Source organism: Cyanobium sp. L1E-Cus (assembly GCF_024345755.1).
GTDB classification, from domain to species: domain Bacteria; phylum Cyanobacteriota; class Cyanobacteriia; order PCC-6307; family Cyanobiaceae; genus Cyanobium_A; species Cyanobium_A usitatum.
The window spans coordinates 1-52,694 of sequence record NZ_JAGQBS010000011.1; the positions used below are offsets into that span (position 1 = coordinate 1).

62 protein-coding genes, 1 tRNA gene and 1 pseudogene are annotated in these 52,694 nt (G+C 65.0%); 34 read left to right on the forward strand and 30 right to left on the reverse strand.

Annotation, left to right across the window (positions count from 1 at the left end; translation table 11 throughout):
• A pseudogene (locus KBZ22_RS10685) lies at nt 1-253 on the reverse strand (photosystem II D2 protein (photosystem q(a) protein)); the annotation flags it as partial.
• Nucleotides 254-431: 178 nt separating this feature from the next.
• Here KBZ22_RS10685 and KBZ22_RS10690 point away from each other — a divergent pair.
• From KBZ22_RS10690 to KBZ22_RS10705, 4 genes are all read left to right on the forward strand, one after another.
• On the forward strand, nt 432-695 hold the full coding sequence (locus tag KBZ22_RS10690; protein ID WP_255021957.1) for a hypothetical protein: 264 nt from the start codon (nt 432-434) through the stop codon (nt 693-695).
• A gap of 33 nt (nt 696-728) precedes the next feature.
• Entirely contained in the window at nt 729-1,412 is a 684-nt protein-coding gene (locus KBZ22_RS10695) for an ABC transporter ATP-binding protein (protein WP_255021958.1), read from the forward strand.
• Nucleotides 1,413-1,441: 29 nt separating this feature from the next.
• A tRNA-Asn gene (locus KBZ22_RS10700) sits at nt 1,442-1,513 on the forward strand.
• A gap of 281 nt (nt 1,514-1,794) precedes the next feature.
• Complete coding sequence (locus tag KBZ22_RS10705; protein WP_255021959.1) at nt 1,795-2,520, forward strand: response regulator transcription factor; 726 nt, start codon at nt 1,795-1,797, stop codon at nt 2,518-2,520.
• Here KBZ22_RS10705 and KBZ22_RS10710 read toward each other — a convergent pair whose 3' ends face one another.
• From KBZ22_RS10710 to KBZ22_RS10720, 3 genes are read right to left on the reverse strand one after another with little or no spacing between them, the layout of a single operon-like run.
• Nucleotides 2,521-3,471, reverse strand: coding sequence for a DNA polymerase III subunit delta' (locus KBZ22_RS10710; RefSeq protein ID WP_255021960.1), 951 nt, complete (start codon nt 3,469-3,471; stop codon nt 2,521-2,523).
• On the reverse strand, nt 3,468-4,148 hold the full coding sequence (tmk, locus tag KBZ22_RS10715) for a dTMP kinase (RefSeq protein WP_255021961.1): 681 nt from the start codon (nt 4,146-4,148) through the stop codon (nt 3,468-3,470). The genes KBZ22_RS10710 and tmk overlap by 4 nt, the downstream gene beginning before the upstream one ends.
• Nucleotides 4,138-6,492: a heavy metal translocating P-type ATPase gene (locus tag KBZ22_RS10720; RefSeq protein ID WP_396111982.1), complete on the reverse strand. Its 2,355-nt coding sequence runs from the start codon at nt 6,490-6,492 to the stop codon at nt 4,138-4,140. The genes tmk and KBZ22_RS10720 overlap by 11 nt, the downstream gene beginning before the upstream one ends.
• Nucleotides 6,493-6,530: 38 nt before the next feature.
• On the opposite strand from KBZ22_RS10720, the gene KBZ22_RS10725 reads away from it, so the two are divergent.
• Nucleotides 6,531-7,052, forward strand: coding sequence for a photosystem I assembly protein Ycf3 (locus tag KBZ22_RS10725; RefSeq protein ID WP_255021962.1), 522 nt, complete (start codon nt 6,531-6,533; stop codon nt 7,050-7,052).
• Nucleotides 7,053-7,058: 6 nt separating this feature from the next.
• Here KBZ22_RS10725 and radA read toward each other — a convergent pair whose 3' ends face one another.
• Nucleotides 7,059-8,528, reverse strand: a complete 1,470-nt coding sequence (gene radA / locus KBZ22_RS10730; protein WP_255021963.1) for a DNA repair protein RadA — start codon at nt 8,526-8,528, stop codon at nt 7,059-7,061.
• A gap of 112 nt (nt 8,529-8,640) precedes the next feature.
• Between radA and rpaB the strand changes: the two genes are divergently transcribed.
• The 5 genes from rpaB (at nt 8,641) to KBZ22_RS10755 (ending at nt 13,437) form a co-directional block, all read left to right on the forward strand.
• Complete coding sequence (gene rpaB, locus KBZ22_RS10735) at nt 8,641-9,411, forward strand: response regulator transcription factor RpaB (protein WP_255021964.1); 771 nt, start codon at nt 8,641-8,643, stop codon at nt 9,409-9,411.
• On the forward strand, nt 9,392-10,723 hold the full coding sequence (gene plsX, locus KBZ22_RS10740) for a phosphate acyltransferase PlsX (RefSeq protein WP_255022017.1): 1,332 nt from the start codon (nt 9,392-9,394) through the stop codon (nt 10,721-10,723). Before rpaB ends, plsX begins: the two co-directional genes overlap by 20 nt.
• 79 nt (nt 10,724-10,802) lie before the next feature.
• Nucleotides 10,803-11,795, forward strand: coding sequence for a beta-ketoacyl-ACP synthase III (locus KBZ22_RS10745; RefSeq protein WP_106632649.1), 993 nt, complete (start codon nt 10,803-10,805; stop codon nt 11,793-11,795).
• A 38-nt stretch (nt 11,796-11,833) separates the two neighbouring features.
• Entirely contained in the window at nt 11,834-12,727 is an 894-nt protein-coding gene (gene fabD, locus KBZ22_RS10750) for an ACP S-malonyltransferase (RefSeq protein WP_255021965.1), read from the forward strand.
• The gene (locus KBZ22_RS10755; RefSeq protein WP_255018850.1) at nt 12,724-13,437 is read left to right on the forward strand and encodes a 1-acyl-sn-glycerol-3-phosphate acyltransferase; all 714 of its coding nucleotides are present in this window, start codon (nt 12,724-12,726) and stop codon (nt 13,435-13,437) included. The genes fabD and KBZ22_RS10755 overlap by 4 nt, the downstream gene beginning before the upstream one ends.
• On the opposite strand, the gene KBZ22_RS10760 is transcribed toward KBZ22_RS10755, so the two are convergent.
• Genes KBZ22_RS10760 through KBZ22_RS10770 form a run of 3 tightly spaced genes read right to left on the reverse strand, consistent with a single transcriptional unit; the run spans nt 13,379 to nt 14,920 of the window.
• The gene (locus tag KBZ22_RS10760) at nt 13,379-14,044 is read right to left on the reverse strand and encodes a YdcF family protein (protein WP_396111985.1); all 666 of its coding nucleotides are present in this window, start codon (nt 14,042-14,044) and stop codon (nt 13,379-13,381) included. The two genes, KBZ22_RS10755 and KBZ22_RS10760, sit on opposite strands and share 59 nt — an antisense overlap.
• Nucleotides 14,044-14,658 carry a tRNA (adenosine(37)-N6)-threonylcarbamoyltransferase complex dimerization subunit type 1 TsaB gene (gene tsaB, locus KBZ22_RS10765; protein ID WP_255021966.1) on the reverse strand — a complete coding sequence of 205 codons (615 nt, stop codon included), beginning with the start codon at nt 14,656-14,658 and terminating at the stop codon, nt 14,044-14,046. Before tsaB ends, KBZ22_RS10760 begins: the two co-directional genes overlap by 1 nt.
• 10 nt (nt 14,659-14,668) lie before the next feature.
• A complete protein-coding gene (locus KBZ22_RS10770; protein WP_255021967.1) occupies nt 14,669-14,920 on the reverse strand; it encodes a Ycf34 family protein in 252 nt (83 codons plus the stop codon).
• A gap of 28 nt (nt 14,921-14,948) precedes the next feature.
• Here KBZ22_RS10770 and KBZ22_RS10775 point away from each other — a divergent pair, with 28 nt between their 5' ends.
• The 3 genes from KBZ22_RS10775 (at nt 14,949) to KBZ22_RS10785 (ending at nt 17,733) form a co-directional block, all read left to right on the forward strand.
• Complete coding sequence (locus tag KBZ22_RS10775) at nt 14,949-16,250, forward strand: CCA tRNA nucleotidyltransferase (protein WP_255021968.1); 1,302 nt, start codon at nt 14,949-14,951, stop codon at nt 16,248-16,250.
• A 68-nt stretch (nt 16,251-16,318) separates the two neighbouring features.
• Nucleotides 16,319-16,747 (forward strand): RNA-binding protein, encoded by a 429-nt coding sequence (locus KBZ22_RS10780; protein ID WP_106632655.1) that lies wholly within the window; start codon nt 16,319-16,321, stop codon nt 16,745-16,747.
• Between the two features lie 38 nt (nt 16,748-16,785).
• Nucleotides 16,786-17,733 carry an alpha/beta fold hydrolase gene (locus tag KBZ22_RS10785; protein ID WP_255021969.1) on the forward strand — a complete coding sequence of 316 codons (948 nt, stop codon included), beginning with the start codon at nt 16,786-16,788 and terminating at the stop codon, nt 17,731-17,733.
• Here KBZ22_RS10785 and KBZ22_RS10790 read toward each other — a convergent pair.
• Both KBZ22_RS10790 and pds read right to left on the reverse strand, forming a co-directional pair.
• Nucleotides 17,721-18,626, reverse strand: coding sequence for a phytoene synthase (locus tag KBZ22_RS10790; RefSeq protein ID WP_396111988.1), 906 nt, complete (start codon nt 18,624-18,626; stop codon nt 17,721-17,723). The genes KBZ22_RS10785 and KBZ22_RS10790 overlap by 13 nt on opposite strands.
• An 8-nt stretch (nt 18,627-18,634) precedes the next feature.
• Nucleotides 18,635-20,008 (reverse strand): 15-cis-phytoene desaturase, encoded by a 1,374-nt coding sequence (pds, locus tag KBZ22_RS10795; RefSeq protein ID WP_106632657.1) that lies wholly within the window; start codon nt 20,006-20,008, stop codon nt 18,635-18,637.
• 105 nt (nt 20,009-20,113) lie between these two features.
• On the opposite strand from pds, the gene KBZ22_RS10800 reads away from it, so the two are divergent.
• Together KBZ22_RS10800 and KBZ22_RS10805 are read left to right on the forward strand one after the other, a co-directional pair.
• Nucleotides 20,114-20,506, forward strand: coding sequence for an NAD(P)H-quinone oxidoreductase subunit M (locus KBZ22_RS10800; protein ID WP_255021970.1), 393 nt, complete (start codon nt 20,114-20,116; stop codon nt 20,504-20,506).
• Nucleotides 20,503-21,189 carry a DUF3172 domain-containing protein gene (locus tag KBZ22_RS10805; RefSeq protein WP_254941389.1) on the forward strand — a complete coding sequence of 229 codons (687 nt, stop codon included), beginning with the start codon at nt 20,503-20,505 and terminating at the stop codon, nt 21,187-21,189. The genes KBZ22_RS10800 and KBZ22_RS10805 overlap by 4 nt, the downstream gene beginning before the upstream one ends.
• A 6-nt stretch (nt 21,190-21,195) precedes the next feature.
• On the opposite strand, the gene KBZ22_RS10810 is transcribed toward KBZ22_RS10805, so the two are convergent.
• Complete coding sequence (locus KBZ22_RS10810; RefSeq protein WP_254941390.1) at nt 21,196-22,170, reverse strand: LysR family transcriptional regulator; 975 nt, start codon at nt 22,168-22,170, stop codon at nt 21,196-21,198.
• 140 nt (nt 22,171-22,310) lie between these two features.
• On the opposite strand from KBZ22_RS10810, the gene KBZ22_RS10815 reads away from it, so the two are divergent.
• The 6 genes from KBZ22_RS10815 (at nt 22,311) to KBZ22_RS10840 (ending at nt 29,651) form a co-directional block, all read left to right on the forward strand.
• The gene (locus KBZ22_RS10815; RefSeq protein WP_254941426.1) at nt 22,311-23,012 is read left to right on the forward strand and encodes an NnrU family protein; all 702 of its coding nucleotides are present in this window, start codon (nt 22,311-22,313) and stop codon (nt 23,010-23,012) included.
• A gap of 100 nt (nt 23,013-23,112) precedes the next feature.
• Nucleotides 23,113-25,131, forward strand: a complete 2,019-nt coding sequence (locus tag KBZ22_RS10820) for an NAD(P)H-quinone oxidoreductase subunit 5 (RefSeq protein WP_255021971.1) — start codon at nt 23,113-23,115, stop codon at nt 25,129-25,131.
• Nucleotides 25,132-25,412: 281 nt separating this feature from the next.
• Nucleotides 25,413-26,993 (forward strand): NAD(P)H-quinone oxidoreductase subunit 4, encoded by a 1,581-nt coding sequence (locus tag KBZ22_RS10825; RefSeq protein ID WP_254999022.1) that lies wholly within the window; start codon nt 25,413-25,415, stop codon nt 26,991-26,993.
• 79 nt (nt 26,994-27,072) lie between these two features.
• A complete protein-coding gene (locus KBZ22_RS10830) occupies nt 27,073-27,462 on the forward strand; it encodes a lipopolysaccharide assembly protein LapA domain-containing protein (protein ID WP_255018860.1) in 390 nt (129 codons plus the stop codon).
• A 93-nt stretch (nt 27,463-27,555) separates the two neighbouring features.
• Nucleotides 27,556-28,446 carry a segregation/condensation protein A gene (locus tag KBZ22_RS10835; protein WP_254941394.1) on the forward strand — a complete coding sequence of 297 codons (891 nt, stop codon included), beginning with the start codon at nt 27,556-27,558 and terminating at the stop codon, nt 28,444-28,446.
• A gap of 23 nt (nt 28,447-28,469) precedes the next feature.
• A complete protein-coding gene (locus tag KBZ22_RS10840; protein ID WP_255021972.1) occupies nt 28,470-29,651 on the forward strand; it encodes an NDP-sugar synthase in 1,182 nt (393 codons plus the stop codon).
• Here the strand turns inward: KBZ22_RS10840 and KBZ22_RS10845 are convergent.
• Nucleotides 29,648-30,562, reverse strand: coding sequence for a methylenetetrahydrofolate reductase (locus tag KBZ22_RS10845; protein WP_396112008.1), 915 nt, complete (start codon nt 30,560-30,562; stop codon nt 29,648-29,650). The two genes, KBZ22_RS10840 and KBZ22_RS10845, sit on opposite strands and share 4 nt — an antisense overlap.
• Before the next feature lie 50 nt (nt 30,563-30,612).
• On the opposite strand from KBZ22_RS10845, the gene KBZ22_RS10850 reads away from it, so the two are divergent.
• The gene (locus KBZ22_RS10850; RefSeq protein ID WP_255021974.1) at nt 30,613-30,894 is read left to right on the forward strand and encodes a response regulator transcription factor; all 282 of its coding nucleotides are present in this window, start codon (nt 30,613-30,615) and stop codon (nt 30,892-30,894) included.
• Here KBZ22_RS10850 and KBZ22_RS10855 read toward each other — a convergent pair.
• The 9 genes from KBZ22_RS10855 to KBZ22_RS10895 form a co-directional block, all read right to left on the reverse strand.
• On the reverse strand, nt 30,891-31,457 hold the full coding sequence (locus KBZ22_RS10855) for an adenylate cyclase (RefSeq protein ID WP_255021975.1): 567 nt from the start codon (nt 31,455-31,457) through the stop codon (nt 30,891-30,893). The genes KBZ22_RS10850 and KBZ22_RS10855 overlap by 4 nt on opposite strands.
• Nucleotides 31,458-31,488: 31 nt before the next feature.
• The gene (locus KBZ22_RS10860) at nt 31,489-32,424 is read right to left on the reverse strand and encodes an NAD(+) kinase (protein ID WP_255021976.1); all 936 of its coding nucleotides are present in this window, start codon (nt 32,422-32,424) and stop codon (nt 31,489-31,491) included.
• Nucleotides 32,425-32,438: 14 nt separating this feature from the next.
• The gene (gene nuoK, locus KBZ22_RS10865; protein WP_106632668.1) at nt 32,439-32,768 is read right to left on the reverse strand and encodes an NADH-quinone oxidoreductase subunit NuoK; all 330 of its coding nucleotides are present in this window, start codon (nt 32,766-32,768) and stop codon (nt 32,439-32,441) included.
• Between the two features lie 68 nt (nt 32,769-32,836).
• Nucleotides 32,837-33,439 carry an NADH-quinone oxidoreductase subunit J gene (locus KBZ22_RS10870; RefSeq protein WP_255021977.1) on the reverse strand — a complete coding sequence of 201 codons (603 nt, stop codon included), beginning with the start codon at nt 33,437-33,439 and terminating at the stop codon, nt 32,837-32,839.
• On the reverse strand, nt 33,436-34,032 hold the full coding sequence (ndhI, locus tag KBZ22_RS10875; RefSeq protein ID WP_106632670.1) for an NAD(P)H-quinone oxidoreductase subunit I: 597 nt from the start codon (nt 34,030-34,032) through the stop codon (nt 33,436-33,438). The genes KBZ22_RS10870 and ndhI overlap by 4 nt, the downstream gene beginning before the upstream one ends.
• An 80-nt stretch (nt 34,033-34,112) precedes the next feature.
• The gene (gene nuoH, locus KBZ22_RS10880) at nt 34,113-35,243 is read right to left on the reverse strand and encodes an NADH-quinone oxidoreductase subunit NuoH (RefSeq protein ID WP_106632671.1); all 1,131 of its coding nucleotides are present in this window, start codon (nt 35,241-35,243) and stop codon (nt 34,113-34,115) included.
• A gap of 24 nt (nt 35,244-35,267) precedes the next feature.
• Complete coding sequence (locus KBZ22_RS10885) at nt 35,268-36,422, reverse strand: citrate synthase (RefSeq protein ID WP_255021978.1); 1,155 nt, start codon at nt 36,420-36,422, stop codon at nt 35,268-35,270.
• A gap of 27 nt (nt 36,423-36,449) precedes the next feature.
• Nucleotides 36,450-37,007, reverse strand: a complete 558-nt coding sequence (locus tag KBZ22_RS10890) for a histidine phosphatase family protein (RefSeq protein WP_255021979.1) — start codon at nt 37,005-37,007, stop codon at nt 36,450-36,452.
• Nucleotides 37,007-38,638: a DUF3352 domain-containing protein gene (locus tag KBZ22_RS10895; protein ID WP_255021980.1), complete on the reverse strand. Its 1,632-nt coding sequence runs from the start codon at nt 38,636-38,638 to the stop codon at nt 37,007-37,009. Before KBZ22_RS10895 ends, KBZ22_RS10890 begins: the two co-directional genes overlap by 1 nt.
• A 30-nt stretch (nt 38,639-38,668) precedes the next feature.
• Here KBZ22_RS10895 and KBZ22_RS10900 point away from each other — a divergent pair, with 30 nt between their 5' ends.
• The 3 genes from KBZ22_RS10900 (at nt 38,669) to KBZ22_RS10910 (ending at nt 40,596) form a co-directional block, all read left to right on the forward strand.
• Entirely contained in the window at nt 38,669-39,025 is a 357-nt protein-coding gene (locus KBZ22_RS10900; protein WP_106632675.1) for a rhodanese-like domain-containing protein, read from the forward strand.
• Between the two features lie 126 nt (nt 39,026-39,151).
• Nucleotides 39,152-40,060 (forward strand): heat-inducible transcriptional repressor HrcA, encoded by a 909-nt coding sequence (locus tag KBZ22_RS10905; RefSeq protein WP_255022019.1) that lies wholly within the window; start codon nt 39,152-39,154, stop codon nt 40,058-40,060.
• Nucleotides 40,061-40,146: 86 nt separating this feature from the next.
• Nucleotides 40,147-40,596, forward strand: a complete 450-nt coding sequence (locus tag KBZ22_RS10910) for a hypothetical protein (RefSeq protein ID WP_255021981.1) — start codon at nt 40,147-40,149, stop codon at nt 40,594-40,596.
• Between the two features lie 16 nt (nt 40,597-40,612).
• Here KBZ22_RS10910 and trpB read toward each other — a convergent pair whose 3' ends face one another.
• Nucleotides 40,613-41,881, reverse strand: a complete 1,269-nt coding sequence (gene trpB, locus KBZ22_RS10915) for a tryptophan synthase subunit beta (protein WP_255021982.1) — start codon at nt 41,879-41,881, stop codon at nt 40,613-40,615.
• 95 nt (nt 41,882-41,976) lie between these two features.
• Between trpB and KBZ22_RS10920 the strand changes: the two genes are divergently transcribed.
• The 3 genes from KBZ22_RS10920 (at nt 41,977) to KBZ22_RS10930 (ending at nt 43,041) form a co-directional block, all read left to right on the forward strand.
• Entirely contained in the window at nt 41,977-42,222 is a 246-nt protein-coding gene (locus tag KBZ22_RS10920; RefSeq protein WP_255021983.1) for a FitA-like ribbon-helix-helix domain-containing protein, read from the forward strand.
• Nucleotides 42,219-42,608 carry a type II toxin-antitoxin system VapC family toxin gene (locus KBZ22_RS10925; RefSeq protein WP_255021984.1) on the forward strand — a complete coding sequence of 130 codons (390 nt, stop codon included), beginning with the start codon at nt 42,219-42,221 and terminating at the stop codon, nt 42,606-42,608. Before KBZ22_RS10920 ends, KBZ22_RS10925 begins: the two co-directional genes overlap by 4 nt.
• A 76-nt stretch (nt 42,609-42,684) precedes the next feature.
• On the forward strand, nt 42,685-43,041 hold the full coding sequence (locus tag KBZ22_RS10930; RefSeq protein ID WP_255021985.1) for a translation initiation factor: 357 nt from the start codon (nt 42,685-42,687) through the stop codon (nt 43,039-43,041).
• A gap of 19 nt (nt 43,042-43,060) precedes the next feature.
• On the opposite strand, the gene KBZ22_RS10935 is transcribed toward KBZ22_RS10930, so the two are convergent.
• A complete protein-coding gene (locus KBZ22_RS10935; protein WP_315857986.1) occupies nt 43,061-43,432 on the reverse strand; it encodes a type II toxin-antitoxin system VapC family toxin in 372 nt (123 codons plus the stop codon).
• Nucleotides 43,429-43,671 (reverse strand): type II toxin-antitoxin system VapB family antitoxin, encoded by a 243-nt coding sequence (locus KBZ22_RS10940; RefSeq protein WP_254941411.1) that lies wholly within the window; start codon nt 43,669-43,671, stop codon nt 43,429-43,431. Before KBZ22_RS10940 ends, KBZ22_RS10935 begins: the two co-directional genes overlap by 4 nt.
• 133 nt (nt 43,672-43,804) lie before the next feature.
• Here KBZ22_RS10940 and cysC point away from each other — a divergent pair, with 133 nt between their 5' ends.
• Nucleotides 43,805-44,461, forward strand: coding sequence for an adenylyl-sulfate kinase (gene cysC, locus KBZ22_RS10945; RefSeq protein ID WP_255021986.1), 657 nt, complete (start codon nt 43,805-43,807; stop codon nt 44,459-44,461).
• Here the strand turns inward: cysC and KBZ22_RS10950 are convergent.
• Nucleotides 44,418-45,530 carry an AI-2E family transporter gene (locus KBZ22_RS10950; RefSeq protein WP_255021987.1) on the reverse strand — a complete coding sequence of 371 codons (1,113 nt, stop codon included), beginning with the start codon at nt 45,528-45,530 and terminating at the stop codon, nt 44,418-44,420. The two genes, cysC and KBZ22_RS10950, sit on opposite strands and share 44 nt — an antisense overlap.
• Nucleotides 45,530-46,087, reverse strand: coding sequence for a 5-(carboxyamino)imidazole ribonucleotide mutase (purE, locus tag KBZ22_RS10955; protein ID WP_255021988.1), 558 nt, complete (start codon nt 46,085-46,087; stop codon nt 45,530-45,532). Before purE ends, KBZ22_RS10950 begins: the two co-directional genes overlap by 1 nt.
• Nucleotides 46,088-46,104: 17 nt before the next feature.
• Between purE and KBZ22_RS10960 the strand changes: the two genes are divergently transcribed.
• The 4 genes from KBZ22_RS10960 (at nt 46,105) to KBZ22_RS10975 (ending at nt 48,585) form a co-directional block, all read left to right on the forward strand.
• Entirely contained in the window at nt 46,105-47,307 is a 1,203-nt protein-coding gene (locus KBZ22_RS10960) for an N-acetylglucosamine-6-phosphate deacetylase (RefSeq protein ID WP_396111997.1), read from the forward strand.
• A 26-nt stretch (nt 47,308-47,333) separates the two neighbouring features.
• The gene (bchM, locus tag KBZ22_RS10965) at nt 47,334-48,047 is read left to right on the forward strand and encodes a magnesium protoporphyrin IX methyltransferase (RefSeq protein WP_255021989.1); all 714 of its coding nucleotides are present in this window, start codon (nt 47,334-47,336) and stop codon (nt 48,045-48,047) included.
• Between the two features lie 89 nt (nt 48,048-48,136).
• On the forward strand, nt 48,137-48,343 hold the full coding sequence (locus KBZ22_RS10970; RefSeq protein ID WP_255021990.1) for a 2-oxoisovalerate dehydrogenase: 207 nt from the start codon (nt 48,137-48,139) through the stop codon (nt 48,341-48,343).
• Nucleotides 48,340-48,585: a type II toxin-antitoxin system HicA family toxin gene (locus KBZ22_RS10975; RefSeq protein WP_255021991.1), complete on the forward strand. Its 246-nt coding sequence runs from the start codon at nt 48,340-48,342 to the stop codon at nt 48,583-48,585. The genes KBZ22_RS10970 and KBZ22_RS10975 overlap by 4 nt, the downstream gene beginning before the upstream one ends.
• A gap of 20 nt (nt 48,586-48,605) precedes the next feature.
• Here the strand turns inward: KBZ22_RS10975 and KBZ22_RS10980 are convergent, their stop codons facing one another.
• From KBZ22_RS10980 to KBZ22_RS10995, 4 genes are read right to left on the reverse strand one after another with little or no spacing between them, the layout of a single operon-like run.
• Entirely contained in the window at nt 48,606-49,250 is a 645-nt protein-coding gene (locus tag KBZ22_RS10980; protein WP_255021992.1) for an alpha-ketoglutarate-dependent dioxygenase AlkB, read from the reverse strand.
• A complete protein-coding gene (locus KBZ22_RS10985; RefSeq protein WP_255021993.1) occupies nt 49,243-50,214 on the reverse strand; it encodes a pseudouridine synthase in 972 nt (323 codons plus the stop codon). Before KBZ22_RS10985 ends, KBZ22_RS10980 begins: the two co-directional genes overlap by 8 nt.
• 25 nt (nt 50,215-50,239) lie before the next feature.
• The gene (locus tag KBZ22_RS10990) at nt 50,240-50,968 is read right to left on the reverse strand and encodes a response regulator transcription factor (RefSeq protein ID WP_255021994.1); all 729 of its coding nucleotides are present in this window, start codon (nt 50,966-50,968) and stop codon (nt 50,240-50,242) included.
• Nucleotides 50,969-51,017: 49 nt separating this feature from the next.
• A complete protein-coding gene (locus tag KBZ22_RS10995) occupies nt 51,018-51,518 on the reverse strand; it encodes a hypothetical protein (RefSeq protein ID WP_254941418.1) in 501 nt (166 codons plus the stop codon).
• Nucleotides 51,519-51,537: 19 nt separating this feature from the next.
• Here KBZ22_RS10995 and KBZ22_RS11000 point away from each other — a divergent pair, with 19 nt between their 5' ends.
• Nucleotides 51,538-52,686 carry a cysteine desulfurase family protein gene (locus KBZ22_RS11000; protein ID WP_255021995.1) on the forward strand — a complete coding sequence of 383 codons (1,149 nt, stop codon included), beginning with the start codon at nt 51,538-51,540 and terminating at the stop codon, nt 52,684-52,686.
• Nucleotides 52,687-52,694 lie beyond the last annotated feature (8 nt).

Genomic DNA, 52,694 nt, shown 5'->3' on the forward strand with positions numbered 1-52,694 from the left:
CCATGGCATCAGCAGGGGTGCTGACGGCGGCGGTGAGGAAGTTGCAGCCCTCTAGGTAGGAGCTGGCAATTCCGTGGGTGTACCAGGAAGTGACAAAGGTGGTGCCGGTGAGCCAGCCACCCAGGGCGAGATAGGCCGTGGGGAACAGGAGCAGACCAGACCACCCCACAAATACGAAGCGGTCGCGCTTGAGCCAGTCATCGAGGATGTCGAACCATCCCCGCTGCGGCGCGCGGCCTAAGGCGATCGTCATGAGAGCGGCTTCATGAAGCGTTACATCGGAATACTACGGGTCACAACCGTCAGGTGCGCAAACCCACCGCAACGCTGAGCAGATTTACCTAGGGGCCGCCAGTTGCGTTTTGCCCAAGTCGCTTCTTGCACCATGGGGGACGGGATTCGCCACAGTGGGGCCAGCCCAACCCCCTTCCATGTACGTAGTCGAGCTCTCCCTCAAGCTCAGCCCCATGCCTGTTGCCGTTCAGCGCAAGGAGTTGAACGATGCCCAGGTCCTCTACAACCAGGTGCGGCAGGTCCTCGAAGGCGATGGCCCCCGACTGCTGGAACTCACTTGCGAGAAGGAGGAGGAAAAGCGGATCACCTTGCTTTGCAGTGAAGTGGTTGCGGTGCAGCTGTACGAGAAATCAGCCACGGGTAGTGGCGGCAAGCGCCCCGGTTTCAGCTTCGACAGCTGAGCTGCCACGGCATCGCGCTGGAGCCACCCGGTCATGACGACTCCTCTAACCGTTGAGCGCCTGAGCTTCGCCTGGCCCAATGGCCGCCCGGCCCTGCGTCACTGCAACCTGCAGATCCCTAGGCCAGGGCTATGGATGCTGGTGGGCACCAATGGCAGTGGCAAAAGCACTTTGCTGCGGTTGATCGCCGGGCTGCTGGAGCCCCGCAGCGGCCGCATTCACGCTGCCGGCAAGGCCGCACTCGTTTTTCAAAACCCAGATCATCAGCTGCTGCTGCCCAGCTGCGCCAGCGACCTGCAACTAGGCTTGTCAGCAGATTTAAGCGACGATGAACGGCGCTCCCGAGTGGCCGAATCCCTTGCCCAAGTGGGGTTAGGCGGTTTTGAAGAGCGGCCGATCCACACCCTCAGCGGCGGCCAGAAGCAGCGCCTGGCCATAGCCGGCGCCCTTGCCAGCGACGCCGATCTAGTGCTGCTGGATGAACCAACCGCCCTGCTAGACCCCGACAGCCAAAACGGGGTTTTGCAGTTGCTCTGGCAGCTCACCCACCGGCCCGCAGCCCCACTCACTGCCCTTTGGATCACCCACCGGCTTGAGGAGCTGCAGCACTGCGATGGCGCCGCCTTGATGGAGCACGGCTCCGTGGGGGGCTGGCAGAACGGACAGCAGCTAGCCCAGCGCTTGGCCCCCTTGCAGGGCGGCAGGGCCGAAGGGTAAGGTCTTCGGACCGGTTTGATCCGGCTTATTCCTCGGTAGCTCAGCGGTAGAGCGATCGACTGTTAATCGATTGGTCGCAGGTTCGAATCCCGCCCGGGGAGCTTATTCACCAAACCGCAGCCCTTGGGTTGCGGTTTTTTAATGGCCTTGCCACAACAAAAAACCAGGAAGAAATCCTTAGGATTCCTGCCGAAGATGACCGCTTCAGGGCTTGCCGCCACTGGCCTGAGTCAGGCGAAAGAGTGCGATCCGGCTCGATCAGCCCAAAAAAATCGTTTCAGCAAGCCCTAAATAAGCGCCGGAACTCGCCCTTTCGGGCAAAAACGGAGAAAATGCGCTGAAGTTCGCTGCGGCAGTAGCGATTGCTCCACCACCTCATTCCATGAAGCCTTGCATCCTGCTGATCGAAGACGACAGCGACATGCGCGAGCTGGTGGCAGGCCACCTAGAGCATGGCGGCTTCGACGTACAGCGAGCTGAAGACGGCATCAAGGGCCAGGCCCTTGCCCTGCAATACAGCCCTGACCTGATCCTGCTGGATCTGATGCTGCCCAAGGTGGATGGCCTCACCCTCTGCCAGCGCCTACGGCGCGATGAGCGGACTGCCAAGATTCCGATCCTGATGCTCACGGCCCTCGGCAGTATCAAAGACAAGGTGAGCGGTTTCAATTCCGGCGCCGACGACTATCTCCCCAAGCCCTTCGATCTCGAGGAGTTGATGGTGCGGGTTAAGGCGCTGCTGCGCCGCAGCGACCATGCCCCCCTATCCACCAAGCACAACGAAATCCTCAGCTACGGCTGCATCACCTTGGTGCCGGAGCGCTTTGAAGCCATCTGGTTTGACGAGCCGGTGCGCCTCACCCACCTGGAATTCGAACTGCTGCACTGCCTGCTGCAGCGCCACGGCCAAACCGTGGCCCCTTCCCTGATCCTCAAGGAGGTGTGGGGCTACGAACCTGACGACGACATCGAGACCATCAGGGTGCACGTGCGCCACCTACGCACCAAGCTCGAGCCCGATCCCCGTAAACCCCGCTTCATCAAAACGGTGTACGGCGCCGGCTACTGCCTGGAGCTACCCAGCGAAAGCCAAGCCAAGGCCAGCTGATCAGATCCCGGCCAACTCCAGCAGGGCCACTTCCCAGGCCAGCCGCGGCTGCACGTAGGCGCGCAGCTGGCTGCGCAGGAGTTCCAGACGCTGGAGCTGGGCCACCGGGGCCTGCCGCCTCCATAACGCCAGCTGCCACCAGCCAAGCAGCCATAGCTGTTGTTCAGCATCAAGGGCCTCTGCCAGATCCCTTGCCAGGGCCAGGGCCTGGAGGGGCTCCGCAGCTGCTGCCAAATCCAGCAACCTTGCCGCCAGCCCCTCAGGCAGGGCTGCCCAGGCCTGGCGGCAACGCAGCAGGCCCCCCGGCGAACCTGCAGCCAGCTCCAGCAGTTCAGGGGGATCGGCCGTTGGGGCGGGCTCACCGCAGCGCTCCAGCACCACCGCCAGCTGCTCGGAGCTGAGCCGGGTGAAGGGGATCTGCTGGCAGCGGGAGCGAATCGTAGTGAGCAGCTGCTCTGGCTTCGCCGCGATCAGGATCAACAGGCCCTCGCCGGGCTCCTCCAGGGTTTTGAGCAAGGCATTGGCTGCCCCCTCCGCCATCGCCTCGGCGTCCTCCAGCACCACCACACAGCCCCTGGCTTCCACGGCCCGGCGGGATAAAAAGCGCGAAACGTCGCGAATCTGCTCAAGCCGCAGCTGGGGTGCAGCCCGCCGCGCCAAACCCAGCTCCTCGGCCTTGGAAGCCGGCACCAACTGGCCTTTGTCCTGATAGGTGGGCTCGACCCAGAGCAGATCGGGGTGATTTCCCTCCTGCAGACGCCGGCGGATACCGGCATCGCCTTGAAGCCCTGCCAGCACACCCTCCAAAAAGCGCAACGCCGCCAACCGCCGCCCGACGCCATCTGGGCCGGCAAACAGATAGGCCGGCGCCAACCGCCCCTTAACCAAGGAGGCCTCAAGCAGGGCTACGGCCCTGGTCTGACCAAGCAGGTCCTCAAACAGGGCCGTCATCGGGGCGAACCAGCCGCAAGCTCGGCCAGCAAGCCGCAGCAGGCTGCCGCCACCTGCTCCGGTGCCCCGGTGGCATCAACCCGCCGCCATCCCCGCCCTGCAGCCAGGGCCGCAAAACCCTCGATAACCCGCTGCAGAAAAGCCTCACCGCTGGCCTCGATGCGGTCGGCAGTGCGCTCACCGCGGCGGCGCAGGGATTCGGCCAGGGGCAACTCGAGCCACAGGGTGAGATCGGGGGCCAGGCCTCCCGTAGCAAGCTCCTCCAGCTGGGCGATACGGGCCAGGTCGAGGCCGCGGCCATAGCCCTGATAGGCCGCCGTGGAGCCGCTGTAGCGATCGCTCAGCACCCAATGGCCGGCCGCCAGAGCCGGCCGAATGCATTGCTCCACATGCTGGGCCCGATCGGCGGCGTAGAGCAGCAGCTCGGCCATTGGCTCCGGCGCCGCCTCACCCGGGGGGTGCAGAAGCAGCTGACGCAGGGCGGCCCCCAGGGCAGTGCCACCCGGCTCCCGGGTCACCAGCAGCTCGGCCCCGGGGGCCAGCAAGCCACTGGTGGGCAACCAGCGGCGTAGAGCCTCGATCTGGGTGCTCTTGCCACAGCCATCGATGCCCTCAAGCACCACGAACCTGCCTTGGGGAGCCACTGCCGACCATGACACCTGGAAATCAGCTGTCATGGTCCCTCCCATCCTGCAACAACAGGGCATTTGCCACCACCGTGATCGAGCTAAGGGCCATCAGCAGGGCAGCCAGCGGCGGGGTGAGCAACACCCCAAAGCCGGGCAGCAACACGCCGGCTGCCAGGGGCAGCACGATCAGGTTGTAACCAAAGGCCCAAGCAAGGTTTTGGCGCACCTTGGCCATGGTGCGGCGGGCCAGCAGCAGGGCCCGCACAATGCCGTCGAGCTGCTCGCCCATCACCACCAAATCGGCGCTGTCCTGGGCGATCTGGGTGCCCGTGCCGACGGCGATGCCAAGGTCTGCCGCAGCCAGGGCAGGGGCGTCGTTGATGCCATCACCCACCATCGCCAGGGCGCCGTAGGCCGGATGATTCAAGATGCGCTCCAGCTTCTGCTCGGGCCGCAGTTCCCAGGCCAGCTCGGCCTCAACCAGACCCAGCCTGCTGCCCAGCTGCTGCACCGGCTCACGCCGATCGCCACTGAGCAGGCCAAGCTCCAGATCCATGCCCCGCAGTGCTGCCAGCACCGCCGCCGCGTCCGGGCGGGGCTGATCATTGATTGCTACTAATCCGAGCAGGCCCAGCTGGTCGTCGGCCAAAGCCAGAACACTGGCCCCTTGACACTCGAGCAGAGCCTGGCGGGCAAGCAATGGAGCTGAGGGCGCCGGCTCCACCCAGGCCAGCCGTCCAACCCGCAACCGCCTGCCCTCAACCAAGCCCGCCACGCCTTCACCGGCTGTGGTGTGGGAATCACCCAGCTCAAACAGCGCCAGATCACGGCGTTGGGCTTCCTGCAGCAAGGCCTGGCCCAGGGGATGGCGACTGCCCGCTTCAAGGCTGGCAGCCAGTTGCACCAGCCGATCGGCATCAAGATCAGCGAGAGGCTCCACCGCCGCCACCAAGGCACGCCCCAGGGTGAGGGTGCCGGTTTTATCGAACAGCACAACCTGGAGGCGGGCAGCGGTTTCAATCGCATCACCACCGCGAAACAGCAAACCCTCCCGGGCCGCCCTACCGGTGCCCACCGTGATGGCGGTGGGGGTAGCTAGGCCCAGGGCGCAGGGGCAGGCCACCACCAACACCGCAATTGCTAATTGCAGGGCCAATGCAAAGGGGGTTTCGGCGCTGGTGCCGAGCACCCCATGGCCGGCGTGGCCCCCGGCATGACCGGCGGCATGGGAGGAGTTGAGCACCTGGGGCCAGATCTCGGTGCCTAGCAGCCACCAAAAAAGCAGCGTCGCCACCGCTAGAGCCAGCACCACCAGGGTGAAACGCCCGGCGATCCGGTCTACGAGGGCCTGAATTGGCGCCTTACGCGCCTGGGCCCGCTCGACCAAATGGATGATCCGGGCAATGGCGCTATCGGCCCCACAGCGACTCACCTCCAGCACCAGGGGCGCCTCCAAATTGAGGCTGCCGGCAGCGAGCTCGCTGCCGGCAGCGGCCTGCAGGGGCAGCGGTTCGCCGGTAAGGCCTGAAACATCCACCGCCGAGCAGCCCTCCAGCACCACGCCATCAACTGGCACCCGGTCTCCGGGCAGCAACCGAAGGCGGTCACCGGGGCGCAGGCCGCCAACCCGCACCGGACGCGGAGGCCCATCACCAAGCAGCAGCAGGGCGGTGTCAGGTTGGAGCTCAGCGAGCTGCTCGAGGGCACGGCCGGTGCGAAAGCGGGCCCGTTCCTCCAAAAAGCGGCCCAGCAGCACAAAGCCAAGCAGCATCACCGGCTCATTGAAAAAGCAAGGCCAGCCGGTGTGGGGCCAAAGGAAGGCCACCAAGCTGGCCCCATAGGCACTGAATACCCCCAGCCCCACCAGGGTGTCCATGCTGGGCAAGCCGGCCAGAGCTCCCTGGATTCCCCGCACCAAAATCGGCCGCCCGGGCCCTGCCAATGCTGCAGTGGCCACCAAGGCGTGAATCCAGAGGGCACCTAGCCCCGCCCCTGGCAGATGGCCGAGCACGGACACCAGCAGCAGCACTAGGGCAACCACCAGCTGGCGCCACTGTTGCCACCAGCTGCGCGCCCGCAAGCGCTCCCGACGACTCGACAACTCGACTTCACTGGAGCGCAGTCGCGCCTGGAAACCCAGCTCTGCCAAGGCCTCAACCAGGTTCCCTTGATCCGCTTCCGCAGAGGCGAGATCGACCCAGGCAGTGCGGGTTAAGAGGTTGACGCTGGCCTGGCGCACCCCGGGCTGATCCAGCAGGCGCTGCTCCACGGCCCGCACGCAGCCACCGCACTTCATCCCCTCGATCTCCAGCAGGAGGGGCTCCAGCAGAGGCGGCTCCTGGAGCGAGTGCAAGGCCAAGCAGGTAAAGGAGTCGGCCCAGGCTAGGGACATCCGCCAGGATGGGCCCACGAAGTCCGCAGACCCAGCCCGTGCCCCGCAGTCAGCGCAACGACAACTTCATCGATAAGAGCTTCACGGTGATGGCCGACTTGATTCTCAAGGTGCTGCCCACCAACCGTCGCTCCAAGGAGGCCTTCGCCTACTACCGCGACGGCATGAGCGCCCAGGCCGACGGCGAATACGCAGAAGCCCTTGAGAACTACGAGGAGGCGCTAACCCTCGAGGACGACCCCAACGACAAGGCTTTCATCCTCTACAACATGGCGTTGGTGTTTGCCTCAAATGGTGACCACGCCAAAGCGCTTGACTTCTACGGCCAGGCACTGGATCTCAACAGCAAGATGCCCCAGGCCCTTAACAACATGGCGGTGATTCACCACCACCTCGGCTCAATTGCCGAGGAAAGCGGCGATGCCGATGAAGCTGACCGCTGTTTCGATCAGGCCGCCGACTTTTGGGGCAAGGCGATCCGGCTGGCACCAAACAACTACATCGAAGCCCAGAACTGGCTCAAAACCAGTGGCCGCGGCAGCGTCGACGTGTATTTCTGAACCGGATTAACCCCGGTCGTCGGCCGGATTCACCCCCAGGGCGGCTACCAGCGCCTCAGCCACGCCACCGGCCTCCAGTAGCTGCAGACCAAACCCAGCGGCCGCCTTGGCCAGGCCCGTGCCCCTCGGCACCACCGCCCTGGTGAAGCCCAGCCGCGCCGCCTCCTGCAGCCGCAGCTCCAGCTGCCCCACGGGCCGCAGCTGGCCGCCCAGGCCCAGCTCCCCCACCAGCACCGTGCCGGGCGGCAGGGTGAGGTCGCGGTAGCTGGCCACCACCGCCGCGGCCACGCCGAGATCCGCCGCGGGCTCCTCCACCTCCAGCCCACCGGCCACCGCCAGATAGCAGTCAAAGCGCGACAGGGGCAGGCCCAGGTGCTTTTCGAGCACGGCCAAGATCTGGTGCAAGCGATTAACGGCGATGCCGGTGGCGCTGCGCCTCGGGCTGGCGTAACTGGTGGTGCTCACCAGGGCCTGCATTTCCACTACCAGGGGTCTGGTGCCCTCGCAGGCCACGATCGTGGCGGTGCCGGCGCTGGGTTCATCGCCGCCGAGAAATAGCTCGCTGGGGTTGGTCACCTCGGCCAGGCCCCGATCACGCATCTCGAAAACGCCCAGCTCATGGGTGGCGCCGAAGCGGTTTTTCACCGCCCGCAGCAGCCGGTGGCTGGCAAAGCGGTCGCCCTCAAAGGTCAGTACCGCATCAACCAGATGCTCGAGCACCTTCGGACCCGCCAGGGCGCCCTCCTTGGTCACGTGGCCCACCAGCAGCAGGGCAGTGTCCTGGCGCTTGGCGATGCGGGCTAGGGCGGCGGCACATTCCCGCACCTGGGACACCGAGCCAGGGGCGCTACCCAGTTCGGCGTCATGGAGGGCCTGGATGGAATCAATGATCGCCACCGCTGGCCGCAACGCCTCCAGCTCCTGCAGCACCAGCTCCAGATCGGTTTCGGCGAGCAGCTGAAAATCAGCCCCAGCTTTGGATTCGCCAGCTTCGAGTTCGCCAGCTTCTGGTTGAACAGGAGACGCCTCGGCCAGGCGACGCCAGCGCAGCTTCACCTGCTGGGCCGACTCCTCCGCACTCACATAGAGCACCGACGCCCGACCCGCCATAGCGCGGGCGCTCTGCAGCAGCAGGGTGCTCTTACCAATTCCCGGGTCGCCGCCCACCAGCACCAGGGAGCCGGGCACCAGGCCACCGCCCAGCACCCGATCGAATTCGCCGTAGCCGCTGCTAAGCCGCTGCAAGGCCCGCTCGCCCACCGCTTGGATCGGCTCGGAGCGTCGCGGCTGGCCGGCGACAACGGCTTCAGCGGCAGCAGCCTCGGCCACCGGCCGCCGGCGCCGACTGTCGGCCGCCGGAGCAGCTTTTTGCTCCACCAATGTGTTCCAGCTACCGCAGCTGGCGCACTTGCCAAAAAACTGGCGGGCCTGGGCTCCGCAGCTAGTGCATACAAAAAAAGTGCTGGGCTTGGCCACGAACTAAGGGCGGAGGAGAGAGGGCTGTATGAAGAAAGGTGGCATTGAATAAATTTCGCCCCCTCCCGCCTTTTCAGTGGGGGCTATCTGATGTAGCAGCCCGGCTGCAGTGATGACGGCATCCGCCCCAACCACCACCCTCGGGAACAATCACGGCAAGGAAATAATCCTTGTCGTCGACGACGAAGCCAGCATCCGGCGGATCCTGGAGACCCGGCTATCGATGATCGGTTATCAGGTGGTCACAGCCTGCGACGGCATCGAGGCCTTGGAATTGTTCAAGACCACTCAGCCGGATCTGGTGGTGCTCGACGTGATGATGCCGAAGCTTGACGGCTATGGCGTCTGCCAGGAGCTCCGCAAGGAATCGGATGTGCCGATCGTCATGCTCACCGCCCTAGGCGATGTGGCAGATCGCATCACCGGCCTCGAGCTCGGCGCCGACGACTACGTGGTGAAACCCTTCAGCCCCAAGGAGCTGGAAGCTCGCATCCGCTGCGTGCTGCGCCGGGTGGAGAAGGACTCCATCGCCGGTTCTCCCAATTCCGGGGTGATCACGGTGGGCGAACTGCGCATCGACACCAACAAGCGGCAGGTGTATCGAGGTGATGAGCGCATCCGCCTCACCGGCATGGAATTCAGCCTGCTGGAGCTGCTGGTGAGTCGCAGCGGCGAACCCTTCAGCCGGGGTGAAATTCTCAAGGATGTGTGGGGCTACACCCCGGAGCGTCACGTGGATACCCGGGTGGTGGATGTCCACATTTCCCGTCTGCGCTCCAAACTGGAGGATGATCCGGCCAACCCCGAGTTGATCCTCACAGCTCGCGGCACCGGTTATTTGTTCCAACGCATCGTTGACGCCGTTGCCTCCGAAGGGACCTGAAAAGCGCGCCAAGCCCAGCCGGGCCATCCGCCGGCTGGTGATCTGGTATCGCCGCAACGCGGCGGTAACCAGCCTGGTGGATAGCGCCACTTCTGCCGCCAGCTCCGCCGCCAACACTGCTGGCAATGTGGCTGGCACCGCCACCAGCGTGGCCGGCAACATGGCCAACACGGTGCTGCAGCCGCTGGTGTTCGACCCCCTACGCCGCCTGCAACGGGGCTTGGGCGGACCGGGCGAAGACACTCCGATCAACGACTCCGACCGCCTCTGGGTAGCGGTGGATGGCATGGGTGGGGACCACGCCCCTGGGCCAATTCTGGAGGGCTGCCTGCGGGCCGTGGAATTGTTGCCCCTGCGTGTGCGTTTCGTGGCCGAAACGACCCTGCTACAGGCCGCCGTGACCGCCATGAGCCTCCAGGACGAACTCAACGAAGCCGTGGCTCGCGGCCTGATCGAGCTTGTGGCCAGCGGCCCCTCAGTGGGCATGAACGAAGAGGCCACGGTGGTGCGCAAGAAGCGCGACGCCAGCATCAACAAGGCCATGGATCTGGTGAAGCAGGGCGAGGCCACGGCGGTCTATTCCGCTGGCAACTCCGGCGCCGTGATGGCTGCGGCGATATTCCGGCTGGGCAGACTCAAAAGCATCGATCGCCCAGCCATCGGCGCCCTATTCCCCACCAAAGACACAGAACAGCAGGTACTGGTGCTCGATGTGGGCGCCAACATGGATTGCAAGCCCGCCTACCTGCACCAGTGGGCGCTGCTTGGACACATCTACAGCCGCGATGTCTTGCAGGTGGCCGAGCCCCGCATCGGCCTGGTGAATATCGGCGAAGAGGAGTGCAAGGGCAACGAGCTCTGCCTGCGCACCTACCCCCTGCTGGCAGAAGAAGAGCGCTTCACCTTCGCCGGCAACTGCGAAGGGCGCGACATCCTCTCGGGCCAGTTCGACGTGGTGGTGTGCGACGGCTTCACCGGCAACGTGCTGTTGAAGTTCCTGGAATCCGTGGGCAGCGTGCTGCTGGATGTGATCAAAGAGGAACTGCCCAGAGGCCGCCGCGGCAAGGTGGGCTCGGCCTTCCTGATCAATAACCTGCGCCGCATTAAAAAACGACTCGACCATGCCGAACATGGCGGCGCCCTACTGCTCGGGGTTAATGGGGTATGCGTAATCGGCCACGGCAGCAGCAAGGCTCTCTCGGTGCTCAGCGCCCTGCGCCTGGCCCACTCCGCCGCCAGCCACGGTGTGATGGCGAACCTCCTCGCCCTCAGCGAAGCGGGCAGCCCCGAAGCGCCAGTCGCCTGTGATTGACTGAGCCAACTGTGAGCCTTTCCCGGTGTCGCTCGGCGGAGTCAACACACCAGAGCTAAACGCAACGGGCCTGCTGGGCATGGCCTTAGTTGGATGCGGCAGCGCAGTGCCAGCCGCCAGCATCACCAATCAGCAACTCAGCGAAAGGGTTGACACCAATGACGAGTGGATCCGCACTCGAACTGGCATTGGTGCCCGCCGGATCGCAGGCCCCAGCGAATCCCTCACCTGCCTAGCCAGCCGCGCCGCCCAGGCCGCCCTCGACCATGCCGGCTGGAGCCCAGACGATGTCGACCTGATCCTGCTGGCCACCTCAAGCCCCGACGACTTATTCGGCACAGCGCCGCGGGTGCAGGGGGCCTTAGGCGCCAGACGCGCGGTGGCCTTCGATCTCACCGCAGCCTGCAGCGGCTTTCTGTTTGCCTTGATCACCGCCAGCCAGTATTTGGGCAGCGGAGCCATGAAGCGGGCTCTGGTGATCGGCGCCGACCAGCTCAGTCGCTGGGTCGACTGGGACGACCGCAGCACCTGCGTGCTGTTTGGCGATGGTGCCGGCGCCGTGGCAGTGGAGGCTTGCGGAGCGCAAGACAACGGCCTACTGGGTTTCCGCATGCGCTCCGACGGCAGCCGCAACGGCTGCCTAACTCTTGCCCAGCTGGATAAACACGCACCCCTGCTCGGGGAGCTCACGGCCCAGCGGGGCGGCTTTGCCCCGATCCAGATGAACGGCCAAGAGGTCTACAAATTTGCGGTGCGAGAGGTGCCGGCAATCCTCAGCGAGTTGCTGGAAGCCACCGGCACCGCCCCCGAGCAACTCGACTGGCTGCTGCTGCACCAGGCCAACCAGCGCATCCTCGACGCCGTTGCCGACCGCTTCGCCATAGACCACAGCCAGGTGCTGAGCAACCTGGCCCTCTACGGCAACACCTCGGCCGCCACGATCCCATTGATGCTGGATGAGGCCGTTAAGGACGGCCGGGTGCAACCTGGCCATCTGCTGGCCAGCAGCGGCTTTGGCGCCGGCCTTAGCTGGGGTGCAGCTCTCCTGCGCTGGCAGGGCCCCACCGACTGAGACCTAATCTCCTGCCGACTTAGTTAGACGGTAAAGGTATGGGCATTGCCTGGGTGTTTCCTGGCCAGGGCTCGCAGAAAGTGGGCATGGCAGAACCGGTGCTGCAGCTGCCTGGCGCCCGGGAGCGTTTCGAGCAAGCCTCAGCCCTGCTGGGCCGTGACCTGCTGGCGATCTGCTCAGGCACGGGGGGTGGCGGCGACCTAAGCGATCTCAACGACACCCGCAACACCCAACCGGCCCTATTTGTGATTGAAAGCCTGCTGGCAGAAGCCCTGCAGGCCCAGGGACGGGTGCCCCAACTAGTAGCTGGCCACAGCCTGGGCGAGCTGGTCGCCTTGCATGTGGCGGGGGTGTTCGACTTCGCCACCGGTCTGCAGCTGATGAAAAGCCGCAGCACCTTGATGGCCGCTGCCGGCGGCGGCGCCATGACGGCGGTGATGGGCTTCGAGCGCAGCGAGCTGGATGACCTGGTGGCAGCCACCGAAGGGGTGGTTGTTGCCAACGACAACAGCGACGCCCAGGTGGTGCTCTCCGGAAGCGCCGAGGCGGTGGCAGCCGTCAGCAGCAGCTTGAAGTGCAAACGGGCGATTCCCCTGGCCGTTAGCGGTGCCTTCCACTCCCCCTTCATGGCGGCAGCAGCCACCGCCTTTGCCACCGAGCTGGAATCGGTGGCCTTCGCCGATGCGGCGATCCCAGTGCTCAGCAATACCGATCCCAGCCCCGAAACCAACGCCGCCGCGCTCAAGGCCCGCCTTGTGCGTCAGATGACCACCGGCGTGCGCTGGCGCGAAACCATGGCGCAGTTCGGGGCTCTGGGCATCGATCTCGTTGTGGAGATTGGACCTGGAGCCGTGCTCAGCGGCCTAATCAAACGCAGCTGCCCGGGCATCCAAACCGCCCAGATCAGCAGCGCCGCCGACCTGGCGCTATGAGCCAATCAAGCCAGCCGCCGGCCCTGATCCGCACACCGCCGCCGAGCCTCACCTACCGGCTGATCAGCTATCTGCTGGTGTTTCCGATTTACCGGTTGTTGTTTCGCGGGCGCACCGCTGGCAATGGCAACGTGCCAAGGCAAGGGGCTTTGGTGGTGGTGGCAAACCACGGCTCCCACCTTGATCCCCCCCTACTAGGCCACGCCCTTGGCCGGCCAGTGGCCTTCATGGCCAAGGCAGAGCTGTTCAGGGTGCCGATACTCGGCGCCATCATCCGGGCCTGCGGCGCCTACCCGGTGTCCCGAGGTGCCAGCGACCGCGAGGCCATCCGCACCGCCACCAACCGCCTGCTCGAGGGTTGGGCCACCGGCGTATTCATCGACGGCACCCGCCAGAGCAATGGCCGGGTGAATGATCCCCAGGCTGGCGCCGCCCTGCTGGCGGCCCGAGCCGGCGTGCCCCTGCTGCCGGTGGCGATCATCAACAGCCACCGGGCCCTGGGGCCTGGGCAAGCGGGGGCACGGCTACTGCCCATTCACATCCGCATTGGCACGCCAATTGCACCACCCGCCTCACGGCGGAGAGCCGACCTCGACGTCGCCACGGCCGCCTGTCAGGCCCAGATCAATGCTCTGCTCGACCAGGGTTTGATCAATGGCCGCCAGCTGGGCCCAGCTGGCCAGGCAGGCGAGCTGCCGCCCAGTCCTTGAGGTCTCGGCCACTCAGCACCCACAAGGCAGCCCGGAGTCCATCGCCCCACACCTTGCGCCGCCCCTCCGGCTGACAGCGATCACCACAGGAAACCGGCACCGGAGTGAGGTGGATGCCGCGGCTGCCGGCCACGATCTTTCCCACCAGCAGAGCCCGGTCCATGTGGTCACTGCTGGTGACTAGCAGGGCGTGCCGGATGCGGGCTTGGCGCAGATCGTCCACCAGGGAGGTGAAATTGGAAAGGGTGTCGCGAGCTCGGTAGTCAAGCTGCACCTGGTGGGAAGGCAATCCCTGGCGTTGCTCAAACAACCAGTGGGCATATTCAGGATTACTGCCGCCACTGACCACCACCGGCAACCCCCGGCGGGCCGCCAAAGCCGCCGCCTCCCGCTCCCGCGCCAGATCGCCGCCCAGCACCAGGATCATCTGGGCTGGCGGGGGCGCCGGCCACCACCAACCGCGCGACAGCCAAAGAAAACCACCTGCCAGCAGCAGCGCCACCAGCCCCCAGGGGCTGGGGCGAGGCCGGCGAGAGCGCCGCTTGCGGGAGCGCCCCTGAACAGGGCGAAGGGAAGGGCGCTGCCGTGGATGGGGTTGGGACACCATCAGAGCGCCGCAACCGGCGAAGTGGGGTAGGAGGGCAACACGGGCTGCCAGGGGGCTGCAAGGCCCTGATCTGCCGCCTGCACGCTTAGCTCAAGCAATTGCTCAACGTCGTTGGGCAGCAGGGCCGCGGCGGACAGCTGGGGACCCGGCGGCAAGGGCGTATCTGGGGCAAACAGCCGGGGCGCCTGCAACTCGATGATGGCGCGATCTGGGCCAGCAGGGGCATAGAGCCCAGCCACCACGCCGCGGCGCGGCAGCTCCTGCACCAACCAGGTTGGCTCGCCAATCCCCAGCCGCCGGGCCACCAGCAAAAAGCTGCCCACCCCGTCGAGGGGCAACTGCAACTGCTGGGCCAGGGTGCGGGCAAGCACCACCGTGAGCCGGGTGCCGGTGAACCCGCCTGGACCAGTGGCCACCGCCAGGCGGCTGAGCTGGGGCCACTGCTCAGCTGGCAATAGTTGTTCAATGCAGCTGAACAGCTGATTGGAGAGCTCTCGGCCGAGGGGAAAGGCGCGCACCACAGTGCGGCCCGCCAGAGCGCTTGGCCCGTCAAGCCAGCGAACTCCTACGCCGAGCACCTCACTGGAGCTGTGCAAGGCCAAAACAGCAGCCATCAGCTTGTCCTCATCGCGGCAGGGCTGCGCCTGGGCAGAGACGCTGCCAGCGGCCCGCATCCCGCTGAAAACTGCCGCAGGCGCGCACGTCCCACTCCACTCCCACCCCACCTGCGGCAAGATCCTGCACCTGCACGTGAATGCGTGGCTCGGTCGGGCTGAGATCGGGCTCCAGGCAGAGGTGGGGTGCACCGTGCTGGCGCTCCACCGCGTGGTAGGCCTGACAGCGGTCGACCCAGTGGCAATCCACGCAGATGCACATGCTGCCCAGGCTGAGCCAGAAGCCCATTGTGACGGCTCACCGCCCCACTGGCGAGGTGGCAGAAGAGCTGTGGCAGCGCCTGCTGGCCGAGCCCTGGCCCCTGCCCCGAGAAGCCCTGCCACCTGGCACGGCCCTGGTGGGCGGCGCCGTGCGCGATGGTCTGCTGGGGAGCCTGGAGCGCCAGCCGGACCTGGACGTAGTTGTGCCTGGAGATGCCCTAGCCCTGACCCGCCAGCTAGCCAGGGACCATGGGGGCACCTGCGTGGTGCTGGATGCGGAGCGCAGCATCGCCCGGCTGGTGCTGGGGGGCTGGAGCCTCGACCTGGCCCGCCAGGAAGGTACAAGCCTGGAAGCAGACCTGGGGCGCCGGGACTACACAATCAATGCCATCGCCCTGCCCCTGCCCGCCGCCGGCGCCGCTGCGGCAGCCCTGGTGGACCCCACCGGCGGTCTCAGTCACCTGGGCAGCCGCCAGCTGGTGGCGGTGAGCGAAGCAAATCTGCTCGCCGACCCCCTGCGCCTGCTGCGAGGCATCCGCCTGGCCTGCTGCCTGAACTTCGAACTAGACCCCACCAGCCGCCGCTGGATTGAATCCCATGCCAGCCAGCTCGCCCAGGTAGCCGGCGAACGGGTGCTGGCGGAGCTGGAGAAATTGGCCTGCGCTGCCTACGGAGAAACGGGCCTGGCCCTGGCCCTGGAATGCGGCCTACTAGGGAGTTGGGGCGCCGATGCCACTATCACCGGTACAACTGAGACGGGTGCCGCCGCCCTAAGCGCACTGGGCCTGGATCAAGCCCAGGATCGGGGCCTGGAAGCCGAAGAAATCTCTTGGGCCCTGCCTCTTGCGCGCCTAACTGCCCTGCTGCCCCCCGAAGCCCTGGCCGGCCTGCGCAGCAGCCGCAGGCTGCAGCAACGCAGCCGGGCCCTGCGCCACTGGCGCCAGGAGCTGGGCTCAGTGGGTGGCTGGGATGGGCTACCGGAGGCTGGACGCCTGGCCCTATGCAACGCATTGGAGGCCGATCTGCCCGCCCTGCTGCTGCTGCTCCCCCAGTCGGCGGCGGGCCTACTGGAGCGCTGGCGCCTGCCAAGCGACCCCCTGTTCCATCCAGCGCCGCCCCTAGATGGCCTCAGCCTGCAGCAGGAGCTGGCGATTCCCCCAGGCCGCCTGCTGGGGCGCCTGCTCGCACACCTAACCCTCGAGCGAGCTTTCGGGCGACTAGCTGCAGGGCCTGAGGCCCATGCAGAAGCCCGCGCAGAAGTGCTGGCGGCGGCACAAAGCTGGTGGCAGCAACACGCACGGGAGGGAGGCGAGGACCGGCGGCGTGATTAACTTTCTGATGTAAAGGCGCTTCGAGAGGCTTCTCTTCGCCTGCAGAAAGTTTTTCTTCCTCCTTCCCCATGAGCATTCGCCTCTACGTCGGCAACCTGCCGCAGACCTTTGATGCCAAGGAGCTCGAGGCTCTGTTCAGTGCCGTGGGTGAAGGAGTGCGTTTCAAAGCCGTCAACGACCGCGACACCGGCGCTTGCCGCGGCTTCGGCTTTGCAAATGTCGAAGATCAAAAGACTGCCGAAACGGTGATCGAGCAGCTCAACGGCAAGGATTTCGGCGGCAATGCCATGCGCATCGAAATCTCTGAGCGCAAGGACAGCCGCAGCCCTGCCCCCGGCGAGCGTCGCCCCGGCGGCGCGGCTCCCACCGCTGCCCGCAAGGCCGTCAACAAGGTTGTGCACGCCGACAACGTCGATAGCGAAGCTCCCGATCCCCGCTGGGCCGGCGAACTGGCCAAGCTCAAGGACCTGCTGGCTAATCAGAAGGCTGCTGTCTGAGCCAAGCACTTACTGATACGGATCCGATCCCCAGCGTCTTGAACTGGCAGGGACATCGGATCCACTTGCTTGCAGCGGGCTCGCCGAGCAGCACCGACCGGGTTGTGCTTATCCATGGCTTTGGGGCGTCTGTGGGCCATTGGCGCCACAACCTGCCGGCCCTCGCTCCCCATGCCCGGGTGATCGCCCTCGACCTGCTGGGCTTTGGCGCCAGCGATAAGCCTGTTTCGCGATTAGCTCAAGAGCCGCCAAGGCAGGGCGCTGTTCAGTACTGCTTCGACCTCTGGGGCCGCCAGGTAGCCGACACGGTGCGGCAATTGCTTCTGACCGAACCTGGCAGCGGCCCAGCCCAGCCCCGCGTGCACCTGGTGGGCAACTCGATCGGCGCGATGGTGGCCCTCACCGCCGCCAGGCTGCTACTGGCAGAGGGTTTCCCACCCTTTCAGGTGATCCTGATCGACTGCGCCCAGCGCACCCTCGACGACAAACGGGCGGCCAAGCTGCCGGGCTGGGAACGGGCCAGTCGCCCTCTGGTGAAGCAGCTGGTGCGGCAGCGCTGGGTGATCGCACCCCTGTTTCGCCTACTGGCTCAGCCGGCCTTCATTCGCAGCGTGCTGGCGCGGGCCTACCCGAGTGGTGCCCACATCGACGACGAGCTGGTAGCCCTGCTGCACCGACCCAGCACCAATCCAGGTGCCACGGAAAGTTTTCGCGGCTTCGTCAACCTGTTTAACGACCACCTAGCCCCCGAGCTACTGGCCGACCTAAGTGCCGCCATCCCGCCGCTGCCGGTTCGCATGATCTGGGGGGAAGCTGATCCCTGGGAGGATCCAGCTGAGGCACGCCGCTGGGCAGATCAATACTCCTGTATTCAGGATCTACGCGTGCTGCCGGGGCTTGGACACTGCCCCCACGACGAAGCACCTGAGCTGGTGAATTCAATTCTGCTGGAGTGGATTAAAGGCGGCGCTACTCAGCGCACCTGAGCGACCAGATAGGAAAAAGGTAGATCGAATAGCTTGCCAGCCCTAGGCACAAAGGCTCGCTTGTTAAAAACGTCGTAGTGGTGCTCCTCAATTACATCAAGAATGCCCCTATATAGCCGCAGCGATGCCCATACGGGCCATCGAGCGTCGGGAGCAAGCCAGCGCACTCCTGCCTCTGAGCGGGCAAACCACATTCGAGCTCTCTCTAGCTGAAATCGCATCAGAGCACGCCAATTGTCGTTAACAGTGCCGGCAAGTAATTCGGCTTCGCTATAACCAAATCGCTCCAGATCTTCCTGGGGAAGGTAAATACGCCCTCTAGAACGATCTTCGCCCACGTCGCGAAGAATGTTGGTGAGCTGGTTGGCGATGCCGAGGGCTACAGCTGCGTGGGAAGTATCCGGCCGATCACTCCAAGGGGCGCTTGTGTAGGCAGGATCCAATCCCATCACCTCCTGAGTCATCAGGCCAACGGTGCCTGCCACCCGGTAGCAGTAGAGCTCTAGATCTTCAAAGGTGGGGTAACGGTGCAGGCGCAGATCCATCCTCTGCCCCTCGATCATGTCTAAATAAGCCTGCAAGGGCTGGGGGTAACGCTCCATCGTGTCCCGCATAACCAGATCAAGGCCATCGCAAACCTCGCCAGCAAACAGGGCCCTAGTGCGCTCCTCCCAGGCATCTAGGCGATCTGCCAGCTCTGCCACAGGACGGGCTTGGGCCTCCGCACTATCCATCAGCTCATCTGTGCGGCGGCACCACACATAAATCGCCCAAATCGCCCGACGCTTGGCCGGCGGCATCAACAAGGTGCCCAGATAAAAGGTCTTAGCCCACTCGGCCGTCTCCTGCCGGCAGGCCTCATAAGCCTTCTCCAAATTTGGGAGCGAGGACACCACCACGACTAGACCGCCGTACCAATCGCTTGGGCACACTGCTTACCGCTAAGCACCGCCCCCTCCATTGAGGCCAGGTAGCGCTGCATGGTGTAGCAGCCGGCCAAGAAGAAGTTGGGGATCGGCGAGGCTTGATCGGGCCGCAGTTGCTGGCAGCCAGGCACGGTTTTGTAAACCGACAGCGGTGTTTTGACCACGATCGACTTGCGCAGAGTGGCCTGGTCGTTGCCGGTGAAGTGCATCGGGAATAGGCGCTTGAGCTCTTCCATCGTGGCGGCCACGATGTCCTCGTCAGAGCGACCAATCCAGTCTTTGGCTGGGGCAAAAACCAGCTCGAGCATCGAGCGCTCCGGATCCTCGTATTCCTTACAAGTATTGCTCATGTCTGCATAGACGCTCAGCAGCGGGCTCCGGCTGAACAGCAGGTGGTCAATATCGGTGAGCTTGCGATCAAACCAGAGGTGAATATTGATCACCGGCACCCCATTGAGGCCGTCGAGCTTCTTGAAATAGGGAATCTCCTTCCAAGCCTCAGGCAGCAGCAGCTTGAAGGGATCTACCGGCATGGCACTCACGTAGGCGTCAGCCGTAAGCGTGCGGGGCTCCTGGCCCTTGATGCCACCAATCTGGAAAGCCTTCACCGTGCCATCGGCATTGAGCTCGATCTGGCGCAACGGGGAATTCAGGTGAACTTCCCCGCCACGGGCTTCGACGTAATCGACGATCGGCTGGCACAAGCGCTGCGGTGGGTTGCCATCAAGGAAGGCCATCTTGGAGCCATCACCCTCCTGCAGGAAGCGATTTAGGGCGGTGAGCACCACCGTGCTGGAAATTTCATCGGGATCGATGAAGTTCAGCGCCTTGGCCATGGCGATGAATACCTCGTCATTTACCCGCTCGGGAATGTTGTGCAGCCTCAGCCACTCGGTCCAGGAATACTTATCGCATTCTTCTACATACTGCTGGCCGCGCAAAATTGCCGGCACCAAGCCCATGCCGAAGGCAATCTTCTCGGGCCAGGTGAGCAGGTCGTTGTTGCTGAGAATGGCCGCCAAACCATTGAAGGGGGCGGGGATGTCGGGGAAGTCAAAGCGGCTGTAGGTGCCTGGCGTCTCCATTTGGTTGAAAATCATCGAGTGGCTTTTCCACTGCAGACGGTCTTCGATATCCAGCTCCTTAAACAGCTGGCGCATGTTGCGGTAAGCGCCGAAAAAGATGTGCAAGCCGGTCTCATACCAGTCTCCGTCTTCGTCCTGCCAGGCCGCCACCTTGCCGCCCAGCACATCGCGGGCTTCCACCACCACCGGCGTATGGCCGGCATCACAGAGGTACTTCGCGCACGACAGCCCGGCGAGCCCTGCTCCGGCAATGACGACGCGCATACCAACTTTCAAAAATCCAGATGCAACCTTAAAGGGGGCGACTGACCCCTGCGGCTGGGGGGGGTTTCTAGAGTTGGTGCATCGGGTGCCCGCAATCCCCTCCCCATGGCTGACCCTCGCCTCGCTGACTCACTCCCTGCCGAATCCCGCCCTGCAGAGATCTTGCTGAAGTCCACCACCCGCCACGTGCGGCTGTTCACCGCCCGGGTGGAGGACGGCAACCTGCTGCCTGATCCCAGCCAGCTCACCATGGATGTGGATCCCGATAACGAGTTCCTCTGGGACGCCCCGGTGCTGGCCAAGGTGCAAGACCACTTCCGCCAGCTGGTGGCCGCCCAAGCCGGCGCCGACCTCACCGAATACAACCTGCGCCAGATCGGTTCGGAGCTGGAAGGGCTAATTCGCCAGCTGCTCCAAGCCGGCGAGCTTCGCTACAACCCCGATGCCCGGGTGCTCAATTACTCCATGGGCCTGCCCCGCAGCACCGAAAGCCTGTGAGCCGCTCCCGCTACAGCTCAGATCGCTACGCCGGTGAGCGCCCGGATGAGGGTCGTCCCCCCGGAGGGCGGTACGCAGATGATGCCTATGAGCGGGGCGGTCGCCGCAATGAGCCCAGGCGGCCGGCCGGGGGCGGCAATAAAGGCGGTCCTGGTGGCCCTGGTCCTGGTGGCAATGGCCCTGGCGGCACAGGCCCCTTTCAGTTCAACGTGGGCACCCTGGCGATCCTGGCTGGAGTGCTGGTGGTGGGCATCGGCATCGGCACCGCCATCTCCAGTACCACCCAGGGCGACCAGGGCAACATCGCCAGCAGCCAGCAGCTCGACATGGCGGTGCCTGATCCGGAGTTCTGTCGCCAGTGGGGCGCCAGTGCCTTCGTGATGGACGTGGAGCTTTACACCACCATGAACCCCAGCTCCAGCTTCGTGACCCAGCCGGAGCTCAAGGCCGGCTGCGTTATTCGGCGGGAAAACTGGAGCGTGTTGCAGAAGGAAGGAGCCGTAACCAACGAACAGATGCGCCAGTGCAAGCAGCGCATGAACACCTTCGCCTACATCGGCTCAGTGAAAGACAAGCCAATCGTGCGCTGCGTCTACCAAACAGACACCAGCCAAAACAAATTCCTTACCAAGGGCGTGGCTGATGACACGGTGGGAGTCACGCCTGAAGCTGATCAATTTTGAAGCAGATCAGTTCTGAGTGAGAGCCTCCTGCTGCTGCAACGGCCGGCGCAGGGGGCTATCGGGGCTGGCAAACACGGGCAGAACCTCCTTGCGGAAGGCATCGGCAGCCCGGGAGCAATAGCGGGCTGGATGGGTGATCAGCTTCAGCTGGCGGCGCACGAGTAGGTCGGCCACATGGGGACGATGCAGGCTGCCAGCAGAGAGCTCCCGCTCAATTGAGACCACCGGCAGGAAGGCAGCCCCAAGACCCGACTGAACGGCGTTTTTGATCGCCTCAAAGGAATTGAGCTCCATCTCGATCTTGAGCCGGCCCACATCCAGCCCGGAGCGGGCCAGCAGCTGATCGACCATTTTGCGGGTGGTCGACTGGGCATCAAGGCAGACAAAGCCCAGCCGGTAGAGGTCGTCTTTAGTGAGCTCGGGCAGGCGGGCCAGCGGATGCTTCACCGGCAGCACCAGGGCCAGCTCATCGCTGGCATAGGGCACCACCTGCAGCAGCTCACAAAGCTCCGTTGGAAGCTCGCCGCCGATGATCGCCAGATCCACCTGGCCGTTAGCCACGCTCCAACCCGTGCGGCGGGTGCTGTGCACCTGCAACTGCACCGCCACTTCGGGGTACTTCTGCCGAAACAGACCAATCATTCGCGGCATTAAATAAGTGCCGGTGGTCTGGCTGGCGCCAACGATGAGCGAGCCGCCGCGCAGGTTGTGCAGGTCTTCTAGAGCCCGGCAGGCCTCCTGGCACTGGCTCAGGATTCGGTCGCAGTAGCTGAGCAGCAGGTGGCCGGCCTCGGTGAGTTGGGCCTTGCGCCCGCCCCGGTCAAACAGGCTGACGCTGAGCTGCTTCTCCAGATTCTGAATCTGCAGGCTCACAGCCGGCTGAGTCACATAAAGGCTGTCTGCGGCCTTCTTGAAGCTCCCCTCAGAGGCGATGGCCCGCAGGATGCGGAGCTGATCAAGAGTGAAAGGCAGGTCTGCCATTGGGTTGCCTGGATCGGCCGGAGCCTGCCAGCTGGCTAGTTCAAAACTCTAAGGGGGAAGCCTGGCAGCGAGAATCGAGAGCTTCACAACTCCCCATCCGGCCCGTGCCCCCCAGCTCTTCGCACCACAGCAGCTGGGTAATGCTCGCCCTGTTGCTGGCTTTCGCCATAGTTCACAGCGGCGGAGCCTCGCTGCGGGTGTGGGGCGCAGCAAAAATTGGCGAACGGGCCTGGCGGCTGCTGTTTGCCGCGGTGAGCATCCCCTCAGCCGTGGTGGTGATCGGCTACTTCCTGGCCCATCGCTACGACGGGGTGCGCCTCTGGAATCTCCAGGACCAGCCCTGGATCGTGCCCGTGGTGTGGGCCGGCACCGCTATCAGCTTTTTGTTTCTTTATCCAGCCACCTACAACCTGCTGGAAATCCCGGCGGTGCTCAAGCCCCAGGTGCGGCTCTATGCCACCGGCATCATCCGCATCAGCCGCCATCCCCAGGCCGTGGGCCAGGTCCTCTGGTGCGCCACCCACCTGCTCTGGATCGGCAGCAGCTTCATGGTGGCCACCTGCGCCGGCCTGATAGCCCACCATCTCTTCGCTATCTGGAACGGCGACCGGCGCCTGGCCAAGCGCTTCGGTAGCGCCTTTGAGGAGCTGAGGGCTAGCACCTCGATCCTTCCATTTAGGGCGATATTGACCGGCCGCCAGCAGCTGGTTCCCAGCGAATTTCTAAGGCCAGCCCAGCTGGGCATTGCCATTGCCGTAGGGGTGTTTTGGTGGGCCCATCGCTTCATCGGCCTCGGCGCAACGAGCTTCGCTCGCACAGGCTTGGCCCACCTACTGGGCTGAGTACGGCTCGCCGCGAAGCCCCCGCCCATGGGCGAGCCCGCACAGGCCTGGATATGCACCTGTTTGGCTGCCTACACTTGCGCCAACCAGCTTGCAGCGCATGCCGTCAGCCGCCGAACTCGCCTGGTTGATTCCGGTGCTGCCCCTGGTAGGGGCTTGTATTACCGGGCTGGGGCTGATCAGCTTCAACCGCACCGTCAATCGGCTGCGCAAACCCGTGGCCTGGTTACTGATCAGCTGCGTGGGAGCGGCTGCAGTTCTGAGCTACGCCGTTTTGGCCCAGCAACTGGCGGGTGCACCGCCCACCGAAGTGCTGTTCAACTGGGCCAGCGCCGGCACCTTCAACCTGCAAATGGGCTTCCGGGTGGACGCCCTCGGCGCCGTGATGCTGTCGTTGGTGACCACCATCGCCGTGCTGGTGATGGTTTATTCCGATGGCTACATGGCCCATGACAAGGGCTATGTGCGCTTTTTCACCTACCTAGCCCTATTCAGCAGCTCGATGCTGGGCCTGGTAATCAGCCCCAACCTGCTGGAGATTTATGTGTTCTGGGAGCTGGTGGGCATGTGCTCCTACCTGCTCGTGGGCTTTTGGTACGACCGCGATGGCGCCGCCAATGCCGCGCAAAAAGCCTTTGTGGTGAACCGAGTTGGCGACTTCGGTCTGCTGCTGGGAATCCTGGGTCTCTTCTGGGCCACCGGCAGCTTCGGCTTTGAGGAAATTGGCAGCCGGCTGCAGGAGGCCGTGGCCGGCGGCAGTGTTTCCAACGCGGCGGCGATCCTGCTGTGCCTGCTGGTGTTCATGGGACCGATGGCGAAATCGGCCCAATTCCCCCTTCACGTCTGGCTGCCGGATGCGATGGAGGGCCCGACCCCCATTTCCGCCCTGATCCACGCGGCAACCATGGTGGCCGCCGGTGTGTTCCTGGTGGCCCGGTTGCAACCCGTTTACGAACCCTTCCCGGCTGTGCAGGCCACGATCGCCGTCGTGGGAACCATCACCCTGGTGCTGGGAGCCTCGATTGCTCTCACCCAGATGGATCTCAAGAAGGGTCTGGCCTACAGCACCGTTTCCCAGTTGGGTTACATGATGCTGGCCATGGGCTGCGGCGCTCCGGTGGCCGGCATGTTCCACCTGGTGACCCACGCCTTCTTCAAGGCGATGCTGTTTTTGGGATCCGGCTCGGTGATCCACGCCATGGAAGAGGTGGTGGGCCATGAGCCCGTGCTCGCCCAGGACATGCGGTTAATGGGTGGGCTGCGCAAACACATGCCGATCACCAGCAGCACCTTCCTGATTGGCTGCGTCGCCATCGCCGGCATTCCCCCTCTGGCTGGCTTCTGGAGCAAGGACGAGATCCTCGGCGTGGCGTTTGGTTCATTCCCCGTGCTGTGGGTGGCTGGCTTCATCACCGCCGGCATGACCGCCTTTTATATGTTCCGCCTCTACTTCCTCACCTTTGAGGGGGAGTTTCGCGGCAATGATCAGGCCATGCGGGCCCAGCTGCTGGCTGAAGCAGGGAAAACCACTGATGACCAGGGCGATAGCCACGGCGACGACCATGGCCACGCCAGCCATCCCCATGAATCTGGCTGGCAGATGGCCATGCCCCTGGCTGTACTGGCCGTGCCCTCTGTGCTTGTTGGCCTGCTGGGCACCCCCTGGAACAGCCGGTTTGGCAACCTGCTCGACCCCAAGGAGGCGGCAGAGGTGGCCGAACACTTCAGTTGGGGTGAATTCCTGCCCCTAGCCGGAGCCTCAGTCGGCATCTCCATCGCTGGCATAACCGTCGCCGTGCTCGCCTACGCGCTGCACAAAATCGATCTAGGCAAAGCCGTAGCCGCTCGCTTCCCCGCCCTCAATGCCTTCCTGGCCAACAAGTGGTATCTCGATGCGATCAACGACAAGTTGTTTGTACAGGGCAGCCGCAAACTGGCCCGCCAGGTGCTGGAGGTTGATTCCAAGGTTGTTGATGGAGTCGTCAACCTCACCGGCCTGGTGACCCTGGGCAGCGGCGAGGGTCTCAAATACTTCGAAACCGGCCGGGCCCAGTTCTATGCCCTGATCGTGTTTGGCGGTGTCATCGCCCTAGTGGTTTTATTCGGCTCGCTGGGCTGAGCGGTTCGGCCGTTACGCCCGCTACGCGGGCAACACGGCCTCGGCCGCTCAGCCCAGCGAGCCTCACACCGCACGCGGACACCCTGCCGCACCAGAGCCTTCCCTGCCTCGCGACAACGCCTGCCCCTGCTTCGCTGATCCCCTGGCGTTAGCGCAAAGCGCGTGCCAGCGGATCAGCGAAGCAGGGGGCAGGACGCATAACTCTGTGTGACATCCACCATCAGCAGAGTGCCGGGCCCGACTGAATTTCTACACTCCGAGCAAACGGTGAGGCCTGGTTCGTGCCATTCCCATGGTTGAGCGCGTCGATCCTTTTCCCGATCGCAGCGGCCCTGGTAATTCCTTTCATTCCCGATGCCGGCGACGGCAAGCGGATTCGCTGGTATGCCCTTGGCATCACCCTGATCACCTTCTTGATCACCGTGGGGGCCTACCTCAACGGCTATGACCCGGCGGTCGAAGGACTGCAGCTGGTGGAGCGGGTTCAGTGGCTACCCAGCCTGGGGTTGGCCTGGTCGCTGGGGGCGGACGGCATCTCGATGCCCCTGATCCTGCTCACCAGCTTCATCACCTCCCTGGCGGCTCTGGCGGCCTGGCCGGTGACCTTCAAGCCCAAGCTTTTTTATTTCCTGCTGCTGCTCATGGATGGCGGCCAGATCGCCGTGTTCGCCGTGCAGGACATGCTGCTGTTCTTCCTGGCCTGGGAGCTGGAGCTGTTGCCGGTGTATCTGCTGCTGGCTATCTGGGGCGGCAAAAAGCGTCAGTACGCAGCCACCAAATTCATCCTCTACACAGCCGGTAGCTCCCTGTTCATTTTGGTGGTGGGCCTGGCGATGGCCTTCTACGGCGGTGGCACCCCCAGCTTTGAGTACACGGACCTGATGGCCAAGGACTTCTCAACGAAGTTCCAGCTATTCGCCTACGCAGGCCTGCTGATCGCCTTTGGGGTGAAGCTGCCGATCGTGCCCCTGCACACCTGGCTGCCCGATGCCCACGGCGAGGCCACGGCTCCGGTGCACATGCTGCTGGCAGGCATCTTGCTGAAGATGGGGGGCTACGCCTTGCTGCGCTTCAACGTGCAGCTGCTCCCAGAGGGGCATGCCCAATTTGCGCCGCTGCTGGTGGTACTGGGGGTGGTGAACATCATCTACGCCGCTCTCACCTCGTTTGCCCAGCGCAACCTCAAACGCAAGATCGCTTACAGCTCGATCAGCCACATGGGCTTCGTGCTGATCGGCATCGGCAGCTTCAGTGCCCTGGGCACCAGCGGCGCCATGTTGCAAATGATCAGCCACGGCCTGATCGGCGCCAGCCTGTTCTTCCTGGTGGGCGCCACCTACGACCGCACCCACACCCTCCAGCTCGACGACATGGGCGGGGTTGGCCAGAAGATGCGCAAGATGTTTGCCCTGTGGACTATCTGCTCCCTGGCCTCCCTTGCCCTACCAGGCATGAGCGGCTTCGTGTCCGAGCTGATGGTGTTCACGGGCTTCGTGACCAGCGAGGCCTATTCGCTCAGCTTCCGCATCGTGATGGCGGCTCTAGCGGCGGTGGGCGTGATCCTCACGCCGGTGTACCTGCTCTCGATGCTGCGGGAAATCTTCTTCGGCAAGGAAAACGCTGAGCTCGCCTCCCACACCCACCTGGTGGATGCGGAGCCCCGGGAGATCTACGTGATCAGCTGTCTGCTGGTGCCGATCGTTGGCATCGGCCTCTACCCCCGGGTGATGACCGACACCTACCGGGCTTCGATCGAGGCCCTCGTGCAGCGGGAGACCACCGCCCTGGCCAAGGTGATTCAGCCGCCGCCGGGCGATCTGATTCGCCAACCGCTGCTTTCGGCGCCAGCCCTGCCGGCCTGATCCGTCGCCCTGGGTAACAAAACTGTGCAGATAGCCCGCGGTGAGTTCACCCCTGGGTTGCCCTAATTACGCTCCTGAGATGAAACAGCTGAACTTTCTGCTGATCTTCAGCTTTGGCTTAGCCATGGTGATGTTCACCCTGGAGAACACAGCACCCACCACGGTCCACTTCCTGCCAGGGCTGAGCGGCACCCTGCCCCTAGCCGCCCTGCTGCTCCTAGTTGGCGGCATCGGCGCCACCGCTGCCTGGGTGTTTGCGGTGTGGACCGGGGTGGTGCGCAAGGTGGAAGCGGTGCAGAGCCAGGGCGAATTCGCCGCCCAACAGGTGCGCATCCAGGAGCTGGAAAACGACCTGCAGCGCTACCGAGCCACGCTGGACGCCCAGCTGGGGCTGCTGCCAGCGGCCGGGCAAAGCTCGGCTCCCACCAGTCCCGATGCCGACGAAGCCGTGACCGTGTCAGTTGGCTGACCCCAGCAGTGGTGCTTTGGCAGGGGTGCTGGTGCGAAATGGCCAACACCGGTAGCGTGCGGCCAATGACTCAGCGGAGGCCTCGGGGCACCATTGGCTGAAGGAGGCGCAAGATTGGCCATACGCCTGCTCCAGGATGCGGCAGAGCGGGGCGATATCGACCCATGGGATGTGGACGTGATCGCCGTGGTGGATGGTTTTCTCGACCAGCTGCGCCAGCGCATTGAGGTGCCCCGCCTGGTGGTAGCAAACGCTCCAAGCCGGGGCGGCAGCTACGAACAGGACCTGGCTGAAACCAGTGAGGCCTTTTTGGCGGCCTCGGTGTTGGTGAGCCTCAAAGCCGAGGTGCTGGAAGCGGCCACCTTTGCGCAGGAGGCGCCAGAGCAGGACGACATCGGCTTTGATTTCGATGCCGATGGCCAAGGCTGGCTGGTGAACCCCGCCCTGGCCCTGCCTCAGCGACCGGAAAGGCACCTCTGGCGCCGGCCCGTAGCGCCGCCACCCCTGCAACGACCGGTGACCCTGGGGGAATTGATCCGCCAGCTCGAGGACATCGCCGAGCGACTCGAAGCGGACGAGGGTCGGATTCGGCCGCGCCACCGCCCCAAGCGCTACAGCGAAAGGGCCGCGATTGAGCAGGTAGCGGCCCTGGCGCACCGCGAGAAGTTGCCGGAAACCACCGCTGCTCTCAGCCAGTTTTTACTTAGCTGGGATCCAGCCCACGACTGGGCCGGCTTCAACGAGCTGGTGCAGGACTGGGCTGCCCACGTGGAAGCCAAGGCTGCGGACGCCGAGCTGGACCGGGACCGGGTGGGGGTTTTCTGGGCTCTGTTGTTTCTCTGCCACCAGGGCAAGGTGGAACTCGACCAGCAGGGCGGGCTGTTTGGCCCTCTGCACCTGCGGCGCCTGCTCCATCCTGGCGAGACCCGCCAACTGCCCCTAGTGCCAGCCCTCGGTGCGGCGGAGCAGGCGCTGGCGGCTTAAGCGGTGGGTCTAGGCTGGCGCCCATGAAGGCGATGATCCTGGCTGCTGGCAAGGGAACACGGGTGCGGCCCATTACGCACACGATCCCCAAGCCGATGATCCCCATCCTGCAGAAACCCGTGATGGAGTTTCTGCTGGAGCTGCTGCGGGAGCACGGGTTCACCGAAATCATGGTGAACGTCTCCCACCTAGCTGAGGAGATCGAGAACTACTTCCGCGATGGTCAGCGCTTCGGTGTTGAAATCGCCTACAGCTTTGAGGGCCGCATCGAAGACGGTGAGCTGATCGGCGACGCGATGGGATCGGCAGGAGGGCTGAAGAAGATCCAAAATTTCCAGCGCTTCTTCGACGACACCTTTGTGGTGCTCTGCGGTGATGCCCTGATCGACCTTGATCTGAGTGAAGCGGTGCGTCGCCATAAGGCCAAGGGCGCCATGGCCAGCATGATCACCAAGCGAGTGCCCAAGGATCAGGTGAGCAGTTATGGCGTGGTCGTCACAGACGACGACGGCAGGGTGCGCTCCTTCCAGGAAAAGCCGGCGGTGGATGAGGCTGCCAGCGACATGATCAACACCGGCATTTATATCTTCGAGCCAGAGGTGCTCGACTTTGTGCCAAGCAACCAGCCCTTCGATATCGGCTCAGACCTATTTCCCAAACTGGTGCAGGCCGGCGCAGCTTTCTACGCCCTGCCGATGGAGTTTGAATGGGTTGATATCGGCAAGGTGCCGGATTACTGGCAGGCAATCCGCAGCGTTTTGCAGGGCCAGGTGCGTCAGGTGCAGATCCCTGGCAAGGAAGTGCGGCCAGGGGTATTTGCCGGCCTCAACGTGGCCGCTGACTGGGATCAGATCAATATCACCGGCCCCATTTATGTGGGCGGCATGACTCGCATTGAAAATGGCGCCACAATCATTGGCCCGGCGATGATTGGCCCCAATTGCCACATCTGCGAAGGGGCCACAATCGACAACTCGATCATCTTTGACTACTCCCGCATCGGGGCCGGAGTGCGTCTGGTTGAGAAGCTGGTGTTTGGCCGCTACTGCGTTGACCGCAACGGCGACCACTTCGACCTTCAGGAGGCAGCCCTCGACTGGCTGATCACCGATGTGCGCCGGCAGGATGTGTTGTCGCCATCGCCGCAGCAGAAGGCGATGGCCGAACTACTGGGCACCGATCTGGCCCTGAGCAACTCCAACTAGCCCGGCACTAGCGGCTTCAGGCCGGCCTGCTGCAGGATCGCCGGAATTCGCTCCTCAGCCTTAATGGCCATCAGATGTACCCCCTGGGCAATCTGGAGATAGGCGCCCACCTGTTCCGCGGCGATAGCTACGCCCTCAGCCGCCGGATCTGGCGCCGCAGCCAGCCGGTCGATCACGGCCTGGGGAATATTGGCGCCGGGCACAACCCGGTTGATGAAGGCGGCGTTGCGGGCCGATTTGAGTAGAAACACACCCGCCAGCACGGGCAGATCAAGCGGTGCGGCGAGGTCACCAACAAAGCGCTTGAGAGCTTCGGCATCCATCACCATCTGGGTTTGAACGAAGCGTGCACCGGCCTGCTTCTTGCGCAGCAGCCGGCTCTTGAGACCACTCCAACTAGCCGACTGGGGATCGGCAGCTGCACCGGCAAATAGGTCGGTGGGTCCATCGGGCAGCTCACCTTGCACCGGATCCTGCCCGCCATTGAACTGCTGCACCAGCTGCAACAACCGCACCGCCTCCAGCTCATTCACCGGGCGGGCCCCGGGCTGGTCGCCGGCCCGCACCGGATCGCCGGTGAGGCAGAGCAGGTTGCGCACGCCCAAGGCATGGGCACCGAGTAATTCGGCCTGCAGGGCAATGCGGTTGCGATCGCGGCAGGCCAGCTGCAGCACCGGCTCGATGCCGGCGTCAAGCAGCAGGCGGCATAGGGCCAGGCTGCTCATCCGCATCACGGCGCGGCTGCCATCGGTGACATTTACCGCATGCACCCAGCCCCGCAGGGACCCTGCGGCCGCCAAGGAGCGCGAGGGATCTCCTCCCCTAGGTGGCATCACCTCTGCGGTGAGAGCTGGCTGCCCGCTGGCAAGGGCCCGTTGAAGCAACAAACCAATCGCGCCACTTAGGACCATCATGGAACAGCGCCCTGCCTACAGTGCTGGCAAGCGCTCGACTTGGGCCCATGGATTCCAATCACGCCACGGGAGGCTCCCTCGGCCAGGTGCGCCATGAGCTGTCGGAGCGGGAAATTGAGATCATTGAATTGGTGGCCAAGGGCCTAACCAACCAGGAGATCGCCGAATCGCTGACGATCAGCAAGCGCACCGTGGACAACCACGTGAGCAACGTCTTCACCAAAACAGGCGCCAAGAACCGGGTAGCCCTGCTGAATTGGGCCATGGACCACGGCAAAATCTGCCGCGATGGCTTCAACTGCTGCTCGATTGAACCCAGCAAGTCTTAGCTAGCTGCAGGCTCGAACAGGGCCAAGCGCTCGGCTTCTGGCCAGAGAGCCAGGGGCCGGCGGGCCAGGGCCGCATTGCTTAGCTCATGGCGCCCAGTTAGCTCACGCCCGCACCAGGCGGGCGGCTGAAGGGCCAGGCCTTGCTCAAGCCCCTGCGGCTCCAGTTCCACCTCTGCTACCACCAGCGGTGCATTCGCACCCTCAAAGACGTCGAGAACCCACTCCCCACCTGGCAGATCAAGGCCATAGCGCACTTTGCAAAGGCCCTGGGGCGCCAACGCCAGCAGAGCAGCAGCATCCGCCTCTGGAATGGCGTATTCGAATTCCTGGCGCACCAAGCCCTCCGGCAGCAGGCCTGGGGCTTCAAGAAGCTGCTCGGTGCGGGCCTTGAGGGTGAGCCAGGCACCGGCTACGGCCTCTTCACCGCTGGCACGGCGCACCCGCACGGTGAAGCCATCGGCGCTCGCCACCAGGTAGCCCTGCTGCAGCTGGGCTTGCCAGCAGATATGGCGGCGCCAGTCCAGCCCCTGCACCAGAAAGCGGCGTTCAATTTCCAGGGCCATGGGGCGATTTGGGGCGGGGGCAGCAGGGGGGTTAGTTGTGGGAGGGCTCGATGGCGGTGAGGCTGCCAGCCCAATGCAACTTGTGGGTGAGGGTGCGGTAGTAGGAGGGGCTTTGCTCCAGCAGCACCTGCAGGGCCGGGTGGGGGCTGCGCTCCACTAGGGCCCGATCGCCTGGTTCCAGCACGGTGGCGTGGGCGCCATCTTTCCAAAGCTTGACCCGGCGACTGGTTTCACCCAGGGGCCACACCGAAAGCTGGGCCCTAGGCGGCACCACCACGGCCCGGCTCGAGAGGCTCATCGGGCAGATCGGATTAACCACGATCGCTTCGATGCCCGGGTGCAGGATCGGCCCACCTGCAGCCATGGAATAGCCAGTGGAGCCGGTGGGAGTGGCAATGATCAGGCCGTCGCCGCGGTATTGATCCACTACCTCACCATCGATCTCCAGCTCCAGCACACAGGTGGGGGAGACCTCATCGAGGCAGGGCCGGAAATAGAAGTCGTTGAGAGCCAGATGGGCGATCTCTGAGCCATCAACGCCGTCGCCCCGGTCGATATGGGCCTGCAACATCATGCGCCGCTCCAGGGCAAAGCGGTCTTGACGCAGCCGGTCCCAGAGGCTCTGCTCCTCGCTCTTGAGGGCGTCGGTGCTCAGGCGCAGCAGACGGCGATCGTGGGTGAGGAAGCCGAGGTGGCCGCCCACGTTGAAACTGAGGATCGGCACATCGAGGGGGGCCAGATGGCGGGCCGCACCGAGCACGGTGCCATCGCCCCCCAGCACCAGGGCTAGATCGGGCAGCTCGTCTTCCGTGGCCAGCAAGCCGGGAAAGGGATTGCGGGCCAGGCCACTGGAGGCCACCACCACATGAACCCCCTGGGCCGCCAGATCTTCTGCGCAGCGCTTGGCCTGGCGGTGGGCCGCCTGGCTGCCAGACCTAGAAATCAGCCAGACCCGCTCAAGCCGCATCGCTAAAGGACCGGCTACCAGCGCAACAGGTTGAAGCGCTCCATATCAACCGTTTCACGGTTGCGATAAAGGGAGAGCAGGATCGCCAGACCAACGGCAGCCTCAGCCGCGGCCACGGTGATAACGAAGATGGCAAACACCTGGCCGCGGATCAGCTGGCCATCAAGATAGTTGGAGAAAGCCATCAGGTTGATGTTGACGGCATTAAGCATCAGCTCAATGCTCATTAACACTCGCACCGCATTGCGGCTGTTGATCAATCCCCAGACACCGGTGCAAAACAACACCGCCGCCAGGGCCAGGTAGGCCTGCAGGGGGATGGTGGTGGGGATGGTGAACTCCATGGCGTGGCAATGATGGCGGTTGCAGTGATGGCGGTGGCAGTGAGGCTGAGAGGGCGCGGAAACGCCCGCTAGCGAGGAGAGTTTTCCAGCAACAGGGGGGTGCGCTCCTTCTCGATCAGGCCCTGATCGACTGCCTCACCTGTGATCACATCGCTGCTGAGCACATCGCGGCGGGCCAAAACGATGGCGCCGATCATAGACATCAGCAGCAGCACCGAAGCCAGCTCAAAGGGCAGGAGGTAGTCACTGAAGAGGTGCTCGCCAATGCGAATCGTGGCCTCCTCGCCCACGGGTTCTGGGCCAGGTAGGGGCCAAGGGGTAGTGAAGGCCACCCGAATCAACAGCAGAAACAAGCCACCGCAGACAGCGCCGGAGAGCAGACGCCGGAGACCAAGCCCGGGAATGGCCGCCAGGTTTTCCTTTTTATTGACGAGCATGATCGCGAACAGGATCAGCACGTTGACGGCGCCCACGTAGACGAGCACCTGGGCCGCTGCCACGAAACTGGCATTTAGCAGCAGGTAGAGACCAGCCACCGAAAGAAATACTCCGCCCAGCAGGAAGGCCGAATAAACAATGTTGGGCAGCAACACCACCCCGAGGGCTCCCAGCACCAAGGTGGCGGAGAGAGCAACGAAGCAGATCAGCTGGGCAATGGAGGAGATAGTCATGACGCGTCTCCGCTAGGCAGGGATTCGAGCACCTGCTCGGGCAATTTGCCCACCCGCGGCGCCGTATCTGGCACATCGTGAGGATCGAGTACTCCCTTGGGCAGGTAGACCAACTCCCGCAGGGGAACTACGGCCGGATCGCTGGTGACACTGGTAGGCAGGCGACCAAGGGCGATGTTGTCGAAGTTGAGGCTGTGGCGATCAAAAGCTGCCAGCTCGTATTCCTCGGTCATCGACAGGCAGTTGGTGGGGCAGTACTCCACACAGTTGCCACAGAAAATGCACACCCCAAAGTCAATCGAGTAGTTGCGCAGCTCCTTTTTCTTGGTGGCTTTGTTCATCACCCAATCCACCACCGGCAGGTTGATCGGGCAGACCCGCACACACACCTCACAGGCGATGCACTTGTCGAATTCGTAGTGGATGCGGCCCCGATAGCGCTCCGAGGGGATCAGCTTCTCGTAGGGGTACTGAACGGTGATCGGCCGGCGCCGCAGGTGATCAAAGGTCACCGCCAGACCCTGGGTCAGGTAGTTGGCCGCACCAACCGCATCGCGGGTGTAGTCACCGACTTTCTTGAGAAACCCGAACATGGAGTTGGCTCTGGGGGGAGGCGGTCGGAATGGGTCAGCCCATGATGGCTGGTCTGGAGAAAAGCTGGGTTCAGGCGCTGTCAGCCGCCAAACACAGCCGGGAAGGCCAGCTTGAGCGCTGCCGTGATCAGCAGGTTGACCAGGGCAATCGGCAACAGAAACTTCCAGCCCAGATCGAGCAGCTGGTCGATGCGCACCCTCGGCGTGGTCCAGCGCAGCAGGATCGCCAGAAACACCAGCAGATAGGCCTTGAGCACCGTCATGACGATGCCTACGGAGCCGGTGATCAGCTGCACCAAGGGTGCATCGATCGGCTGGTGCAGCCAGCTGGCCAGCCACTCAACGGGGATGGGGAACCCCCAGCCGCCTAGGTAAAGCACCGAAACCAGCAGGGCCGAGAGCACCAGGTTGATGTAGCTGCCCAGATAGAAGAGGGCGAACTTCATGCCCGAATACTCGGTCTGGTAGCCAGCCACCAGCTCCTCCTCGGCCTCGGGGAGGTCGAAGGGCAGGCGCTCACATTCGGCTAGGGCGCAGATCCAGAAGATCACGAAGCCCACCGGCTGACGCCAGATGTTCCAGCTGAGGATGCCAGCTCCGGTCTGCTGGTTGACGATGTCAACGGTGCTGAGCGAGTTGCTCATCATCACCACGGCCAGCACAGCCAGGGCCAGGGGAATCTCGTAGCTGATCGACTGGGCCGCCGCCCGCAGACCGCCCAGCAGCGAATACTTGTTGTTGGAGGCGTAGCCGCTCATCAGCAGGCCAATCGGCTGGATGCTGCTCAGGGAGATCCAAAGGAAGATACCGATGCCGACGTTGCTGATCAGCAGGTGCTGGCCGAAGGGCACCACCAACCAGCTGAGGATCACCGGAATCAGCACCAGCACTGGGCCGAGGGTGAACAGCAGGCCGTCAGCCCGGGCCGGAATGATGTCTTCCTTGAAAACGAGCTTGAGGCCATCGGCCATCGGCTGGAGCACCCCGAGGGCGCCGGCGTATTCAGGACCGATGCGCTGCTGCACCGCTGCTGAGATCTTGCGCTCCAGCCAGACGTTGACCAGCACGCCCACCACGGCCGCCACCAGCACCAGCACCATGGGCAGGGGCAGCCACAACAGGTGGGCGGCGGCAGGACTCAGGCCGAAGCCCTGCAGGGCCTGCTCAAAACTGGCCTCTAGATCCAGGCCCGGAGCCGTGGTGGTCAGCATGGCGGCAGCTTAGATGGGGTCAACTTAGCGGGCCCCCACGGGCTGCCAGTCACGGGAGGGCTGACCGGTATAGATCTGGGAGGGCCGGTAGATGCGATTAGCCCCCAGCTGCTCCTTCCAATGGGCCAGCCAGCCAGCCGTGCGGGCGATAGCAAAAATGGGCGTGAAGAGGTCTTCAGGGATGCCGAGCTTGCGGTACACCAGGCCTGAATAGAAGTCAACGTTGGGGAAAATTCCCTTAGGCCCCAGGCGCTCGGCCGCGACCTCCTCCAACTTGCGGGCTAGGTCGTACATCGGATCGTGACCGAACTGGTCGAAGAGCTGCTCCGCCAGGGTTTGGAGAATCACAGCCCGGGGGTCCTTGACCTTGTATTCCCGGTGGCCAAAACCCATGATTTTTTGCTTGCCGGCAATCGCCCGATCCAGCCAGGGCGCCACCTGATCTGGGCTGCCGATCTGGCCGAGCATCTCCAGCACATCTTCATTGGCACCACCGTGCAGGGGGCCCGCCAGGGTGCCAACCGCTGACGCCACCACGGCATAGGGGTCGGTGAGGGTGCTGGCCGTCACCCGGGCGCTGAAGGTGCTGGCGTTGAGGCTGTGCTCAGCGTGCAGGATCAGACAAGCGTCAAAGATGCGGGCCGCCAGCGGATCGGGCTCCCGCTCCGTGAGCATGTAGAGAAAATTGGCGGCGTAGGCCAGGTCGTCGCGGGGCTGGATCGGATCTTGACCCTTCCTGATCAGCTGGAAGGCCGCCACCATCGTGGGGATCTTGGCGATCAGCCGCACCACCGCAGAAACGATGTATTCGGGGTTGTCGAGGGCTCGACGGGAATAAAACAGGCCCAGGGAGGCGGCGCTGCTCTGCAGCGCATCCATCGGATGCCCCCCGGAGGGGAAGCACTTCATCATGTCCCGAATGCGGAAGCTGACCCGGCGGTGCATCTGCACCTCCTGCTCAAACTCCTGCAGCTGCTCAGCGGTGGGTAGCTCGCCCCAGATCAGCAGGTAGGCCGTCTCCAGGAAGGAGCTGCAAGATGCCAGCTGGTCTACGGGGTAGCCGCGATAGGTGAGCACCCCCCGCTGGCCATCGATGTCGCAGATCGACGATTGGGTAGCCGGCACCCCTTCCAAACCCGGCCGAAATGGGGCTGGGGTCGCCGCTCCTGTAACTACCAAGCTTCCACCGCACTCAGTAAGGCGAACTTACGGCTGCCGCTGGCCATCCCGCCGTAGCCGCAGCAACCTTGGGCCAATTAGGGCCTCCAGGCTGGCGCCGGTTGGGCCCAGGCGCAGCAGCACGATGCCGGCCTTACGCACCGAAATCGAGCCCGCCGGCAACCCCAGCAGGCTCGAGGCCAGCTCGCCCAAGTCTGGCTCATGGCCCACCAGGCCAAGGCGCCGCCAAGGGCCCGCCTGCAGCAGCGGCCGCGGATCACCACCCGGCGCCAGGCGATCCTCTAACTCCAGCGCCGGCGCTAGACCAGCCGCCACGCCAATTTCAGCGGTCTGCAGCGCCCGCCGCAGGGGGCTGCTCAGCAGGCGATCACAGTGGAGCTGCAAGCGGCACAACTCCGCCGCCACGGCCGCAGTGCGCTGACGGCCTTCAGCCGTAAGAGCCCGCTCCTGATCAGGGCGATCAGGATGGCGATCTTCGGCAATGCCGTGGCGCCAGAGCAGCAGTTCGCGCTCAACTGGTTCACTTGCAACCGGTTCACTCGCAACCAGTTCACTCTCAACCGCTACGCGCTCAGCTCTAGCCATCAACCAAATTCAAGGCGGGCCTTGAGGTGCAGGTTGGCATCAGGCTGCGCTTCCCAGCCCAGGCTCAGGCTCTGCACGGCCGGGGCTAGGGGCTGGCCGGCCAGGGCTGACAAAAGCTGCCAGGTGCTCCAGCGCTGCAGCAAGGGCTGGGCCCGGCCCGCCGCCAAAGCCCACTGCAGGGGAGCCTGGGGTAGATCGAGGCCGGCGAGCTGCTCCAGCCGCAGCCGGGGCGGCTTGCGGGAGTCACGCTGCTCCTGCAGCACCGCGAGGGTCTGACCCCACCAGGCCAGGCGGCCCTGGCTGGAGCGGGCGCCCTCCAGGCTGGCTTGCAGCTGGTTGGCATCGCCGCGGGCGAATCGGCCTCCAGCCTGGCCAGCCTCCAGCCTGGTCCAGACCCGCAGATCGGGATCCCCTTCCACCGGCAGCGGCGCGGCGATCAATCCCTCGGCCGCCAGCACCCCTGCGAGGGCCTCCGGCTGCGGTTGGTCGGCGCCAGTGCCCAGCAGCCAGCCCTGACTTGCCTCACTGCGCAGCAGCGGGCCATCGGCGGCTGCAGTCACCAGGGCCGGGAATGATCCCGGCTCGGCCTGCAGGACTGCCGCCAGCAGGGGCTGCCAGTAGGCCGGCCAAGCGGCGGGGCGCTGCACCAGGGCCAAGCTCTCTGAAGGGCCCTGCAGGGCCGCTAAAAGAGCGGCTCCCGTGGAGTCAATCTCCCCAATGCCATCCGCAGAGGGAGCCGGCACTGCGGCATCTGCAGCGAACTGCAGAAGGGCATCCAGCTCCAAGGAGCGGTTATCGGGACGCAGGCTGGCCACCAGCTCCTGCACGACCCCAGGCGCCGTGAACTCATCCGGCAACCCCAACCAGGGCCCCAGGGTTTCTGGCCGGGCTGTTAGCAGCAGCGCCCCCTGCTCAAGGCGTTGCACCGCCTGCTTAAAGCGGGGGCTGGCCGCTTGGTTGAGCTCATCGATCTGGGAGACGTCAAGGGCCTGCTCCAGCACCCCCCGACCCGACGCGATCAACACCAGGTCGTCGTCGATCAGCGCCGTAGCGATCGGCACCGGGGTGGTGCCCACCAGGGCACCACGGCCACTGATCAAACCCATGCCGCGGTAGCTGCTGATCTGCAGGTCGGTGCCCGCCAAACTGCGGGTCTGCCAGAAGCGCTGCAGAAAGCGGCGGGCGCCGTCAGCGTCGCGACTGCGCAGGGCCAGCAACCAGCCATCGGGGGCCGCCCCGGGCTCGGAAGCCAGTAGGGCAAAGCCAAGTTCGCGGCCCAGCCAGGGGGCCAGCTCGCCGGGATAGTCGAGGCCGGCGGCGGCGAAAGCACCATCCCTAAGGCCCGCGACCGCCTCAGCCGCCTGGCGCCGCTGGCGGGGGGGAGCCACCGCCCGGGCGTAGCCCACCGGCTGCTCGCCATCGCTGAGCAGATAGAGGCTCAGGGCGGCTTGGCGGGGCACAAAGCGGGCCGCCCGGGGCGACACCAGCTGCTGGTGCTGCAGCTGCAGGGGGGAGTGCTGCAGCACCAGCCACCAGCCACCCGCCGCCAGGCTCAGCAACAGCAATGTCACCGCCAGCACGACCGCCAAAAACGGGCGGGCCTTCATGCGCCCCACGCAGGATGGGTCCATCTTGACCCCAAGCCACCCCGTCTGCCCGCCATGGCACCTATCGAGACGACACCGCAGACAATCCGGGCCCGCGACCTGCAAGAGCGGCTGGAGCGGGGCGAGGCGATCCAGCTGGTGGACGTGCGCGAAGACACCGAACTGGAATTGGCCCGCCTGCCCCATGCCGTGGTGCATCTGCCCCTGGGCCGATCTAACGAGTGGATTGGCCAGCTCAACCAGCTGCTCGACCGCGACCGCCCCGTAGCCGTGCTGTGCCACGCCGGCGTGCGCAGCTGGCATCTGGGCTGCTGGCTGATGCAGGAACACGGCTTTGGTGCCGTCTGGAACGTGCAAGGGGGCATCGACGCCTGGAGTGTGGAGGTCGATCCGGCCGTACCCCGCTACTGACACCCGCAGGGCTGCGTACGATCGCCTCACTCCTGCGGCGCCCGCTTGCAGTCCGCCTCACCCAGGCCCTTGCCCGCCCGGCAGCAGGAAGTACTGCAGCTCGCCGTGCGCCACTACGTCGACACGATGGAGCCGGTGGGCAGCCAGACCCTGGTGCGCCGTTTTGGCCTGCAGGCCAGCCCGGCGACGGTGCGCTCAGCCATGGGGGCGCTGGAGCAGCGTGGCCTGCTCACCCAGCCCCACCCCTCCGCTGGCCGAATCCCCAGCCAGCAGGGCTATCGCACCTACGTTGATCAGCTGCTGCCCGCACCAGGCGCGGCCGCCCTGCAGCTGGAGCGCGAACTCACCGGACTCAGCCTGCAGTGGGCAGCCCTCGACGATCTGCTCCTGCATCTGAGCCGGCGCCTGGCAGATCTCACGGGCCTGCTCAGCCTGATCACCAGGCCCCAACGCCAGCAGTCCCAGCTGCAGGCCCTCCGACTGGTGGCCAGTGGTGAACGCCTGCTGGTGTTCCTGGTGGAGGGGGGCTCCACAGCCAGCAGCCTCAACTTGCGGCTGCCCTGCCTTGCAGTAGCGGAACTGGCATCCCTGGAGCGCTGGGTCACGGCCCAGCTGGATGGCGGCAGCATCGACTGGGCCGCCCTGCCCTCCCACCTGACCAGCAGCGGCGCCGTGCTGCGCCAAGCGCTGGCTAGCCATGGGCAGTCGCGGCAGCTGGAGGGCGAGGGCGCTGTAGCCATGGGCCTCGCTGGCCTGCTTGCCCAGCCGGAATTCAGCCAAACCCTCAGCCTGCGCCCCTTAGTGGAGCTGGTGGAGGACGCACCCCAACAGCTCCTACCCCAGCCGGGAATTTGGATCGGCGCCGAGCATCCCCACCGGGCCCTGCACCAGTGCGCCGTGGTGCAGGCCAACTACCGCAGCGGCGACGGCGGCGTGGGCCAGGTGGCCCTGGTGGGGCCGATGCGCATGGCCTACGCCACGGCCAGAGCTGCTGTGGGTTCGGTAGCCCAGGCACTGGAGAGGCTTTTGCGCTAGATCGGGCTGTGGCGATCAATCGCAGCGCCAAATATTTCCACAGCCAAAGCCGGTAAACTGATTTCAAACATCAGCTCAACCAGTTAATGGACCTCCAATCAGCAGGAGTGATCCTGAGAATTCTCAATCTGGTTGCCCTTGCTGATGGAGGAGCATCTCTTGAAGAGGAAAACCTCTTGGACTCCTTGAGCAAACAATATAAACTTCAGGCCAAAATCATTAATTGGGAAGATCAATTATCTGATCCCTCCTGCATCGAGGAGCTGGCCGCTTTGATAAATCCAGAGCAACGGGAACTGGCCATTAAAACCGCCGTGATGGTGGCTTCCGCATCAAGACAGCAGCAGGATGATGAATTCATCTGCGAGCAAGAGCGCGAGATCCTTTCTCGTCTTGCCACCGGCCTCGAGCTGAGCCCCAATCAGCTGCAAACAATCGAGAACGCGGCGGCCGAGGAGATCAAGGAGCACCCCAACCTGTGGCAGGTGCTGTTTTCGCTATTCGGCAATCGTTTCGACTTCCCAGTGCTGGGCTGATCCCAACCTGCTGGCATCAGCCCCCCATTTTGTCGCCGAGCTTCTCGGCCACGGTGTTGACGTCCTTGTCGCCGCGGCCCGAGAGGTTGAGCACCACCTCGGTGCCAGGGGCCAGGGTGGGGCAGAGCTTCTCCAGCCAGGCGAAGGCGTGGGCCGTTTCCAGGGCCGGGATGATGCCCTCCAGGCGACACAGAAGCTGCAGGGCGTCCAGTGCCTCGGTGTCTGTCACGGCGCCGTATTCGGCCCGGCCAATGGTTTTGAGGTAGCTGTGCTCGGGGCCCACGCCGGGGTAATCAAGGCCGGCGCTGATCGAGTGGGCCTCCTGCACCTGGCCCTCCTCGTCCTGCAGCAGCAGGCTCATGGCGCCGTGCAGCACCCCAACACGGCCCTCGGTGATCGTGGCGGCATGGCGGCCGGTGGCCACGCCATCGCCGGCGGCCTCCACCCCCACTAGGCGCACGGAAGTGTCCTGCACGAAGGGATGGAACAGGCCCATGGCGTTGGAGCCACCGCCCACGCAGGCCACCAGCACGTCGGGCAAGCGGCCAAAGGCCTCGTGGCACTGGCGCTTGGTTTCCTCACCGATCACGGCGTGGAAATCGCGCACCAGCATCGGGTAGGGGTGGGGGCCCGCCACCGAACCGAGGATGTAGTGGGTGCTCTCCACGTTGGTGACCCAGTCGCGGATCGCCTCGCTGGTGGCGTCCTTGAGGGTGGCAGTGCCGGCAGTCACAGGTTGCACCGTTGCCCCCAGCAGCCGCATGCGGAAAACATTGAGGGCTTGGCGGCGCATGTCTTCCGCGCCCATGTAGACGACGCACTCCAGCCCGAAGCGGGCACACACGGTGGCCGTGGCCACGCCGTGCTGGCCAGCGCCGGTTTCGGCAATGATCCGCTTTTTGCCCATGCGCAGGGCCAGCAGCGCCTGCCCTAGGGCGTTGTTGATCTTGTGGGCGCCGGTGTGGTTGAGGTCTTCTCGCTTCAGCCAGATGCGGGGGCCGCCCTCGGGCCGGCGGTAGTGCTCGGTGAGGCGCTCAGCCTCATAGAGGGGATTGGGCCGCCCCACATAGGTGCGGAGCAGGTGGTTGAGCCGATCGGTAAAAGCAGGATCCTTCCATGCCTCAGCCGCGGCCTGCTCCAGCTCCGCCAGGGCGGGAATCAGGGTTTCGGGCACGTACTGGCCGCCGAACTGGCCGTAGCGACCCAGGCTGTTGGGGCGAGCTGCGAGCTCCAGGGCTGCAGGTTCGGGGCTGATGCCCTGTAGAGGGGGAACGGTGCTAGTCACCGGCGGCTGAATCAGATAGGCAGAGCCTAAGAAGCCAGCAGCAGGAACCAGGACGGTTCCATAATGGTTGAATTGCCATCAGAGCGCTGGCTGCCATGGCCAAAACCATCACGCTCAAAAACCTGCCCGACGCGCTCCATGCCCGGCTTGCCGCGGCCGCAAAGCGGCACCGGCGCAGCCTCAACAATGAGGCCATCGTGTGTCTGGAGGCCGGGCTGGGAAACGATGCCGTGGCCGTCGAGCAGCAGCTGGCTGAGATCCGGGCCCTGCGCGACAGCCTGGCTCAGCACAGCTTTGATCCGGCTGAGATCGATGCCTTCAAGCGCGAAGGTCGGCCTTGATTGTTGTCGACACCAACGTCCTGGCCTATCTGCTGCTGCCAGGGCCCAAAACAAAGTTGGCAGAAGCTCTGTTGCTGGATCAACCCCGCTGGGCAGCACCGCCGCTCTGGCGCAGTGAGTGGCGGAATGTGCTCACCACTTACCTACGACGTGACCTGCTCCAGCTCTCTCAGGCCGTGGCACTGATGCAACGGGCAGAGGTGCTGCTGGCCGGCCAGGACGAACCCGTGGCGTCCGAACAGGTTTTGCAGCTGGCTCACAGCAGCCGCTGCAGTGCCTACGACTGCGAGTTTGTGGCTGCTGCACAGCAACTGGGGGTGCCGCTGGTCACGGAAGACCGCGCTGTTCTTATTGCATTCCCGGATGTGGCGAGACCCCTGGTTTAAGGGCTGGAGCGGGGGCATTGCGATCACGGGGAAGGCTGCGCCGACCAGAATCCGAACCAGCGTTGCAGGATTGGGCATGGCCAAAAAGGGCAGCTGGCAGGAATTCAGCAGCAGCGGCGGCAGCTTCACAGCAAGCACGGCCAGGCCCACTGCCGCTGGGGCCGGCCCGGCGGGCGCACCCAGCCCCAAGGCCCAGCAGCGGGTGCGAGTACAGCGCACCAAGGCAGGCAAGGGCGGAAAACTGGTGACGGCGATCACGGGCCTTGAGGCGCCGGAAGCCGAGCTGAAAACGCTGCTCAAACAGCTCAAGGCCGTTGCTGGCACAGGCGGCACCGTCAAAGACGGCGTGATCGAGCTGCAAGGCGACCAGGTGGCTCCGGCGCTCGCGGCCCTGGAGAAGGAGGGCTACCGGCCCAAGCAGGCGGGGGGCTGAAAGGCAAGCGCCACGAACCTCAGAAGCCGGCCTTGCTGAAATCGTCGCCGATGTAGCCAAGGGGCAATTGGTCACGCTCAGCCAGGGCCGCCGCAAAACAATCCCCGAAGTTGAGCTGGGCCGGATGGCCCTGGCCCTTGCCAAAACGCTTGAAGATGCCGAGAGCGCGCTCTGCCAGATCCGCATCCACCGGCACCAGATCGGGGTCAATGAGATTCAGCAACGTCCGCATCGGTTCGAGTACACGACGGCAGTGAGCAACCAGCAGCAGCTCCTGCAGGGTGCCTGCGGACATGCGTAGGACTTCAGCTTGCTCGAGCGCCTGCTGGTGTCGCTCCCAACCAGGTTCTCGCTGAAGAATTGCCAGCAGCACAGAAGTATCCAGAATCACGACGGCAAGCCCTGCTCGTCGTAAAGCGAATCGGGATCGAAAGGTTGAACCGTCTCAAGGGCCTGTTCCTGCAGAACGGGTAACTCGGCAGCGAGGCGCCTGCGCCGGCTCAGACAGCGCTGCCTCTGCAGCTCCAGCTCCAGGGCATCCCGCACAATCTCCGTGGACCCTCTGCCCGTGAGCTGGCGCAGCTGCTCGAGCAGGGCGTCAACCCGAGGGCTCTTGATGCTGACAGCCATTGCGGAAAGCATTTATAGATTTCCATTCTAGAAACAAAATCAGCCCTCGGGCACCAGACAACAAAGCACCTCTCAAGGGCCTGACGCGGGGCACAGGAGAGAATGCCCCCATCCGTCCCAACGCCCTGCGCCGATGTCCGCCGCTCCCACCAACCCGACCTACGGCGAAGTCACCACCCAGGGAGCCTCCACCAACATCGCCTGGCACCACACCTCGGTGGATCGCTTTGGCCGGGCCCTGCAGCGCGGCCACCGCAGCGCCATCCTTTGGTTCACCGGCCTCAGCGGCTCGGGCAAAAGCACCCTGGCAAACGCCGTGAACTCCGCCCTGTTTGAACAGGGACTCAGCTGCTACGTGCTGGATGGCGACAACATCCGCCACGGCCTCTGCAAGGACCTGGGCTTCTCCGATGCTGCCCGCGAGGAAAACATCCGCCGCATTGGCGAGGTGAGCAAGCTTTTTCTAGATGCGGGGGTGGTGGTGCTTACGGCCTTCGTGTCGCCCTTCAAGGCCGACCGCGACAAGGCCCGCGCCCTGGTGGACGCCGGCGACTTCATCGAAATCCACTGCGCCGCTGACCTGGAGGTTTGCGAGGGGCGCGACACCAAGGGCCTTTATGCCAAGGCTCGGGCCGGCGAAATCAAGGAGTTCACGGGCATCTCCAGCCCCTATGAGGCCCCAGAGCAGCCCGAGCTGCGGGTGGATACCGGCGCCCAGAGCCTGGAGGATTCGGTGGCCGTGGTGCTCAGCTATCTGGCAGCTCAGGGCGTGATCCCGCAGGGGAGCTGAACACCGGCACCTCACCGGAGCGGAGCTGGTCGCCCCAGGCATCGAGGAAGGTCTTGGCACAGCTGGCCACCGGCACCGCCAGCACCAGGCCGAGCAGATCCCCCAGGCCCAGCAGGCTGCCCAGGCGCGCACCCAACGGCAGGCTGATCAACAGCCAGGCCGGCTGCAGGCCCACAATCCTGCCCATCAGGCGGGGCTGGATCACCTGGTCCACCACCTGACCAACGCTGATGGCTGCGGCCAACACCTCTAGGCCCGTGCGGGGATCATCCAGGGCAAGCAGCACGCTCACCGCCACGATCGTGAGGGCACTGGCGTAAGGCACCAGGGTGGTGAAGCCAATCGCCACCGCAAACAGCACTCCATAGGGAATGCCCAGCAGGGTGAACACCACGATCTGGGCAACGCTGAGAATCAGGGCCAGCAACACCTGGCCGGCGAAGTAGCCGCGGAAGGTGCGGTTCAAAGTCGTGACCACCAGGCTGCGCGCCCGTAGGGGAAGCCACTGGGCCAGGCCGGAACTGATGCCCTCCCCTCCCAGCAGTAGAAACACCGCCAGCACCAGCACGATCACGGTGTTGACCGTGAGGCCCACGGTGGTGCCCAACAGACTGAGCAACTGCTGGCTGAATTGGCGGGCCAGCTGGCTGGTGCGGGTGAGCAGCTCGCTGCTGAGGTCGCCAAAATCGGTGGGCAGACCCCGCGCCACCGCCCAGGCCTGCAACTGCTGCAACAGGGTTTCCCCCTGGGCCAACCAACCCGGCAGGGCCGTGATCAGCTCGCCCAGCTGCTCGATCAGCCGGGGCACCAGCCAGACGGCGGCCAGGCCGATCAGGCCCACACTCACCCCCACCACCAGCGCGTAGGCAAGCCAGCGCGGCAGACCGCGGCCCATCAGCCAGCGGCTGGGCAAATCCAGCAGGAAGGCGATCAGGGCCGCCGCCACAAACAGGGCCGGGAAGGGCGCCAGGGGCAGCAGCAGCTGGCGCAGCACCCAGAGATTGAGCACCAGCAAGGGCAGGGCCAGGCCGGCCTTGAGCCAGGGGGGCAGAACGAGCCGTTCCAGCATCAGCCCATCTGCTCCAGGTAAGCCCGGCTGCCCAGCTGCTGCAGGCGGGTGTCCTTGGCCGTTACCTGGCCGTGCAACCCATCGCGGTAGTCCGAGATCTCCTGGGCGAGGCGGGGATCGGCGGTGGCCAGGATCTGCGCCGCTAGCAGGCCAGCGTTGAGGCCATTACCGATCGCCACCGTGGCCACCGGAATACCAGCGGGCATCTGGACGATCGAATGGAGCGAATCCACACCCGATAGGGCCCGGCTCTGCACCGGCACGCCGATCACCGGCAGGGTGGTGAGCGAGGCCACCATCCCGGGCAGGTGGGCGGCGCCGCCGGCGCCGGCCACGATCACCTTGAAGCCCCGCCCTCGGGCCATCTGGGCAAATTCCACCATCTCCAGGGGAGTGCGATGGGCAGAGAGCACCCGCACCTCTACCGCCACTCCAAACTGCTCCAGCACCTGCACCGCCGGCTGCATCGTGGGCAGGTCTGAGTCGCTGCCCATCACCACCGCGACCCTGGGAACACCTGGGGCCGCGGGCGAATCGGAAGGGGGGACGGCAACCACGCAGGCGCAGGCGGAGAATGGCATTGTCCCGTCTGGCGGCCCTTCTGCCCATGCGCTGGCTCAGCAATGTGCGACTGCCCCAGGCCCAGCGCTGCAGCCATGGCGCCAACCAGCGCTGGCGCATCGGCCTTGACGACGACGATCTGATCAGCCTGGTGGAGCCTTTGCCCGCCGGCAGCCGGGCCGCCGGTGACGACTGGCACGGCGACTGGCTCAGCCCGGCCGGGGTGGATCTGCAGATCAACGGCGGCCTGGGCCTGGCTTTTCCGGAGCTAACGCCGACCGATCTTCCCCAGCTGGAAGCGCTGCTGGAGCTGCTCTGGCGCGATGGTGTCGAAGCGATCTGCCCCACCCTGGTGACCTGCGGCGTTGCACCCCTACGCCAGGCCCTGGCCGTGCTGGCAGAGGCGCGAGCAGCCCACCAACCGGGCCGCTGCCAGCTGCTGGGCGCCCACCTGGAGGGTCCCTTCCTTGAGCCCAGTCGCCGGGGCGCCCACCCCGCCCAGCACCTGGCCGCCCCGAGCCTGACCGCCCTGATGGAGCGCATCGACGGCTTTGAAAGCGACATCGATCTGGTGACCCTGGCCCCAGAACTGGAGGGGGCCGGCGCCGTGATCACCGCCCTGGCCGAGCGGGGAATCGTGGTGAGCCTGGGCCATAGCGCGGCAACCGAAGCCCAAAGCCACGCCGCCTTCGCTGCCGGGGTGACGATGCTCACCCACGCCTTCAACGCCATGCCCAACATGGACCGGCGCGCACCAGGGCCAGTGGCGGCTGCCGCCCTACGGGGGGATGTGGCAATCGGCCTGATCGCCGATGGGGTGCACGTGGCCCCCACCATGGCGGTGCTGCTGCAGCGGCTGGCGCCTGAGCAGGTGGTGCTGGTGAGCGATGCCCTGGCCCCCTACGGTCTCGGCGAAGGTCAGCACCGCTGGGATGAGCGCTTGCTAATCGTGGCCGACGGCAGCTGCCGGCTGGAAGACGGCACCCTGGCCGGCGTCACCCTGCCTCTGCTGGAGGGGGTGCGGCGCCTGGCCCGGTGGACCGGCGAGCCGGCCCGAGCCATCGCCGCCGCCACCGTGCTGCCACGGCGGGTGCTGGGCGATGACCGCAGCCTCGACCAGATGCTGCTGGGCATGCCCCTGGCGGAAAGCCTGCGCTGGCAGGAGGGGCCCGCCGGACTCAGCTGGCAGCGGCCCGGGGCAGAAGTCACTCCCTAGGATCCGCGCCACGACCGGATATCACCATGGCCCCCGACCAACTACTGGAAGCCAACCAGGCCGAAAAACTCGAGGTGAAGGGCTACTTCGAAACCACCGGCTTTGAGCGCTGGAATCGCATCTACAGCGACAGCGACGACGTCAACCGGGTGCAGCGCAACATCCGCATCGGCCACCAGAAGACTGTGGACAACGTGCTGGCCTGGCTGCAGGAGCAGGGCAACCTTGAGCAGCGCAGCTTCTGTGATGCCGGCTGCGGCGTAGGCAGCCTGACCCTGCCTTTAGCCCAGCTGGGTGCGGGCTCAATCGCCGCCTCCGACCTCTCCGCCGCGATGGTGCAAGAAGCGGAGCGCCGCGCTGGTGAGCTGGGCGTCAAGCCCGGCCAGATCAGCTTCCTGGCCTCCGATCTCGAGAGCCTGGAGGGCCGCTACGACACGGTGATCTGCCTGGATGTGTTCATCCACTACCCCCAGGCCCCGGCCGAGGAGATGGTTCGCCACCTGGCTTCGATGGCGGAGCGGCACCTGATCGTGAGCTTTGCTCCCTACACGCCGCTGCTAGCCCTGCTCAAGGGCATCGGCCAGCTGTTCCCCGGCCCCAGCAAGACCACCCGGGCCTACACCTTGCGCGAGGATGGCATCGTGGCCGCCGCGGCCAAAGCCGGCTTCAAGCCCATGCGCCGCAGCCTCAACAAGGCGCCCTTTTACTTCTCAAGGCTGATCGCCTTCGAGCGGGGCTGACCCCGCAAAGCGGGCAATCCCGCAGACCAACCAGCCCCCTGATTCGATGCCAGACTTTTGCTTGGCAGAGGGCCCCTGGCAAAAACGCGATGAACGAAATTATTTTTGTCGTGGAAGAAGCCGAGGACGGGTCATTCCGAGCCAACGCCGTTGGCAGTTCGATTCACACAGAGGCGGAAGATTTGGCGCAGCTGCATCAAGAGATTCGTGATGCCGTGCACTGCCACTTTGAGGAGGGTGATGCGCCCCCGTTGATACGGCTTCATCACGTGCGCCAGGAACTGCTGGCCCTGTGAAGATCCCCCGTGATCTCGATGGTGCAGAACTAGCGCGGCGGTTAGCCCGATTTGGCTATGCCGTGACCCGACAAAGTGGCAGCCACATGCGACTCACTCGCCTGCTGCCGAACGGGCAGCAACACCTCACCATCCCCGCCCATAAACCTTTGCGTGTGGGCACACTCCGACAGATCCTCAAGGACGTGGCCAATCAAGTTGGCACCAATATGGACGCGCTGATCCAAGCGCTGGATGCCTGATCGCCTTCGAGCGGGGCTGATTAGCGGCTGGCGCGCACCACCCGAAACGTCAGGTTGAGGCGCTGCTGCTTCAGCCGCAGCCGGCGCGGCAGGGCGTGCTGCCACCACAGCTGGGTGGGGGGCTCCATCAACAGCAAATCGCCGTTGTGCAATGGAATGTTGAACGGGGTGCAATCGCCAAAACCAGCAGGCGACTGGCAGGCACCGGAGGCGACAGCGGCGCGATTGCGAGGGCTGGGCTGGGGCCGCAGGCGGAAGTCGCGGGGGGAGCCAAGGCTGAGGGAGGCGATTGGGGCGGTGGGCTCGAGCTCGGGTTCATCGTCCGCATGCCAGCCCATGGCGTCGCGGCCGTCGCGGTAGCGATTGAGCAGCAGGGAGTTGAAGCGCCAGCCCGTGAGCACCTGCAGGGCCTCGCGCAGCTCGGCGGCAGCCGGCGACCAGGGCTCAATCGTGTTGGCCAGGCCGCTGTAGCTGTAGCCGCAGCCGGGATCGGCCATCCAGCAGGTGAGCCGCGGCAGCAGGTGGCGGCGGCCGTAAATCGTGATCGCCTCCTGCTTCCAGGGCACCTCGAGCTGCAGGCGCTCCAGCAGCTCAGCAGCGGCGCTGGGCGCCAACCAGGCCGGCCAGTGGCGCAGGTGCAGGCCCGGAGCTTGAACTTCAGCCATCGGCAGCTCCGCGCAGGGCCTCGGGCAACGGCGCCTCCAGCGCAAGCAGGTCGCCATCGGGGCAGACCAACCGCAGCCGGTGGGCGTGTAAGTGGTAACCACCATCCCCCGGCAGGGCCTGCTCGGCGGCCAACCCTCCCGGCCCGTAGAGCGGATCGCCCAGCAGGGGCGCCCCGGCGGCGGCGGTGTGGATGCGGATCTGGTGGGGCCGCCCCGTAGCGATCGTGACCTCCACCAACCAGGCCCACTCGCCTCGCTCCAGCAGACGCAATTCGCTGCGGGCCGGCAGAGCAACCGGATCCGCCGGAGCCGCGGCCCATATGGTGCCCAGCCGGGTATGGGGACAGCGACCAATCGGCGTGGTGAGGCTGAGCTGTTGGTCGGGCTCCAGCGCCAGCAAGGGGGACTCGGGGACCGGGGGCTGGAGCAGGGCCCGGTAGGTCTTGGTGCAGCGGCATTGCGCCGTGCTCTCCCGCAGCAGGGCGCTTAGCCAGGCTCGGCTGGTGGAGCTGCGGGCACATACCAGCAGGCCCGAGGTGAAGCGTCCCAGGCGGTGCACGGGCCGGGCCTCGGGCCAGCGGTCCTGGAGCTGGGCCAGCAAGGTGTGCTCCAGGAAGCCGCCGGCCGGCAGCACCGGCAGGCCGCTGGGCTTGTTGAACACCAACAGGTCGCCGTTGTCGAACAGGGGGCTGGGCAACACCGGCACGGCCGCCTCCTGCCAGGGGGGCCGATGCCAGATCAGCCGATCTCCAGCTGCGAGGGCCCCATCGGCCTGGAGCTGCTGGCCGTTCCTGGAGATCTCCCCGGCGGCGAGGCGCTGCAGCCAATCGGTAGGCGTTGAATGGCGATAGCAACCGGCATAAAAAGCGCTGACGCTCTGGCCGGCGGCTCTGGGGGCGATGCGATCCCTATAGGCGAAGCCGCCATTGAGGGCGGGACCTAGCCAGCCTGGTTCAGTCGACAAGACTGGCTCAGTCAACAAGACTGTTTCAGTCAACAAGCCCGTGCTCGAGGGCGTAGCGCACCAGTTCGGTGCGGCTGGCGGTGCCGGTTTTGATGAACAGCCGACTGACGTACTTCTCGACGTTGCGGATCGAGGTTTCCAGTCGCCGGGCGATCTCTTTATTCATCATCCCCTCGGCCACCAGCTGCAACACGCTGGCCTCCCGCGGCGTGAACACATGCTCGGGCGCGCTGGCTGGCTTCTTGGCACTGCCCGTGGCGAGCAGGGAGCGAATCTCGGTGATCTGCTTGGACAGCTGGCCAATGTCGGCATCGGCGAAGCGGGCCGCCTCCGCCAGCAGCCGCTGCTGGCGCTTGACGACGTTGTTGACCCGGGCCACCAGCTCGTCGGGATCAAAGGGTTTGGGGATGTAGTCGTCGCAGCCAGCCTGGAAGCCGGTGACGCGATCAGCAGTCATGCCCTTGGCGGTGAGAAAGATCACCGGCGTGCCGCCCAGCCGCTCGTCGGCCCGCAACTTCTGGAGCAGGCCGTAGCCATCGAGGCGCGGCATCATCACGTCGCTGAGGATGACGTCGGGCAGCATCTCCTGGGCCACGGCCCAGCCCTCCTCACCGTCGTTGGCGATGGTCACCGCAAAGCCCTCATCTTCCAGATAAGCCTTTACCGCCGTGCGCAGGCCGGGCTCGTCGTCGACCAGCAGCAAGCGCACGGGCGTCGCTTCAGGTTCCTGGGCCGGAGTCAGATCTGGGTTCATGGCGGCCACTCTGCAGGTATCCAGTCGGCATGAATCAGTCTGCAGGCGCTCAGCGGGAGCGTCCAGGCACGATCTGCTCGGATTCCCGCAGGCTGCCGCTGTAGCCGAGCTGGCGGGCCAGGGGGCCCAGGCCAGCTGGATCCTTGCCGGCTTGCTCGGGGAAGCAGGTGGCCCACCACACCAGGTGGTCGATGTGATTGGCGGGCGTTATCGCTCCGCCCGGGTTCAGCTCGCGGATGTAGAGGTTGGGGCCATCGCTAGTAACCCGCATCGGCGCCGAAGGGGTGCAGCGGATGGTTTCGCTGCGCACCTTGACGTCGTTGGGCTGCTCATCCCAGAGCTTGATGCGCCACAGGCCGGGGGTCTTGGCATCGGCTACAGCCCCATAAATACCAATCGCCTGCTTGCCGCCCAGGCCGGGGCGCTCCTGCAGCAGCAGCAGTCCTGGCGGCCGGGCATCCTCTGGCCGCACCCCGCCGCCCTCCGCCCAGCTGGGTGGCGCCAGCGCTGCTGCAAGGGCCACCAGCAATAGGGTTCTGGTTGGCAACATGGAAGCCTGCAAGCACCCCATGCTCGCCTACCTCGACCACCACGCCACCACTCCCTGCGATCCGGCGGTGGTGGCAGCGATGGCGCCCTGGTGGAGCGAGCACTGCGCCAATCCAGCCAACCGCCTCTATCGCCCGGCCCTGGAAGCTGCCGCCGCCGTGGAGCGGGCCCGGGGCCAGCTGGCCCGAGTGCTGGGCAGCAGCGCCGAAACCGTGATCTTCACCAGCGGCGCCACCGAAGCCAACAACCTGGCCCTCAAGGGGGTATGCGAAGCGGCCCTGGCAGCTGGCACCCCCCGGCGGCGACTGGTGAGCCTGGTGAGCGAACACCGGGCCGTGCTCGACCCTCTGGCCTATCTGGGCCGCCACGGGTTTCCGGTGAGCCTGGTGCCCATCCAGCCCGATGGTCTGGTGGATCTGGCCCAGCTGGAGGCTGCCCTCGGCGACGACGTGCTGCTGCTGAGCGTGATGGCCGCCAACAACGAAATCGGTGTGCTCCAGCCCTTGGCCGCCATCGCGGCCCTCTGCCGGCAGCGGGGAGTGCTGCTGCACGTGGACGCCGCCCAGGCCGCCGGCCACATCCCCCTTGCCATCGACAAGCTGGGCATCGACTTGCTCAGCCTCAGCGGCCACAAGTTTTATGGACCCAAGGGGGTAGGGGCTCTGCTGGTGCGCCCGGGGCTCAAGCTGGCTGCCCAGCTCCATGGCGGCAGCCAGCAGGACGGCCGCCGGGCCGGCACCCTGCCGGTGCCCCTGGCTGTGGGGCTAGGCGAGGCGCTGCTGCGAGCTGAGGCTGATCGGGAGGAGCGGGCCGGGCGGCTAGGGGACCTGCGGGACCAGCTCTGGGAGGGCCTGCGGGACCTCGGCGGCATCGAGCTCAACGGCGTAGAGCTCAACGGCGCCGGAGCACCACGGCTAGCCCACAACCTGAACGTGACGGTGCAAGGGGTGGATGGCACGCGCCTGCACCGGCTGCTGCGCCAGCGGCTCGCCGTGAGCAGTGGCTCGGCCTGCAGCCAGGGATCCCCCTCCCACGTGCTGGCGGCCTTGGGCCGCAGCCGCGTGGAGGCCGCCGCTTCGATCCGCTTCGGGCTGGGGCGTGGCAGCAGCGATGCCGAGATCACCCTGGCCATCGAAACAGTTGCGGCCGCGGTGCGGGAGCTGCGCTGAGAGCAGAG

Coding starts and splice junctions, on each gene's coding strand:
- KBZ22_RS10690 (WP_255021957.1), top strand. CDS start 432: ATGTACGTAGTCGAGCTCTCCCTCAAGCTCAGCCCCATGCCTGTTGCC.
- KBZ22_RS10695 (WP_255021958.1), top strand. CDS start 729: ATGACGACTCCTCTAACCGTTGAGCGCCTGAGCTTCGCCTGGCCCAAT.
- KBZ22_RS10705 (WP_255021959.1), top strand. CDS start 1,795: ATGAAGCCTTGCATCCTGCTGATCGAAGACGACAGCGACATGCGCGAG.
- KBZ22_RS10710 (WP_255021960.1), bottom strand. CDS start 3,471: ATGACGGCCCTGTTTGAGGACCTGCTTGGTCAGACCAGGGCCGTAGCC.
- tmk (WP_255021961.1), bottom strand. CDS start 4,148: ATGACAGCTGATTTCCAGGTGTCATGGTCGGCAGTGGCTCCCCAAGGC.
- KBZ22_RS10720 (WP_396111982.1), bottom strand. CDS start 6,492: ATGTCCCTAGCCTGGGCCGACTCCTTTACCTGCTTGGCCTTGCACTCG.
- rpaB (WP_255021964.1), top strand. CDS start 8,641: ATGACGGCATCCGCCCCAACCACCACCCTCGGGAACAATCACGGCAAG.
- KBZ22_RS10745 (WP_106632649.1), top strand. CDS start 10,803: ATGGCCTTAGTTGGATGCGGCAGCGCAGTGCCAGCCGCCAGCATCACC.
- fabD (WP_255021965.1), top strand. CDS start 11,834: ATGGGCATTGCCTGGGTGTTTCCTGGCCAGGGCTCGCAGAAAGTGGGC.
- KBZ22_RS10755 (WP_255018850.1), top strand. CDS start 12,724: ATGAGCCAATCAAGCCAGCCGCCGGCCCTGATCCGCACACCGCCGCCG.
- KBZ22_RS10760 (WP_396111985.1), bottom strand. CDS start 14,044: ATGGTGTCCCAACCCCATCCACGGCAGCGCCCTTCCCTTCGCCCTGTT.
- tsaB (WP_255021966.1), bottom strand. CDS start 14,658: ATGGCTGCTGTTTTGGCCTTGCACAGCTCCAGTGAGGTGCTCGGCGTA.
- KBZ22_RS10770 (WP_255021967.1), bottom strand. CDS start 14,920: ATGTGCATCTGCGTGGATTGCCACTGGGTCGACCGCTGTCAGGCCTAC.
- KBZ22_RS10780 (WP_106632655.1), top strand. CDS start 16,319: ATGAGCATTCGCCTCTACGTCGGCAACCTGCCGCAGACCTTTGATGCC.
- pds (WP_106632657.1), bottom strand. CDS start 20,008: ATGCGCGTCGTCATTGCCGGAGCAGGGCTCGCCGGGCTGTCGTGCGCG.
- KBZ22_RS10800 (WP_255021970.1), top strand. CDS start 20,114: ATGGCTGACCCTCGCCTCGCTGACTCACTCCCTGCCGAATCCCGCCCT.
- KBZ22_RS10810 (WP_254941390.1), bottom strand. CDS start 22,170: ATGGCAGACCTGCCTTTCACTCTTGATCAGCTCCGCATCCTGCGGGCC.
- KBZ22_RS10815 (WP_254941426.1), top strand. CDS start 22,311: ATGCTCGCCCTGTTGCTGGCTTTCGCCATAGTTCACAGCGGCGGAGCC.
- KBZ22_RS10820 (WP_255021971.1), top strand. CDS start 23,113: ATGCCGTCAGCCGCCGAACTCGCCTGGTTGATTCCGGTGCTGCCCCTG.
- KBZ22_RS10830 (WP_255018860.1), top strand. CDS start 27,073: ATGAAACAGCTGAACTTTCTGCTGATCTTCAGCTTTGGCTTAGCCATG.
- KBZ22_RS10840 (WP_255021972.1), top strand. CDS start 28,470: ATGAAGGCGATGATCCTGGCTGCTGGCAAGGGAACACGGGTGCGGCCC.
- KBZ22_RS10845 (WP_396112008.1), bottom strand. CDS start 30,562: ATGGTCCTAAGTGGCGCGATTGGTTTGTTGCTTCAACGGGCCCTTGCC.
- KBZ22_RS10850 (WP_255021974.1), top strand. CDS start 30,613: ATGGATTCCAATCACGCCACGGGAGGCTCCCTCGGCCAGGTGCGCCAT.
- KBZ22_RS10855 (WP_255021975.1), bottom strand. CDS start 31,457: ATGGCCCTGGAAATTGAACGCCGCTTTCTGGTGCAGGGGCTGGACTGG.
- KBZ22_RS10860 (WP_255021976.1), bottom strand. CDS start 32,424: ATGCGGCTTGAGCGGGTCTGGCTGATTTCTAGGTCTGGCAGCCAGGCG.
- nuoK (WP_106632668.1), bottom strand. CDS start 32,768: ATGGAGTTCACCATCCCCACCACCATCCCCCTGCAGGCCTACCTGGCC.
- KBZ22_RS10870 (WP_255021977.1), bottom strand. CDS start 33,439: ATGACTATCTCCTCCATTGCCCAGCTGATCTGCTTCGTTGCTCTCTCC.
- ndhI (WP_106632670.1), bottom strand. CDS start 34,032: ATGTTCGGGTTTCTCAAGAAAGTCGGTGACTACACCCGCGATGCGGTT.
- nuoH (WP_106632671.1), bottom strand. CDS start 35,243: ATGCTGACCACCACGGCTCCGGGCCTGGATCTAGAGGCCAGTTTTGAG.
- KBZ22_RS10890 (WP_255021979.1), bottom strand. CDS start 37,007: ATGGCTAGAGCTGAGCGCGTAGCGGTTGAGAGTGAACTGGTTGCGAGT.
- KBZ22_RS10895 (WP_255021980.1), bottom strand. CDS start 38,638: ATGGACCCATCCTGCGTGGGGCGCATGAAGGCCCGCCCGTTTTTGGCG.
- KBZ22_RS10900 (WP_106632675.1), top strand. CDS start 38,669: ATGGCACCTATCGAGACGACACCGCAGACAATCCGGGCCCGCGACCTG.
- KBZ22_RS10905 (WP_255022019.1), top strand. CDS start 39,152: ATGGAGCCGGTGGGCAGCCAGACCCTGGTGCGCCGTTTTGGCCTGCAG.
- KBZ22_RS10910 (WP_255021981.1), top strand. CDS start 40,147: ATGGACCTCCAATCAGCAGGAGTGATCCTGAGAATTCTCAATCTGGTT.
- KBZ22_RS10920 (WP_255021983.1), top strand. CDS start 41,977: ATGGCCAAAACCATCACGCTCAAAAACCTGCCCGACGCGCTCCATGCC.
- KBZ22_RS10930 (WP_255021985.1), top strand. CDS start 42,685: ATGGCCAAAAAGGGCAGCTGGCAGGAATTCAGCAGCAGCGGCGGCAGC.
- KBZ22_RS10940 (WP_254941411.1), bottom strand. CDS start 43,671: ATGGCTGTCAGCATCAAGAGCCCTCGGGTTGACGCCCTGCTCGAGCAG.
- cysC (WP_255021986.1), top strand. CDS start 43,805: ATGTCCGCCGCTCCCACCAACCCGACCTACGGCGAAGTCACCACCCAG.
- KBZ22_RS10950 (WP_255021987.1), bottom strand. CDS start 45,530: ATGCTGGAACGGCTCGTTCTGCCCCCCTGGCTCAAGGCCGGCCTGGCC.
- KBZ22_RS10960 (WP_396111997.1), top strand. CDS start 46,105: ATGGCATTGTCCCGTCTGGCGGCCCTTCTGCCCATGCGCTGGCTCAGC.
- bchM (WP_255021989.1), top strand. CDS start 47,334: ATGGCCCCCGACCAACTACTGGAAGCCAACCAGGCCGAAAAACTCGAG.
- KBZ22_RS10970 (WP_255021990.1), top strand. CDS start 48,137: ATGAACGAAATTATTTTTGTCGTGGAAGAAGCCGAGGACGGGTCATTC.
- KBZ22_RS10980 (WP_255021992.1), bottom strand. CDS start 49,250: ATGGCTGAAGTTCAAGCTCCGGGCCTGCACCTGCGCCACTGGCCGGCC.
- KBZ22_RS10990 (WP_255021994.1), bottom strand. CDS start 50,968: ATGAACCCAGATCTGACTCCGGCCCAGGAACCTGAAGCGACGCCCGTG.
- KBZ22_RS10995 (WP_254941418.1), bottom strand. CDS start 51,518: ATGTTGCCAACCAGAACCCTATTGCTGGTGGCCCTTGCAGCAGCGCTG.
- KBZ22_RS11000 (WP_255021995.1), top strand. CDS start 51,538: ATGCTCGCCTACCTCGACCACCACGCCACCACTCCCTGCGATCCGGCG.